Raw genomic sequence first — 53,100 nt, 5'->3', positions numbered from 1 at the left:
CGGCCTCTACGCCGCTACAGCATGGACGCCAACACCCCTTGCGTGACCTGCGAAAACGCTAACTACCCGGCCTTGGGCCATGACCCTGCGGGCCCGGCTGCTCGGGCGGCGCGGGACCGGCGGGGACCCGCTGGTCACCACCGTCTGGTCGGTGGGGGTGGGCACGGTGTGCCTCTTGCCGTTCGCCCTGGTGGAGGGGCTTGTGCCGCATGCCGCGGAGCCCGTCCGGGTGCTCTGGCTGCTCGCCTACATGGCCACCGTGCCGACCGCGCTGGCCTACGCGCTCTACTTCAGCGGGGCCGCCGCGGTACGGGCCGCGACGGTGTCCGTGATCATGCTGATCGAGCCCGTCGGTGCGGCGGCGATCGCCGTCCTGGTGCTCGGGGAGCGGCTGACCGGGCCGGTCGTGCTGGGCACCGTACTCCTGCTGACGGCGGTGGGAGCCCTGATCGCCGCCGAGTCGCGGCGGCCGGCGGACGCGCAGGAGGGGGTCGCGCAGGAGTCGGACGCGCAGGAAGCGGACGCGCAGGAGGGCGGGCCGGAGGTCCGGCCCGCCCTTGCCGGATGAGCGGCCGTCAGAGTGCGGTGATGTAGTCCGGGACGGGGATGCCCGGGGCGAGGTCGGAGGCCGGGACCGGGGTCCCGTACGCCGGCGCGACCGGGACCACGCCCGACCAGAACGGCAGGTCGAGGTCTTCGGCGTCGTCGCCCGGGCCGCCGCTGCGGACCTTGGCGGACACCTCGCCCAGGTCCAGGCGGATCACGGCGGTGGCCGCGAGCTCCTTGGCGTTCGCCGGCCGGGAGTCGGCCGAGCGGCCCGGGACGACCTGGTCGACGAGGGCGTCGAGCGCGATCCGGCGTTCCTCGGGATCGGTCACCTCGTAGGCGGTGCCGTGCACGACCACCGAGCGGTAGTTGAGCGAGTGGTGGAAGGCGGAGCGGGCCAGGACCAGGCCGTCGAGGTGCGTCACGGTGAGGCAGACCGGCATCCCCGGGTCGGCCTTGCCGGCTGCGAGGAGCGGGCGCGAGCCCGTGGATCCGTGCACGTAGAGGGTCTGGCCGACCCGGCCGAAGAGGGTCGGCAGGACCACCGGAGCGCCGTCGCGGATGAAGCCGAGGTGGCAGAGGTAGGCCGCGTCCAGTATCGAGTGCACCGTCTCGTGGTCGTAGTGCGCGCGGTCGCGGTACCGGCTGGGGACGGTACGGTCGGTGGGCGCGTACCCGGCGGCCGATGCCTCCGAGGGTGCGGTCTCGGCCGCTGTCGTCGACGTCTCCGTGGTGGTCTCGGGGGCAGGCGTGACGCTCATGGCGCGGACTCCGTTGTACTAGTGCATACTTGGCTTTGTGCTAGGAGAGTATCTGATCAGCGGGCGGCGCGCATCGGAAATCGCCGCGAGTGTGGAAGCGGGCGTCGCATCGGGCGCGCTCGCGCCGGGAGCGCTGTTGCCGCCGATGCGGGAGCTCGCGGGCGTGCTGGGGGTGAACCCCAACACCGTGGCCGCCGCGTACCGCACGCTGCGCGAGCGCGGGGTCATCGAGACCGACGGGCGGCGCGGCAGCCGGGTGCGGGCCCGCCCGGCGACCGCACCGCGCGACGAACTGCGGATGGCCGTCACGGCGGGGGTGCGCGACATCGCCTCCGGAAACCCGGACGTGCGGCTGCTGCCCGCGCTGGACGCCGCACTGGCGGGCGCGGCGCGCCGGTACGCCGCGGACCCGACGCTCTACGGCCGCGACCCGGTCGTTCCCGAGCTGGCGCGGCTCGCCCGGGCCGCCTTCGACGCGGACGGGGTGCCGGCCGGAGAGGTGGCGGTGACCTCGGGCGCGCTGGACGGCATCGAACGGGTCCTGGCCGCGCACCTGCGGCCAGGGGACGCGGTGGCGGTCGAGGATCCGGGCTGGGGGAGCGTGCTCGACCTCGTCCCGGCGCTGGGGCTACGGGTGGTGCCGATGGCCGTGGACGACGACGGACCGCTGCCCGGCTCGGTGGAACGGGCGCTGGCGCAGGGGGTGCGCGCGCTGCTCGTGACGGCCCGGGCGCAGAACCCGACCGGGGCGGTGGTGAGCGCGGAGCGGGCCGCGGAACTGCGAGCCGTGCTCGCCCGGTACCCGAACGTGCTGGTCATCGACGACGACCACGGACACGGCATCGTGGACCTGCCGCTGAACGCGCTGGGCGGGGCGACCCGCCACTGGGTGCTGATCCGCTCCACCGCGAAGGCGTACGCACCGGACCTGCGGCTCGCCGTGCTGACCGGGGACGGTGTCACCCTCGACCGGGTCCGGGGGCGGCAACGGCTCGGCCCGGGCTGGGTGAGCAGGCTGCTGCAGTACACGACGGTGGAACTGTGGAAGGCCGGAGCGGTCGACCACGCGGCCGTCGCCCGGTCCTACGGGGAGCGCAGGGACGGACTGGTCGCGGCGCTGGCCCGGCGCGGGGTGCGCGCGCAGGGGCGGAGCGGGATGAACGTGTGGGTGCCCGTCGCCGAGGAGACGGCGGTGGTCACGCGCCTGCTGGGCTCGGGCTGGGCGGTCGCTCCGGGGGCCCGCTTCCGGACGGAATCGGGGCCCGCGGTGCGGATGACGGTGTCGGCGCTGTCCCTGGCGGACGTACCGGGGCTGGCGGAGGCGGTGGCGTCGGCGGTCCGCCCGGCGGCAGGGGGGCGGCTGGACTGACGGGGGCCGCCCGGCGGCCGGGCGGCTCGACCGGCCGCCGGGCGGCCGGGGCGTGAGAACGGGTCTCAGCGGCGTCGGGTCTGGGTGAGGGCCGCGCCGGCCAGGACGACGGCCGCGCCCACCGGGGTGTTCCAGTGGAGCTGTTCGTCCAGGAGGAGGACGCCCGCCGTCGTCGCGATGACCGGGATGAAGTACGTGACCATCTGCGCGGTGGTCGGGCCGATCTCCGTGACCAGGCCGTACTGCATCTGGAGGGCCATGCCCGTGCCCAGGGCCCCCAGGGCGATCACCGACAGGGTCGGCCAGAGCGGGAACGAAGTCGGGGCCGAGGTGAACAGGAGGCTGACCGCCGCCAGTTGGAGGGTGGAGACCAGGAGCTGGGCTCCGGTCAGGGCCACCGGGGAGCCCGGCGTGGAGGCCAGGGTGCGGCGTACGTAGATCCAGCCGATCGGGTAGCAGAGCGCGGCCAGCAGGGCGAGTGCGGTGCCCTTGGCGTCGAGACCCGAGAAGCCCTGCCAGGCGCCGAGGACGGTCAGGACGCCGAGGAAGCCGAGGCCCAGGCCCGCGAAGCGGCGGCGCGTCGGGCGGTCCTCGGAGAGCGCGACCAGGGAGAGGGCCATGCCCCACAGCGGCGACGTGGCGTTGCAGATGCCCGCCAGGCTGGAGGGGATGCTCAGTTCCGCGTACGCGAAGAGGGAGAACGGGGCGGTGTTGAGCAGCAGCGCCGCCACCGACAGGTGGGCCCAGGTGCGCCGACCCCGGGGGAGCGGTTCGCGGCGGATCAGGAGCACCGTGAGCAGGGCGAGCGCGCCGAAGAAGACCCGGCCGAGGGCGACCTGGAACGGGGCGTACGCCTCCGTGCCCACCTTGATCAGCAGGAAGCTGAAGCCCCAGATCACCGAGAGGATCGCGAAGCGCAGGCGCCAGTCCAGGCGGGCGGTGGCGGGAGCCTTCGCGGTGGGGCCGGGGCCGGGGCCCGGGGTGTGGGCCTGGGTCTGGGGCTGGGGCTGGGAGGCGGCCGGGGAGAGGGGTGGGACCGGGGTGCTGGGGGCGCTCATGACAGCAACTTTGGCCCTCGCGACCTCGTAGGACAAGCGAAAGTTGTTTGGGGTGACGTCGTAGGATTGCTTACATGTTGAACCTGGAGCGGCTGCGCACCCTCGATGCCCTCGCCCGCCACGGGTCCGTCAGCGGCGCCGCCGACGGGCTCCATGTCACCACCTCCGCCGTGTCCCAGCAGATGGCCAAACTGGAACGGGAGGTCGGGCAGCCGCTGCTGGCCAAGAACGGGCGCGGGGTCCGGCTCACCGACGCCGGACGGCTCCTCGCCGAGCACGCGGCCCGGATCATCTCCCAGGTCGAGCTCGCCCAGGCCGATGTCGAGGCCCGGCGCGGGTGTGCGGTCGGCGAGCTGCGGATCGGCGCCTTCCCGACCGCCATGCGCGGGCTGCTGCCGCAGGTCCTGGCGGAGTTGCGCGCGGAGCACCCCGAACTGCGGCCCCGGGTACGGGAGCAGGAGCCGGAGGAGAGCATGACCGCCGTGGTGCGGGGCGACCTGGACATGGCCCTCGCCATCGACTGGCACAACAAGCGGATGCCCGTACCGGTCGAGCTCACGCGGACCCATCTCCTGGACGATTCCATGGACATCGCGGTGCCGGCGGGGCATCCGCTGGCCGGCCGCGCCGGGATCTCCCTGGCCGAGTTCGGCGAGGACGACTGGATCTCCTGGACCGAGGGGCAGTTCTGCCACGAGTGGCTCGTCTCCACCCTGCGCGGTACCGGCATCGAGCCCCGGATCGCGCACATCGCCGAGGAGCACCACACCCAACTGGCCTTCGTGGAGGCCGGGCTGGGTGTGTGCGTGGCCCCCCGGCTGGGGCGCGGACCCGTGCCGCCGGGGGTCCGGCTGCTGCCGGTGCGCGACAGCGTCCGGCGTCACGTGTACGTCGTCTGGCGGGCGGACGCCGATCGCCGGCCGTCGATCCGGGCCGCCGTCGAGGCCTTGAGAAGGGCGGCCTCGGCCTTGGCCGCCGCCTCGGCCGCTGCGGGGGAGGGCCGGGCGGCGCGGGCCAGGCAAGATCCGAAAGAGACGGCCTAGATCTTGCGGAAGTCCCAGGACACGATCGAGTCCGGTGTCAGCCGGATCCAGGCGTGCCGTCCGTCGTGCGGCATCTCCGTGATGCCGAAGTTCTTGACGGGGAAGAGCCGCTCCGGCTCCGCCAGTTCCTCGCACGGCTCGCCCGTACGGGGAGCCTCGCCCACGAAGACGGCCGTGCCGGACAGTTCCACCCCGCGCAGTTCGTCGTAGGCCTCGCCGGCGTCCACGACCACCGATATGCGGGGGTCCTTGCGGAGGTCGGACCAGCGGCGGCTGCGGGTGATCGAGTACAGCCACAGGGAGGTGCCGTCCCAGGCGAACCAGAGCGCGCCCACGTGCGGGCGCCCGTCGGGGGAGACCGTGGCCACCCGGCAGGTGCGCTGCTCGCGCAGGAAGGCGTGCGTCTCCTCGTCGGTCATCATGATGCGGCGGCCCCGCCGCTGCGCCCTGTCCGCGGGTGTGCTGTCTGCGGGTGTGCCGTCCGCGGGTGTCCTGTCCATATGGTCCGCGCCCCTTCACATCTGACTGTGTGTCAGGAATCATGCGTGCTCTTCCGTCGCCACGCCAGGGGGAGCCATGGCCGATCTCGATCCCGCCACCACCGCACTGCTCACCGTGGAGTGTCAGAACGGTGTCGTCGGCGAGGAGAGCGCCCTGCCGGAGCTGGCGAAGGAGGCGCGGGACTCCGGCATGCTGGACCGGGTCGCCGCGCTGGTCGAGGCCGCGCGCGGGGCCGGGGTGCAGGTACTGCACGCGGTCGCCGAGCGGCGGCCGGACGGGCTCGGGGCCAACAGCAACGCCCGGCTGTTCCGGGCCGCGGGGCGGCTGCCGGTGCGTCAGCTGACCGGCAGCCCGGCCGTGGAGGTCGCCGCACCCCTCACCGTCGCCGAGCAGGACCTCGTGGTGCGCCGGCTGCACGGGCTCTCCCCGATGGCAGGCACCGACCTGGACGCCCTGCTGCGCAACCTCGGCATCCGCACCCTCATCGTCACCGGGGTCTCTTCCAACATCGCGATCCCGAACACCGTCTTCGACGCGGTGAACCTCGGCTATCAGGTCGTGGTCCCGTCCGACGCCATCGCCGGGGTGCCCGCCGCCTGTACCGCCGAGGTGATCCGCAACTCCCTCTCCCTCGTCGCGGCCATCACCACGACCGAAGCCCTCCTGGCGCAGTGGGCCCCGGCGCGCTGATCTCCGTACTCCCCGGGGGGCGCGGCAGGGCGCGGCCTCGTGCGACTGCCCGCCGATCGCCCGGCGCGGAGCGCTCGTAGGGGATCCGGTGGAGGGGCTGCGCTTCCCGGCGGCCGGTCCCGGCGACCGGCCGGGACCGGCGGGCATCGTCATCGACGCCACCGTCGTCCGGGGCCTGCTCACCCCGGCTCTGGTCACCCTCCTCGGGCGGTCCAACTGGTGGTTCCCGAACGCCTTGGGGCGATTGCTCGTGACCTCCCCCGGGCGGGCGGCCGACCCGAGGCCGGACCCCGCCGGCAACGCGGCGCCAGAGGGTAGGTGCGGGGCGGCGAGGCCGGCCGTCGTTCCCCCCGCGTCGACGACGGGCCCGCGCGGCCGCGGCTGAACGGGGCACCTGGGGCACCCGGGGTGCCTGGGGCGCCTGCTGAGGGTCGCCGGTCCGCCGCCCACGTCGTTGGCGAGGCCGTTCGCCATGCCGTTCGCCAGGTCGTCGGGCATCCGTCACGGCGGATGCCTACCACTCGAAGCCTCCTCGCCCGATCATGACCGCACGGTCCTGCCCCGGGCCGCGGCAGACGGGGATCGCGGGTCACGCGAAGGCCCCCGGCGCAGAGGAGTGGCACGTCATGGAAGACGAGGCGGCGGACGCGGTGGCCACGGCCATGGCGATCGTGCATGCGGCGGCGGTCAGGCGGGCGCGGCAGGAGCAGGTCGTACGGGCGGGGGCATGGCTCTCGGCCGGGGTGTTCCTGACCGGCTGCCCGTCCGGTCTGTGGTGGCGAGGGGACCGGGCCAACATCCCGCTCGTCGGAGAGGTGCTCGCCGCCTGGGGCCCTGGCGCGATGCCCTATCCGACCGACCTGATCGGGCTGCTGCTCCTGGTGTGCGCGGCCCTCTCCGGGGCCGCCGGAGCCGGCGCCCTGTGGTGCGGCGCGGCAGACGTCGCCCGCCGCGTGAACCCGCTCGCGCGGTACGACCGGCCTCACGGGCTTTCGGGCTTACGCGGCTAGAACTCCCCAGAGGCTCCCCGCGAGGCCCCAGAACTCCCCAGGCGCTCCCCAGGGGGGCTGGGAAGGGGCAGGGGCAGGGTGGAACCATGTCGCGTGGGCGGTAGGCGTGATCTGAGTACCCGCCCGAGGGCTGTGTGAGGTGTCCGGCATGTTGGTGCTTGCCTGATGGTCTTGATTCGTAGACCGCGGGAGGCTTGGGCGGCCGTCGCCGGAGCCGGCCGGATGTGCCGGTCTGTCGAGAGCTCTCCGCGAGCCACTCAGCGTGGTCCGGCCAGGGCCAGGGCCAGGGCCAGGGCCAGGGCGGGGACGGCGACGGCGACGGCGATGGCCCTCCGACCGGCCGGGCATTCCGGCCGGTCGGAGGGCGTGCGTCCCGGGTGCCGCCCGGTGGGCGGCTCGGGTTCAGTTGTTCAGGGCGGACTCGACGAAGTCCCTGAGGGCGGTGACGTCGGTGTAGATCGACGGCGCCTCGGCGCATGTCAGGCTGTCGTTCCCGCCGCGGCTGGTGGCGCCGATCAGCTGCCACTGGTCTGCGACCCGGACGATGGCGGGCCCCCCGGAATCGCCGTAGCAGGCGCCCTGCGGGTCGCCGTTCTCATCGAGTGGGCTGTCCACACACAGTTCGCCCTGGGGGCTGATGCTGGTGCATCCGGAGTCCACGAGCGTGGTGTCGAGCTCTTTGAGGGACTCCGAGCCCTCGTCGGCGCCCCTCTCCGGTGTGACCTGACCCCAGCCGAGGAGGCGGGTGGGAGTTCCCGCGGGCGCCTCGTCGGCGATGGTGATCGGCTGGGCCTGGACCGGTTCGGTCAGCCGGAGTACCGCGAAGTCGTACTCGGGGTGGACGAGGACCTCGCCGACGGTGCTGGTCTCTCCGCCTGAAGACCGGTGTGCGGACCCGACCCGGACCGCGTATTCGACGGCGCCCTCGACGCAGTGGGCAGCGGTCACCGCGACGTCGGGCGAGACCAGGGAGGCACCGCAGTGGAACCCGCCGTTCGCGTGGAGGGACGCCATGAACGCGTAGTCCTCGGATGCCTGGCCGCCACCGACGATGTACGGCGAGACGGGGGCGGGGCTGCTGCCGGCGGACGCCGCCGTCGAGCCGACGAGGGTGAGTACGGTTGCGGCGGCGGTCGCGCCCAGGGCCTTGAGCAGGGATGAGCTGTTCACGGTGTACTCCAGATTCCGGAACTCGGTCCGGACGGTGGGGGATGTGACAGCCCTGGAGTTTTGACGCTGCCATGTCAGTCGACAATGTCTGTTGCGCCGGGGTGGCCTGTCGGATCGCCAAACCCCCCAACCGGCGGAAGGATTACCGCATCCGAGCGGACGGGCCCCGAATTCGAAGGCCGGGACGGCGCCAGTCGGAATCACCGCCGACCGCCTCGCCGGCCTCGACGACGCCTTCCAGGAGGTAGGCGTCGACGCGCGCGTTGACACACGAGTTCGTCCCGCCGGGCACACCGTGCGAGCCGGCGTCCAGCTCGACGACCAGGCCGGATCCCGGCAGCCGCCGCTGGTGCGGCTCAACGCCGCCCAAGTAGGGCGTGGCGGCGTCGCGTTCGGCCTGCAGGATGAGCGTGGGCGGCAGTTCTTCGCCCGGGTCACATCGACCGGTTCGCCCTGGGGCAGCGGCCAGGTGGCGCAGGGCAGGTTCATCCAGGCGTTGGACCAGGCCGTGAAGGGGTGCTCGGCGTGCAGCCGGACGCTGTCGGCGTCCCATTTCGCCCAGTCAGTGGGCCGCTTGGTGTCGTTGCACTCACGGCTGTGTACACGGCGTTGCCGTTCTCGTCCTTCGCGGCGTCGCGCAGCCTGCCCCACGCGGTCTGTACCTCTTCGGGGGTCGTGCCGAGGCCCTAGACCTCGTCGTGCTCGGCCACCCGTGCCTTCCAGTCGGCCCAGCGCATCTCGAAGGCCACGTTCTGGTCGAGGTTGGCCTCGTACCAGACCTTGTCCCGGGAGGGGTTGAGGGGTTGAGCACGCTGTCGAGGATCAGCCGGCGCACATGGCCGGGGACGGCTCGGCGTAGACGGCGCCCAGGTACGTGCCGTAGGACACGCCGAGGTAGTTGAGCTTCTCGTCACCGAGCGCCGCGCGGATCACGTCCAGATCGCGGGCGGTGTCGGGCGTGTTCTTGTGTGCCGGCAGATCACCGCCGCGCTCCTGGCAGCCTTGTGCGTACTCCTGGGCCAGTTCGCGCTGCGCGTCCCTGTCAGCCTGGTAGCCCGGCGCCGGATCCGGGCAGTCCTCCCAGTCGACGCCCCTCCTGCGGCCCGATCGGCGCCGATCCGGACACCCTGGACCCTTGCCGCCCGCAGCCGCCCGTCCGTGGCGGTTGCGGTGGAGGCCAAGGCCGAGGGCATGAATATCGCACCCACGACGAGCGCGGAGGCGGTGAGCGCGGTCGCGGTGGCGAGCGCGGTGGTACGTCGGGTCAATGAAGCCCCCTGATCGACGGTGACGCCAGGCGAGGCGACACCTCTGTGCGTGTGCGGTCGGGGAAAGCCCGGTTTGCAGGCGGGCGGCCGCAACAGTCCCATTCGGCGGTATCTCCGCCTTTGCGTGCAGAGATCCGGCCGGCAGGCGTGCGAGTCCCCCCGCCCGGCGGGGGACGGCAGCCGGTTGGGGGTTCATATGGGGAGACCGGGCACCGCAGACTGGCGGGTCACCATGTGACGTCCACTACAGCGGGTGGCCTGCCCGCACTTTCCTCCCGCACTGTGTTCGAAGTCCGCAGCGAGCCGTCCGAATACCGGAGGAACCCCGTGCCCACCCACCCGGAATCGGTACCCCGGATCCGGCTGCTCGTCGTGGACGACGAGGCGCTGATCCGGTCCGGCCTGACCCTGATACTGGGGAGCGCGGGCGGCATCGACGTCGTGGCCGCCTGCGAGGGTGCAGCCGCCCCGGCGGCCGTACGGGAGCATCGTCCGGACGTCGTACTGCTGGACATCCGGATGCCGGACGTCGACGGGCTGACGGTGCTGCGCCGGATCCGCGACCTGCCCGAGCCCCCGCAGGTGGCGATGCTCACCACCTTCGACACCGACGAGTACCTCGGGGAGGCGCTCGCGCTCGGCGCGCGGGGGTTCCTGCTCAAGGACACCGAACCGGAGGTGCTGATCCGATCGGTGCGCGCGATGGCGACCGGCGCCGGATGCCTGTCGCCCCCCGTCGTGCGGCGGCTCGGGGGAGCCAAGGGGGCAGGCGGGGAAGCGCTGTCCGCGACCCGGGCGGTGGAGGGGCTCTCTGAGCGTGAGCGCCAGGTGCTCACCTACATCGGACTGGGGCTCTCGAACGGAGAGATCGGCGCCCGCATGTTCTTCTCCGTGGCCACGGCGAAGGACGACGTAAGCGTCGTGCTGACAAAGCTCGGGGTGACCAACCGGGTCCAGGCCGCCGTGCTCGCCGAGCGCGCGGGGCTCCTCGCCGCGCACCGCACGGCCCGCCCTGATGCCGGCAACGGCAGGGGATCCAGACCCGGGTTCGGACGGCGGAGCGAGTCCCGGTGAGCCGCCACTCCATCCGTGAATCGGTGTCCGCGGCGGCGTTCGCCCGGATTCGCCCGCGAGGCCGAGGCAGGCGGGCCCCCGCCCCAGGTCCGTCGAGGCGGTACGTGGGAGCGCCGGTCGACCTCGCGTTGGCGGGGCTCGCCGCCCTGGACGTCGCCTTGGCGTTGCCCACTCCGCAGTCGTGGCAGACCGCGGTGTCCTTTCTGGCCGCCCCCGCGCTCCTCTTGCGTCGCCGCCTGCCGCGCCTTGCCCTCCTTCTGACGATCCCCGGCCTCTACGCGGGTGCCGCGCTCTTCGCCGCGGTCCTGGCCCTGGGCACGCTCGCCCACCGGCGTCGCTTCGACTGGCAGGTCGAACTCGCCGCCGTCGCGGTGGTCACGGGCAGCTTCCTGCCCTGGCCGGTCGCCCTTGTCGCCGAGACGCCGAGGGGCGAGCTCATCCATACCCTTCTCTACGCCCTCCTGCTGGGCATCGGCCCGACCGCCCTGGGGCTCCTCGTCCAGACCCGGCAGGACCTTTCGGAGCGGATCGTGGAGCTGGGAGAGGTTCGGGACCACGAACGCGAGCTGCACGCCCGGACGGTCATCGCCCGCGAACACGCCCGGCTGGCACGGGAGATGCACGACGTCGTGTCCCATCAGGCAAGTCTGATGGCCGTGCAGGCCGGCGCCCTGGAGGTCACCACCCGTGATCCCCAGGTCAAGGCGGCGGCGGCGATACTGCGCAAGCTGGCCACCGGCACGCTGGAGGAGTTGCGCGGCATGATCGTCGTCCTCCGGGCGGCCGGCGCGGGACCCACCGGGCTGCACCCGCAGCCCAGGCTGAGCGACCTGCCCGCGCTGGTGGAGGGCGCGGGCCTGGACGTGGGCCTGAGGGTGACGGGCGCGGAGGACCACGGGGTGCCGGAGACGGTGGAACGAGCGGTATACCGAACCGTCCAGGAAGCACTCACCAACATCCGCAAGCATGCGCCCGGCGCGGCGGCCTCGGTGACCGTGGACATCGACGCCGAGACCCTCCGCGTCACCATCCGCAACAGCGCTCCCGCCGACGGGGCTCCGCGCCCGGACCTGCCCGGCGGTGGATACGGCATCCTGGGCCTGCGGGAACGCGCCGCCCTGCTCGGCGGCAGCCTGTCGGCCGAACCCACGGCGGACGGTGGCTTCTCCGTATGCGCAGAGGTGCCGTTGAGCCATCCGTCGCGGCGCGGGGCGGTCGACAAGAGCCGGAATCCGGTGCCGGGCGCGACGGCAGCCGCTTCAGGCGGGGCAGCCGGCGCCGGCTCCTAGCACTCCGTCAGCAGGGTCCACCAGGCGACGGACAGGGCCACACTGATACACCGGGAGATGCTGGGAGCAAGACCCCATAGCTGAGCAGCCGATGGGGCAGCAGGTACGGCACCTCGGGGAAGAGCATCTGGACCGAGCAGCCGATCGGCGGGGAGTGAGGAGGCCGAGTACCCGGACGGCGGCTGGTTCCACCCAGCTGGTGGGAAGGGTGGTGGCGGCCCTTCAGGCGAGACGGCGCCCGGTGATACACACGGCGCGACATCATTCGGTCCGCAAGCTGGAGTGTTCCCTGATGGCTGTATCTCGACGCCAGGTTCTCGCACGTACAGGTGCTGTCGGGGCGGGAATCGCCTTCGCCGGTTCCCTCTCCGTCCTCTTCGTTTCCACCGCGACCGCGACCGCGACCGCGACCGCGACCGCGACCGCGACCGCGGCCGAGGGGCTGGGGCAAGGGTCCGGCTACGGGCCGTTGGTGCCCGACCCGGAGGGTCTGCTCGATCTGCCGGAGGGCTTCTGGTACCAGGTGCTCTCCCGCGAGGGCGACGAACTGCTGAGCGGTGAGGGCCCGGTGCCCGGCAACCATGACGGTATGGGTGCCCTCGGCGGCGAAGGGGGAAGCGCCCGGCGCATCCATCTCGTCCGCAACCACGAGAACCACGCCTCGGCCCGTGTTCCCGTTCCGGCCGTCGTCGGAATCACCTACGACCAGGGCGGCAAGGGCGGCTGCACCGTCATCGAACTCGACGGCCGGAACAACGTGCTCGGCGAACGCGTCGGCATCGCCGGCACCGCCGCGAACTGCGCTGGGGGGCCCACCCCTTGGGGCGCCTGGCTGACCTGCGAAGAGACGGAGGACCGGGCGGGGACGAACGGCTACACCAAGGACCACGGCTTCATCTTCGAGGTCGACCCGGTGGACCCGTCCCGCACCGGAGCCACGCCGCTGACCGCGATGGGCCGCTTCGCGCACGAGGCGATCGCCGTCGATCCGGTCAGCGGCATCGTGTACGAGACGGAGGACGCCTTCACGCACCCGTTCGGACTCTTCTACCGGTTCCTGCCCAACAGTCCGCTGGGCGGGACGGGTTCGCTGCGCGCGGGAGGGGCTCTGGAGGCGATGCGGGTCCCGGGTGTCCCCGACCTCTCCGTGATCGACGAGCCGGGGGTGACCTTCGACGGGGTGGAGTGGGTCCCCGTCCCCGACGCGCTGGCGAAGAAGACGCCCATTCGGCTCCAGGACTTCGGCCGCAAGGGCATCACGCACGCACAGAAGCTGGAGGGCTGCTATTGGGGCGACGACTCGGTCCACTTCGTCTCCAGCTTCGCGCGCTCCGAGGACGGCTCAGGGGCGGACCACTACGGACAGGTGTGGAGGTACGAGCCGAACGCCCGCCGCCTCACCCTCGTCGTGGTCTTCGGTCCCGACTCGGACATCGGCATGCCCGGAGAGGCCCCCGACAACATCTGTCTGGCACCCGGCGGCGGCCTGATGGTCTGCGAGGACGGTGGCGGCGAACAGTACGTGTACGGACTGACCCGGGAGGGCGAGGTCTACCCCGTCGCCCGCAACGCACAGAACACGGGCTCCTCGGAGTCACCGGAGTACGGCGAGTTCGCCGGGGTCGCTTTCTCGCCCGACGGCTCGACGATGTACGTCAACTGCTACGCGCCCGGCACCACGTTCGCGGTCACCGGCCCCTGGTAGCAGGGCGGATCGGCAGGGGAACGCGGAGGGGAGCGCCGCCCGGCTCTGCCGGATGGCGCTCCGACTCCTAGTAGTCGATGGTGTGGCGCCGGAGGATGTCCTTGGCAGCGCCGGTGGTGCTCAGTGGAGGAGTGGCCTTGGGCCGGTCCTCCAGGAAGTACTCGCGGAAGTCGTCGCTCTTCTCCCGCGTCATGAGCTGGATGGTGCGGTCCCAGGTGCCGCCGTCGGGGCCGTTCTCGGCCCACAGGTCCAGCAGTGAGCTGCCCACGCGTCCCTGCGTGGTGTCACCGGGGTCCCAGCCGGGAGTGGAGGTGCCGTTCTCCAGCGAGGTCGCGCCGCCGTTCTCGTCCACGAAGCGGTAGTCGCCCAGGACGTAGGCGGCCACGGCGTCGGCGAATCCCTCGGTCCAGGCGCACGTCGTGGAGCTGCGCTTCTCGATGTAGTGCGCGGAGCAGTCCGTCACTTCGGGGAACTGGCGGCCGTAGAGCTGCCACTGCCACCAGTGCCCCGCCTCGTGGAGGATCAGGTGCTTGGAGTCGGTCATGGCGCCCGAGACGACGACACTGTTGGCGCCCTCGGAGGTGTCCGTCTCCTCGCGGTGGTCCCAGTAGCCGGAGTCGGCGTTGTCGGCCGGTTCCCAGACGAAGGTGAGCCGGTCGCACGTCCCGCTCTTCTGGTGGCTGGTCCAGCAGTCCGAGTGAGGGTTGCCGCGCTTCCAGTAGAGGAGGTTGAGTGTGTCGACGACGTGCCAGGCGTTCTGGATCTCGGCCGGGACCTTGACCGTGCCGAGGTTCTGGCCGGCGGAGACGTCGAAGCGGGAGGGTGAGTCGAAGGCGTACTCCGTCTGAGCGGTCCGGTCTGTGACGACCCGCCACATGTCGGTGCTGCTGGAGCGGAACTTCACATGGACCTCCGGCAGGGGGCCGGCTGCCGTGTAGCACGCTTTGAACGTGCCGTTGTCGCTGTGGGTGATCCCGGAGGCGAGCCGTTCGGCCGACGCCTTGGCGGACGTCTTGCCCCACAGTTCCCAGTTGGCGTTGCGGGCGGGCGAGGTGACCACGGGCTTCTTCTCGCCCGCGTCGGCGTCCTTGTGGTCGTAGGTCAGGGTGCCGCTGAGGCAGGTCTGGGCGCGGGGTTCGACCTTCCCGGCGCAGGCCGGGATCGTCAGGAGCAGCCCGATCAGGGAGGCGGCGGCGATCGCGCCGGTGCCGCGGCGGCGGGGGGTGATGAGGGGTGCGGTCACTGCGGTCTCCTTCAGCAGGTGGTCCCGGAGGGGACCGGCTTCCGCTCGATGAGGTAGTCGTCGACGTGGTTCGTGACGCAGACATTGCTGCGGCCGTACGCGGTGTGGCCCAGGCCCTCGTAGGTGAGGAGCATTCCGCCGGGGAACTGCGAGGCCAGGCTCGTGGCCTCCTCGTAGGGGGTGGCCGCGTCGCCGGTCGTGCCGACCACCAGAACCGGGGCGACGCCCTCGGCCTCGACCCGGTGTGGCTGCCGGGTTGTCGTGGGCCAGTCCTTGCAGGTGAGCGTCATGATCACGTTGGAGGTGCCGTAGCGGCCGGCGGCCGTCTCGGCGGGGGCGAGGGCTTTCCAGTACTCCTGCTCCTCGCGCGGGTGCGGTGTGTCGAAGCAGTTGACGGCCTGGAGTACGGCGCTCTCGTTGTCGGAGGGCCGGGTGTCCTCGGAGGGAGTTGGTTGCGGGGCCGGCTCTTCGGACTCGGCCAGCCTGGACAGCTTCGTGCCGTTGCCGCGTCCCGCGTCGGCCAGGGCCTCGGAGAGGCCCTTCCACTGCGTCTCCGGCGTGTACATCGCCATGACGATCGCGCCGAGCAGCGTGTGGGAGTCAAGGCCGGACTCCTCGCCGTCGACCGGCAGCGGCCCCCGCGTGGTCTTCTCGAAGAGTCCGTCGATCAGCGTGCGTATCTTCTCGGGGGTGTCGCCGGGGCAGCTGTCCCCGGCGATGTCGGCGCAGTACGCGGCGTAGTCCGCGACAGCCCGCTGGAAGCCGGCGCCCTGGCTCAGCGCGCGCTTCGACCAGTCCAGGGAGGGGTCGACGGCACCGTCGAGGACCATCGCCCGGACCCGGCGGGGGAACTGCTCGGCATACGAGGTGCCCAGACTCGTCCCGTACGACCAGCCGAGATACGTGACCTGGGACTCCCCGAGGGCGGCCCGCAGGACGTCCATGTCCCGGGCCACGTCCTCAGTGCCCACGTGGCGCAGGATGCCGGCGCTGTGCTTCGCACAGGCGTCGGCCTCCTCCTTCGCGGCCGCGAGGACCGCGGACCGTTCGGCCGCGGTCTTCGGGAAGAACGGGTCGGCGACCTCGGTGACCTCTTCGGCCGTCTCCGTAGAGGCCTCTGTGGAGGCCTCCGTGTGCTTCGCGTCGGCGCCGCAGGTCAGCGCGGGCAAGCTTCCACCGACGCCACGCGGGTCGAAGGAGACGATGTCGAAGCGGGCGCGCGTCTTCGCTGTGAACGAGTCGGTCATGCCCTCCTTCAGGAGGGACACCACCCCGGAAGCCCCCGGTCCGCCGGGGTTCGCGATCACCGAGCCGATCCGCTCGGCCGGCTTGGCGGTGACCGCTCGGGCCACCGGAAGGACGAAGACCTTCCCTTTCGCCGGGTGGGCGTAGTCCATGGGAACGGTGAGCTCAGCGCACTCGTAGTCCCCGCACGCGGTCCACGTCAGCTTCTGCTGGTAGAAGGAGCTCAGCTCGGGGCGGTTGGCGGGGTCGATGTGCCCGGCCTCTGCCTTCGGCCGGTCCGATCCGGGACCCGCAGGCGAGGTGCAGGCGACGAGTGTGGTGGCGGCGAGGACGGCCATGATGACGGCCGGGGCGTGGTGGCGGACAGCGGGGTTCAAGGTGGTGCTCCCAGGGGTCGGTTCACTTGGGAGCGTGCCGGGGCGATGCTGAGGATTTGATGAGGACGGCGGGGCGCACGGCCCCGGGTGGACGGGCGGGGTCAGCCGCTGGTGGGCAGGTGCAGGACGAATCGGGCGCCCCCGCGCTCCCCCCGGTCGGCGGTGAGGGTGCCGCCGTGTGCGTGAGCCACCCACGAGGCGATCGAAAGCCCGAGGCCCGTGGACCCCGACCCGCTGCGGAACCGTTCGAACAGAGCGCCCGCCACCTGCGGCGGCAGCCCCGGCCCGGCGTCGTCAACCGTCACGGCGCCGTCCTGCGTGACGCCGATCCGGACGTCTGCGGGCACCCCCGGGAGGTGCCCGTGGACGAGGGCGTTGCCCAGGAGGTTGGCCACGGCCCGGCGTACCAGATCGGGATCCGCGTTCACGACGCTCGCCTCGGTCCGGACCGTCACCCGGTGTCCCTCGACCGGGGCGTCCGCCACGACTGCCTCCACCAGCTGGTCAAGGCGCAGCGGCTCCCGTGCGAGCGTCACCGTGCCGGACATGAGCCTGGCCCGGGTGAGCAGCCCGTCGACGAGGCCCCCCATCCCCTCCGCCAGCCGCAGCGTGCGCCGCAGCACGTCGGTGCTGTCCGTCTCCCCCCGCAGCGCGGTCTCGGCAAGTGTCCGCAAGGACGCGGCCGGGGTCCGGAGGTCGTGCGCGGCGTCCGCCAGGAACGCCTCCTGCTGGCCGAGTACGGAGAGTGCCGGACGGACGGCCCGCCCGGACAGCACATGTCCGACGCCTGCCGAAACGCCCACGAGCACCAGGCAGCCGGCCGTCACCAGCCAGACCAGCCGGCGGTGATCGGCCAGCTGGTCGGAGATGTCCGACACGGTCACGATGGCTCCCTGCGGGGGATCACCCTCGACCGCGTCCGGATGGTAGAAGGGCATGGCGAACACACGGACCGGTTCCCCGTCCGTCGTCCTGCGGTCGGAGGTCGCGAGCTCGTCGTTGAACACGGCCGAGGCCGCCACCGCCCGGACCTGGGCAGCGGGGACGGTCAGGCACGGACGGCGCGGTGCGTGCTCGACGACCAGATCCGCGGCCTTGTCCGTGCCGCGCGGCAAGGAGATCACGGTCAGCGGCGGGCAGCCGGTCCCCATGACATCCGCCAGGACGCCGGTGCTCAGCCGGTCGTCCTCCTCGGTCTCCAGCAGGCCGATCGCCCAGCTCGTGTCGACGTTCATCGACCGGTCCAGCTGCTCACGCCACCGCGCGTCGTCGCTGCGCACAGCGAAGACGGCCATGATGCCCAACCCCACGGCACTGGTCAGCGCGAAGAGCGCCGTGATGCGCCACCGCAGCCGGCGCACCCGCGCGGTCGGAGTGACCTGCCCCGACCCGCGGAACCGGACCCGCAGTCGGCTCACCGGGGGCCGTCCGCAGCGAGGCGGTACCCGACACCCCTGACGGTGTGGATGAGCTGCGGGTCGCCCAGTTTTCGGCGGATCTGGGAGACGAGGACGTCCAGGACGTTGGACTGCGGCTCGGCCATCTCGTCCCAGCAGCCCTCCAGCAACTCCGCCCGGGACACCGCCTGATCGCCGCGCACGGCCAGCATCTCCAGGACCGCGAACTCCCGGCTCGTCAGCGTGAGCAGCACACCGGCGCGGTGCACACGCCGCCGGGCGGTGTCGATCACCAGGTCGCCGACCTGATGGACGGGCGGGCGGACGATGGCGGAGCGCCGGCAGAGACTGCGTACTCGCGCGACCAGCTCCGGAACGGCAAAGGGCTTGATCAGGTAGTCGTCACCGCCGCTCGCGAAGCCCTCGACACGGTCGGCGACCGAATCGCGGGCAGTGAGGAAGAGCACCGGCACCGCCCTGCCGCCGCGGCGCATCTCCTCCACATACGTGGCGGCGTCCCCGGACGGAAGCATCCGGTCGAAGACGGCGCAGTCGTACGCGGTGACGAAAAGCGCCTCGTCGGCCTGCGGCAGGTCGGCGGCTTCATCGACGGCGAGTCCGGCGGCGCGCAGCGCGGCGGCGATTCCGAATCGCAGATTGTCGTCGTCCTCGACCAGTAGCACTCGCACGCCGCACACCCTAGCTGTCGCAACGTTGTCGCTCTCCTGCATGACCTTGTTGGACTCGCGGCTGGTCTCCAGTGAGATTGCCGCTACCGCGCCGAGGTACATGAGCGTCGTACCGCCTGGCTCACACCAAAGCAGATCTCCCGTCTCGGGATAGCCGGCGGCTTGGTGAAAGCGACTCTCTCCGGCCCGGTCAGCCGTACATCGCCACGCGGTAGAGAGCCGCAAGCGCGGCGTCGATGGGATGGGGCTGCGGTTTGCCGGAGGAGTCGAGCCTGTTCCACCTCTGCAGGTTCACCGCGACCGCCATCTGCCGCTTGCCGTCTGCGCGGGTCATGGCCAACGCTCCACCACCCCAGACCGTGCCGCCATGGCCCCAGAAGGTGCCCTGACCGGGACCCTCCATCGGGTGCAGGCCGAGGCCGTAGCCGATCGTCCTTCCCTCTTGGGAGATGACCGGGACGGTGCGTTGCATCTGCGCCAGCGACGACGGACTGACGATCTCCCCGGCCAGCAGCGTGCCGTAGAAACGGTTGAGGTCCGCGACGGTTGATATCAGCGAGGCCGACGGCCCCACCCACGACATGTCGTAGACGCTGTAGTCGCGCGGCGGGTCGATCATGCCGAACCACGCCTCGTAGTGCTGCGAGTGCGGCCCGTCGACGTATGGTCCGGCGGGGAGTTCGGTGTCCCGGAGCCCGGCGCGCTCGATGATGTTCCGGGTGATGTACCGCTCGGCCGTAGTGCCGGTCACCTGTTCCAGGAGTTGTACGAGGAGCAGGTAGTTGGTGTTGGAGTACACCCCCGGCGTACCACCCGGGGTGCCGACGGCAGGTGCGGTGACCCCCATCTCGATCAGTTCAACGGGGTCGAACCGCGTGAGCCGGTGGTCGTCCAGGCTCTGGGGTCCGGTGTCCGCGAGGGCGGGGAACGCCTTGAGGGAGGGGTAGGCGTACGGGAGATACTCGGCGAGGCCGCTGGTGTGGTTGATCAGCATCCGGACCGTGATCGCGTCACCGCGTTCTCCGGGAACCAGCTTCGGAAGGTACCGGCCGATCGGTGTGTCGAGACCGATCTGACCGCTCTCGACCTGCTGCAGGACCGCGGCGGCGGTGAAGGTCTTGGTGATGCTGCCGACGCGGTGCCGCATGTCGGCGGTGACGGGGCGACCGGTGACGACATCGGCGACCCCGGCGGCACCGAGCCAGACCTGGTCGCCGTCACGTACCTCGGCGAACAGCCCCGGCATGCCGGCGCGGTGGACGTCTTCAATGGCGGCGTTCAGCGCCGCGGAATCCAGCGGGTTCTTCACGTCATGCGTCCTTTCGTATTCCCCGGGCTGAGCTCCGCATCGGTCGCCGGACCCGGATAACAGGGCACAAGTGGCACGTCGGCCCGTCCTGCCGGGCCGCCCGGCAGGACCATGTCCTCATTATGCACGCGGTGCGTGCAACACCAAGTGCATAGGTTAGGCTGAGATCCGGCGAGAGGAGCAAGATGGCAGGCCGAAGGCGCTGGTCGACCGAAGAGATCCTGGATGCGGCGGCGGAGCTGCTGCGCACGGGCGACGCGGATTCGTTCAGCGTGCGCAAGCTGGCCGCGGCCCTCGGGACAGATTCCTCCAGCCTCTACCGGCACTTCCGCAGCAAGACCGAACTGCTGCGCGCGGTCGCCGACCGGATTCTCCTCGCGGCCATGGACGGCCACCGCCCCGAGGGCGACTGGAAGCAGCGCATCACATCCCTGGCCATGCGCGTGAGAGAGGCCTTCGGTCAGCAGCCCCAGCTCGCCGCGGTCTGGGGACGCTACGCATCAAGCGGCACCGGTTCCCGTCTGGTGATGGAAGAGGTGCTACAGGCTCTGCGCGCGTCGGGACTGCCCGACGAGGAGATCCCGGCGCGCTACCACCGGATCGCGGTCCTCATCGCCGCGTTGATCGCCTCCGAGGCCGGGGCCAGCACCGTCACCCCCGAAGAGTACGAACAGGGCATGGAGCTGTTCCGCGTCGCGGTACTCGGCGCCGACCCCGAGCGCTTCCCGGCCCTGGCCCACTTCGCCCGCGACGTCCGCCCCCTCGGGGCGGACCGCCGCGCCGCCTTCGAAGAGATCCTCGCCGCCCAACTCGCCCACATCGAGGCCGCAACCTGCCCGAGCTAGCCGGCCGGCTCGGAAGTGTCGCCACGGTATGCCGACACTCACCGCCGTGATCACGAACCCGCAGGCTCGCGCACCTCCGGATCCGACCAGCCGTCCGGCCGTGGATTGCCGGGCAGTTGGGCGGTACCGACCACGACGAGCAGTGCGAGACAGAGCGTGCTGCACACGGCGAGCACGGCGGCGACGGCGGTGAGCAGCCAGGTGGCGGCGCGCGGATGGAGGTGGTGTTCGGCGAGGCGGGCGACAGGCCAGGCGGTCAAGGGACAGGACCAGCGGCAGGAAGACGAAGACCCCCATGGCGTCAGCCCTCCCCTTCCCCTTCCCCTTCCCCTTCTCCCTCCTCCTCCGCCGTCTGCACCAGCAGGTCCCGCAGCACCCTCTCGTCGCCGGGCGGCAGGGCGGTGACGAAGCTGGCCAGGACGGCCTCCCGGTCCGACTCGGAGTCCAGCACCTTGCGCATGCGCAGCGCGGCGAGGCCGGCCTCGTCCGCGACGGGAGTCCACTCGAAGGACCGGCCCGCGCGCTTGCGGCTGACGGCGCCCTTTGCGTGCAGCCGGGTCAGGATGGTCATCACCGTGGTGTACGCGAGTCCGCTTCCCAGGTGCTCCTGGACCCAGCCCGCGTTGGCCGGCCCGGGAGCCCGGTGCAGCGCGGCCAGCACCTGCGCCTCCAGCTCGCCCTGCCCCCGGCGCCGGGAGGGCTCGTCGGCGCCGCTCTCGATCTGGTCCGTCATGCCGTCAACCTCCCGCGGCCCAGCCCCGTCTACCTCCACGGGGGCGGTTCATCGTACGGATGTGGGTCCACGGCGGAGTACGGCCGTGCCTCGCGACCCAGCCCAATTTCTACATTAATGTAGTTCTCTGTTTCTGCTACTCGGCTACCCGGCTTCGGCCACGAGAGGGATGCGACATGGGTGTGAGCCTGTCCAAGGGCGGCAATGTCTCGCTGAGCAAGGAGGCGCCGGGCCTGACCGCGGTACTGGTCGGCCTGGGCTGGGACGTCCGCACGACCACCGGCACCGACTACGACCTCGACGCCAGCGCCCTGCTGGTGGGGGAGTCCGGCAAGGTGCCCTCCAGCGGGCACTTCGTCTTCTACAACAACCTCAAGAGCCCCGACGGCTCCGTCGAGCACACCGGCGACAACCTCACCGGTGAGGGCGAGGGCGACGACGAGGTCGTCAAGGTCGACCTGGCCGCCGTCCCGGCGGACATCCAGAAGATCGTCTTCCCGGTCTCCATCCACGACGCGGAGACCCGCGGCCACAGCTTCGGCCAGGTCCGCAACGCCTTCATCCGCGTCGTCAACCAGGCCGGCGGCGCCGAACTCGCCCGCTACGACCTCTCCGAGGATGCGGCCACCGAGACCGCGATGATCTTCGGCGAGCTCTACCGCAACGGCGACGAGTGGAAGTTCCGCGCCGTCGGCCAGGGCTACGCCTCCGGCCTGACCGGAATCGTCGCCGACTTCGGCGTCTGACGGACGGCTGAGACCGGCCGGGCCGCAGGCCCGCTCCGGCCCGCCGACGGCATCTCGATCCGAATCGGTGGCCTGACCGGCCTCGCGAGAGCGAGGCCGGTCAGGCGTCAGCTTCCGAGGCGGCGCAGGAACTCGTCCTCGTCGAGGACCTCTATGCTCTGCCCGGATTCGAGCAGGCTCTGCGCCTTCTTGGCCTTCCCGCTCAGGACGTCGCCGGGCTTGAGCTGCGTCTGCGACGCGGACACGAGGACGTCCGTCTTCTTGGTGACGTTCTCCGCCGGCCGGGCCCCGACATCAGCGAGCTTCTGGAACGCCTCGTCGCGGGTCATGGAGGTCAGCTTGCCGGTCAGGCAGACGGTGGCGCCGTACAGCTCGCCCTCCGGGTCGGCGTCCTGGTTCACGCCGGGCAACGGCTTGCGCTTGTTCGAGAGGGCGGGCAGTGCCCTCGGTGGGAATTGAACCTGCGGCCCGGTGCGTGGAATGCGTCTGCTCTGAGCGCGCCCAGGCTGATCCGCGTCGCGGAGCACTTCACACGCTACGACGTCCATGCCCTCCGTGAGATTCGCCGATCACGGTCGTAGTGGCTCCGGTGGTGGTACGTCCGTGCACGGTGCGGGCGTCGGGGGCGGCCATGACGGCGGCCACGTCCAGGGCCTGCTGGTCGGCGCGCTGAACCTGGGCGCGGGTTTGCTCGGTCTGCTGGTGCTGTCAGGCGGCGAGGCCAACGAAGGCAGCGGCGGCAGCGATGCTCGCGGCGACGACGAAAGGTCCGGCCCTGCGCGTCAGGATGGCGGTGAGCCGGGCCGGAGCAGGGGGACGGGTCACCCCCATGCAGTCGCGCAGCCGGATCAGTCCGTCACGCATTCGGGTCTTGATGGTCGGAAGCGGGGACCGCAGCGCGTCCAACGCGTTTCTGCGGGGTCTCTGAGTATGGGTACTCATGCATGTGCGTACGACGCGGGCAAGGGTGGCAGCAGCCACGTAGTCGGGCGCCTGGTGCTAGGCATCGCATCCACAGCGAATCCATCCCGGCCGCACCATGCGTCGACGTACGTCATGACCGTCTCAGAAGGGGAACACGCCTTGCACACCACAGGACCACGCCCATCCCGCCGCGCCACACTTGCTCTCGGTGCCGGTGCGGCACTCTCTGCCGCCCTGCCCCTCGGCGGAACGGCACACGCCTTACCCGCCGGGGACGGCATCACCTCGAGGCTGAGGGAGCTCGAGCAGCAGCACTCCGCCCGCCTCGGTGTCTTCGCCCGCAACATGCGCACCGGCAGGACGGTGGCGTACCAGGCCGACGAACGCTTCCCGATGTGCTCCCTGTTCAAGACGATCGCGGCCGCAGCCGTGCTTCGCGACCTCGACCACGACGGCGAGTTCCTGGCCAAGCGCATCCAGTACACCGAAGAGTACGTAAAGAGGTCGGGTTACTCCCCGGAAACCGGCAAGGCCGAGAACCTCGAAACCGGCATGACCGTCGCCCAACTGTGCGACGCAGCCATCTGCTACAGCGACAACACCGCGGGAAACCTGCTGCTCCGCGAGCTGGGCGGACCTGCCGCCATCACCCGCTTCTGCCGCTCGATCGGGGACGGCAGGACCCGACTCGATCGATGGGAGCCCGAACTCAACTCGGCAGAACCGTGGCGCGTCACCGACACCACCACCCCCCGCGCCATCGGCAGGACCTACGCGCGCCTCACGCTCGGTGACGCACTCACACCCCAAGACCGGGAACGGCTCACCGGCTGGCTGCTCGCCAACACGACCAGCGGCGACAGATTCCGTGCAGGCCTCCCCGCCGACTGGATTCTCGCCGACAAGACGGGCGGCGGGAAGTACGGGGGCAACAACAACGCGGGCATCACCTGGCCGCCGGACAACGCACCGATCGTGATGGCCGTTCTGACGACTAAACACGAGGAAGACGCCCCGGCCGACCACCCGCTGGTGGCCAAGACCGCCGCATTGCTGGCGGCGGAACTCAGCTAGACCCGTATTTCGCACGTGTCGGCCGCGACCATTCGTTGAGCGCTGCGGCCGACACGGCTGGCTTCCCGATGCGCGCAAAGGATCCATGGCTGGTGAGGGAGGCCGGATGCTTCGACCTGAACGGAGCGATCGTGGCTCGGGCCCAGATGCGGATCGCCGTCGGGTTCTCGGCAGGCTCGTACACGTGGCCGGCCGTCTCTTGCACTTGCCGGACCCCTGGCGCGACACGGTCCTCCTCCCGCACGAGCCGTAGGCGGGCCTGGTCCGGCTGACCATCCAGCGCCGCCGCCACGCCGGGCCAGCACGTTCTACCAAGAGGTCGTCCCCTGGGGAGTGGCCTCGGACTTGACGCTGGCCGGCTTCCTGGTTGCCGAGCACAGGCAGGTGGAGGATCTATGGCTGCACTGGCCCGCCAAGAACATCAGCTTTGACACGGCTCTCGGCTACAACCTCTACCACCTGCTCACTGGAGGTATCACAGCTGCCGTCGAAGCAGTGAGAGTCAGTGCCCACCCTGATCGTGGCCGCATCCTGAGTGACATCACGTCGGAACGCCACACCGACGCTGCTGTCGAGCAGTGGCTCAACGAACGACGCGTAGAGCGTGTTCGGCGCACTGACGGGCACAAGTAAAGGGTGGGTCTGGGATGTTGAGGCCGGCTCCCGTCAGACGGGCCCCTTATGTGTGAGGCCTCAGGACATGCTGGAGGCTTTGTCCTCACGAGTTCCTAACGCGTCGGGTCGTATTGATGTGCTTGCCCATGCCTTGAACCGACTGACTGGTCGCCCCGGCCGATGCCGGTGGATGTCACCCGGAGGACCACCGGTGTCTTTGCACGCTGGGGCACTCCCCGCTCCGATGGTGCAATCGGGTATCGCAACTCGCCGAATAGCGTGCTCCAAGGCAGCATCGGCCTGTGTATTTCCTCCTCGACGTGTGCTCACCGCACACGGCCAAGAACCACGGGCCCTACGTCCCCAGGGGGCGACCTGGGGAAGGGGGCTGGGTGGAGCCATGCCGTGTGGGCGCACGCTCCTGATCTTGGGTTTTGCATCCTCGTGGAGCGGCGACCGAGGCCCTGACGATCGGTTGGCGTCGGGTTGGGCGGCAGGCGACCTGTGGGCGTGCGTTGCGTCTGGTCAGGACTGGCTGTTGAGGAAGCCGATGAGGGTGGCGCCCCACCAGCCGGTCTGGCTGACGGTGGCGGCCAGGCCCGACTGCACCATCAGGTGGCGGGGCATCGGTGCGTCGTCCCCGTACCGGTCCAGGCGCTGGCCGAGCCAGTGGGCGTACAGGCCGTTGACGGTCACGGCGAGTACGAGGCCGAGCTTGACCAGGGTCAGGGGCGAGCCGAGGTTCGGGCGCAGGAACAGGCCGGTGACGACGAGGCCGGCCATGCCGAGCCAGATGGGGATCTGGAGGGCGCAGGCGGTGCCGGTGATGTCGGACAGGCGGCGCTTGCCGAGCAGCCACAGGATGCCGAACCAGTCGACGGCGAGGACGGCGCCGAGGCCGATGATCAGGGCGGCCACGTGGAAGAACCGGGCCACGGTCTGGAGGGTGGTGTCGGGGTGGACGTGGCCGGACATCCAGCAGGCGCCGGCGATGATTCCGGAGCTGAGCACGCCGAGGGAGACGAGGACCCACAGGGGAGTGGTCCGCTCCGGTTCGCCGACGGTGGGCAGCGGGGCCGGAGCGGCGGTGACCAGGGGTCTTTCCGTGATGAGGGCCACCGGTCAGCTCTCGTTCTTCAGTTCCACGCCTGTGAAGGTGGCGGTTACGGGCTCGCTCAGGGCGGGCGTCTCACCGCTGGCACCGTGCCGCAGGAAGGTCGGCGGCTGGAGGGTGGCGCGCAGGGTGTACTTCCCGGCGGTGGGGATCGAGAAGTTGTTGGCGTAGTGGAAGAACTCGGCGTGGTAGAAGTTCAGGTCCTGCGCCTGGACGACCTGGCCCTGGGCGTCGACGACTTCGAGGCGGATCGGCACGTTCGGGACGATGCGGCCGGTGGCGGCCTCCATCGGGATGATCTCGATGTGGTGCGTCTCGTCCTTGGCCGGCTCGCGGTTGACCAGCTTGCCGTGCCCGGAGTGTCCGCCCTGGCCGCCCTGCTCCGCCTGGAACCACGGCTCGGCCGCCTCGACGATGTAGCCGACGCGGTACTCCCCGACCTTGGTCTCCCCGCCGTTGGCGGCGATCTCCGCCTCGAGGACGGTGTGCTGGTGCGCGACCCCGGCGGGGGCGGTACCGCAGGCCGTCAGAGCGAGCGCCAGCGGGGCGGCGAGGAGGAGTGAGGACAGGGCAGGTATCGGCATGGCTGAAATCCCTCAGGTGAAAGTTAGGTAAGGCGTACCTAAGAGGTTCCTGTGGGTGTTCGTCAAGCCGTCTCGCGATGCGAACATCGTCACAATTCGGGCGCTGGAAGCGATAGTTCCACTTGTGAAAGGAAGTTGAAGAACCGTCACGCGCCTCACGTGGGCCGTGGCGGTCGCGGTGAGGGTCGACATGTGGACAAGCGCGCTGCTCTTCGGCCTGGACTGCGCGCCCGCCCAGACCCCTCGCACCCCCGGAGTCATCGCCGTCCGCGCCGGAGGCGATGCCTGTGAGCTCTCCCGGACCTCCGCGCCGGCCGGGTCGATCACCTTCGAGGTCACCAACGAAGGCGACAAGATCACCGAGTTCTACCTCTACAGCCCGCAGGGCAAGGTGGTCAGCGAAGTTGAGGGCATTGGCCCCGGCACCTCCCGCAGCATGACCGTCAAGGTCGCCGAGGCCGGCTCCTGCATCACCGCGTGCAAGCCCGGCATGGTTGGCAAGGGCGTCCGCGGCCAGTTCGCCGTGACCCCGAGTTCCGCCGGATGACGCCCGCGAGCGCGGGTACGGCCCCGGCCGCGATGAGGAGTGCGAGGGGGGCTGGTTTCGGCACGCTTCGGTGCCGACGGAGCTGCTCAACCGCCGGCGGAAGGCGGCTTTGGTAGTCAGCCCTTAGCCTCAACTCCCCTTTGAGGCGGGAGGCCTGGCGTGCGGTCGTGATCATGGATCATTGGGTTAAGGTAAGGCTTGCCTACTCTCCCGTATCGGAGTTTCCGTGCAGCACATGATCGAGAACCGATGATCACGGCCCCGCGCCTCGCGTCGCGCGAGCGTCCCGCACTGGACGCCGCCGCCGCGCTCGCGCGGACCTACGGTCGATTGGCGGCCGCGTGCGAGGCGCTGGACGTTCGGGTGGCCACCGCCGTCGCCGACCAGCCCGGACAGTGGGTCAACGGCGCCGAACTGGCGGAACCGGCCGGGAGCCGGCAGGCCCTGGACGGTTTCGTCGCTGCCGAGGCCGCCCGCATCCGGGCGGGGCACGGGCACGATCCGCGCCCCGATGTTGCCGCGTCGCGCGCGCTGCACGACTACCTCTGGTCCGTCAGCCTGCTGATGAGCGGCGTCTGGTACCTGGAGCGGCGCGTACCGCGCATCCGCCCGAGCGAGGTGCGCGTGGACCTTTCGACGGGCTCGTTCGAGATTGTTCCGGGGGCCGGATTCGCGTGCCTGCCCGGGGATCCGGCGGCGCACCTGCCGGGCGCCCGGGTGGTGGCCGACGAGGAGGCGCTGCGCGCCGAGTTGCGGGCGGCCGTCGCCGATCACGTACGGTCGCTGCTGGCCACCATCGGGCCTCGGGTCCGGCGCGGGGGCCGGGCCCTGTGGGGCATGGTCGCCGACGACCTGCTCTCCGGGATCTGGTACCTCGGGCGCGCCCTCGGCTGCGAGGACCACGCGGTGCGCGAGGCGACCGAGCTGCTCCCGACCGCCATGGCGCCCTTCCCCGGCGGCGCCGACTTCAGGCGGCTCGCGGACCGCGCCGGGCATCTGCACCCGACCCGCACCCGGCTCGGCTGCTGCATGTACTACACCCTGGACGGGGCCCTGCCCTGTACGACCTGTCCCCGTACCTGCGATGCGGAGCGGCTGCGCCGGATCGAGGGCGAGGACTGAGCGGGGGCGAAGGACTGAGCGGGGGCGAGGGCTGAGCGAGTCCCGCCGCTCTCCCCCGTACACACTCGTACACACCAAAGGCCGGCCCCGGCTGCGTACTTCATCAGTACGCAGCCGGGGCCGGCCCGTCGGGTAGGCGGTGATGCCTACTTGGCGGGGTCCACCTGGAAGGCCTTCGCCAGGTCGTCGAGCACAACGTCCGCACCCTGGAGGGAGACCGAGGTCATCCAGATCGAGTCGTCCACCTCGTGGACTTGGTTCTTCTGGACCGCGTTCAGTCGCTGCCACAGCGGGTTGGCGACGAACTTCTTCTTGCGCTCCTCGCCGCCCGAGAAGCTGGTCATGAAGATGTGGTCCGCATCGGCCTGCTGGATCTGCTCTTCGCTGATCTCGATGTTGAACTTCACCTCGTCACGCTGGTTCTCCGGCCGCGTCAGGCCCATGTCGGTCAGGATGATGCCGCTGAAGGTCTTGGGCAGGTAGATGCGCGTCGGACCGTCGACGAAGCGGACGACCGCGAAGGTGGGCTTGCCGTTGACGCCGCCACCTTTGGCGTTGATCGCGTCGCCGATCTCCTTGGCACGGGTCTGGTAGGCCGTCAGCTTGGCCGTGGCCTTCTCCTCCTGGCCCAGCGCCTGGCCGAGGAAGGTGATGTTCTCCTTCCAGATCGGGCCGGTGGTCTTGACGAACACGGTCGGCGCGATCTGGCTCAGCCGGTCGTAGAAGTCGGCGTGACGGACCGTCGCCGAGACGATGAGGTCCGGCTTGAGGGCCGCGATCGCCTCGAGGTTGGGGTTGTCGAGCGGGCCGACGTCCTTCGTTTCCTTCACCGCGTCACCGAGGTAGGGCGGGAAGCCCTTCTGGTCACGGTATGATCCGATACCGCCGACCAGCGGCGTGTCGAGCGCGACGATCGCCTCGACCAGGCTGTTGTCCAGCGCCACCACGCGCTTGGGCTTGGCCTTGATCTCGGTCTTGCCCTTGTCGTGGGTGATGGTGCGCGGGAAGCCGGCCGACTCGGCGGCGGCAGACTTCGACAACTCGGCGGCCGGCTTCTTGTCGTCGCTGCTGCCGCCGCAGGCGGCCAGCGAGAGGGCCATGGCTGCGGTCAGAACGGCCGCTGCGATCCGGCCCGGCCGGCGACGCTGAGTGGAGGTGCTCATCAGTTCTCAGTTCTACAGAGGGAAACAGTATTCTTAGGTAAGGCTTGCCTGAGTAAATGCGTGGTGAAGAGTAGCTGCTCTTCGTGGCCAAATCCAGGCGGGGGGTGCAGAGCGGGTTCGGTTAGGCATCCCTTACCTTGTGTGGGTGTACCTGAAGCCCGTCACCGCGGACGCCGCCGCGGCCCCCGCCCCAACCGCTCCGCCACCCCGGCGAGTTCTCTCCCGAACCCTGGTGCTCGCGGCGCTGCTCGCCACCGTGGCCGCCATGGTCTGTGCCTCCCTCGCGATCGGCACCAAAGCCGTACCGCTCTCCGACGTCCTGGCCGCGATGGCCGGGAGCGACGCCGGCGACGCCGTGGTGGTCCGTGAACTGCGCATGCCCCGCACAGTCCTGGGGCTGCTGGTCGGGCTCGCGCTGGGCGCCGCGGGTGCGGTGGCCCAGGACATCACCCGCAATCCGCTCGGCGACCCCGGCCTGATCGGCATCAGTGCGGGCGGCTCGTTCGCGGTGGCCGCGAGCATCGGAATGCTGGGGCTGACGAGTTCGTACCAGTACATCTGGTTCGCCTTCCTCGGCGGGGCGTTGGCCGGTCTCATCGCCTACGCCGTCGGCGGCAGGGGCTACGGCGGCGCCACCCCCGCCAAACTCGCCCTGGCCGGCGCGGCCGTGACCGTACTGCTCGACGCGGGCACCAATACCCTGATCCTGCTCGACGTGAGCACCCTGGACCAGTACCGCTTCTGGGCGGTGGGCTCGCTGGCCGGCCGGGACGCGCAACTGGGCATGGAACTGCTCCCGTTCATCGTCGTCGGACTCGGCCTCGCTCTCGGACTGAGCGGCCGGTTCAACGCCCTCGCTCTCGGCGACGACCTGGCCAGCTCGCTCGGCACCCCGGTCAAGTCCACCCGGGCCCTGGGCGCGCTGGCGGTGGTCCTGCTGACCGGAGCGGCCGTCGCCGCGGCCGGTCCCGTGACCTTCCTCGGCCTGGTCGTCCCGCACGTCGTACGGGCCTTCACCGGGCCCGACGCCCGCTGGCTGGTGCCGTGTTCGGCGCTGGGCGGGGCCTCGCTGATGCTCGCTGCCGACGTGGTGGGCCGGATGGTGGCCCGACCCGGCGAACTGGAGGCCGGCGTGGTGACCGCGCTGCTCGGGGCGCCGTTCCTGGCGCTGCTGGTCAAGCGCGGCAAGCTCAAGGAGCACACCCGATGAGCACGACGAACACGATGAGCACGACGAACACGACGAACACGACGAACACGATGGGCCGTCAGAAGGCCGACCGGCGCCTGAGGATCGAAGCCGGGCCGGTCGGCGCCGCCGTGCGCCCCCGGGTCGCGCTCTCGGTGCTCGTCCTCGTCCTGACCGGGTTCGCGGGCCTGGTCGCCTCCGTCTCACTGGGGACGTTCGCGATCCCGGTCGGCGACGTACTGGGCTCCGTGCTGGGCACCGGCTCCGGGGCGGCCGACCTGATCGTCCACCAGCTCCGGCTGCCGCGCGCCCTGACCGCACTGCTGGTGGGGGCCGCGTTCGGGCTGGCCGGCGCCGTGTTCCAGGCCGTCACCCGCAACCCGCTCGCCAGCCCGGACCTGATCGGCATCGCGGCCGGCTCCGGGGCCGGCGCGGTGTGCGCCATCCTCATAGGCGGGGTCACCGCGGCGGGCGCCGGTACCTTCGCGGCCGTACCGTTCGGGGCCCTCGCCGGAGCCCTGCTGACCTCGGTCGCCATCTACCTGCTGGCCTACCGGGACGGCACCATCACCGGCTACCGCTTCGTCCTCGTCGGCCTCGCCGCGAACGGCGCGCTGATCGCGCTGACCCGCTGGATGCTGGCCCGCGCCGACATCGACCAGGCCTCCCGCGCCATGGTGTGGCTGACCGGCAGCCTCAACGGGCGCGGCTACGAACACGTCCAGTGGGCCGGACTGGCGCTGGCGGTGCTCCTGCCGCTGACCCTGGCGCTCGCACGCCCGTACCAGCTGCTCCAGTACGACGACGACACCGCGCGCGGCCTCGGCATCCCGCTGCGGCACGCCCGGATCGCCCTGCTGGTCCTCGCCACCTGCCTCACCGCGCTGGCGACCTCCGCGGCCGGTCCGATCGCCTTCATCGCCCTGGGCGCCCCGCAGGTCGCGCGGCGGATCGCCGGCACCGCCGGCATCCCGCTGGTCACCAGCGCGCTGACCGGAGCGGTTCTGCTCGTCATCGCCGACCTGGCCGCGCGCGTCGTCCTGGCCCCGACCGAACTGCCCGTCGGCGTGCTCACCGGCGCCGTGGGCGCCCCGTACCTGCTGCTACTCCTCGCCCGTACCAACCGGGCCGGAAAGGGAGGCTGACATGACCGCCCCGCTGACCGAGACCCAGTCCCAGCCGACCGGCATCTCGCCCACCGCACTCCACGCCTCCGGGCTGCGCCTGGGCTACGGCGACCGCATCGTCTCCGAGGACCTCGAGCTCGACATCCCGGCCGGGAAGGTGACCGCGCTGGTCGGCCCCAACGCCTGCGGAAAGTCCACCGCCCTGCGGGCCCTGGCCCGGCTGCTGAAGCCGGCCGGCGGCGCCGTCCACCTGGACGGCGAGGACATCGCGAGCCTGTCCGCACGGGAGTTCGCCCTGCGGCTCGCCCTGCTCCCGCAGACCCCCAGCGCGCCCGACGGCATCTCCGTACGGGACCTCGTGGCCCGCGGCCGCACCCCGCACCAGCGGTGGTGGCGCCAATGGTCCTCCTCCGACGAGGCCGCGGTGGACGCCGCGCTGGCGGCGACGGGCTCGGCGGAGCTGGCGACCCGATCCATCGACGAACTATCGGGCGGCCAGCGCCAGCGCGTGTGGATCGCCATGGCGCTGGCCCAGCACACGCCGGTCCTGCTGCTGGACGAGCCCACGACCTACCTCGACCTCGCCCACCAGGTCGACGTCCTCGAACTCGTCGCGGACCTCAACCGCACCGAGGGCCGCACCGTGGTGATGGTCCTGCACGAGCTCAACCTCGCCTGCCGCTACGCCGGCCACCTCATCGCCATGCGCGAGGGCCGGGTGATCGCGGCCGGTCCGCCATCCGAGATCGTCGCACCGGACCTGGTCCGCGAGGTCTTCGGCCTCGAGGCCGCGGTCATCGAATGCCCGGTCGCCGGTACGCCTCTCGTCATCCCGAGGGGCGGCCGTCGTACCGAGATCGCCTGAGGACCCCGAGGGTGACGAGTGCTCCACTCTTCGTGTGAGGGGATTTTCACGGGGAGGCGACCACCAAGCGAGCGATGGGGAGGCTCGTCCGTCGGTGTGTGGGGCGGACGACGCTCCGCGTGGCGCCCCCCCGACCTGGATACCGGCAGGTACGGGGCATGGGGCGTCTTGAGCGGACGGGGGTTATCGTCGAATGAGGGGTGGCCGTAGAGTCCTGGGCCGATGCGAGTGCGGGGCGGGGAGTCGGCCTCTTCGGAAGGGCGAGGTGTCATGCAGGGCGACCCCGAGGTCCTCGAGTTCCTCAATGAGCAGTTGACCGCGGAGCTGACCGCGATCAACCAGTACTTCCTCCACTCCAAGATGCAGGAGAGCTTCGGCTGGACGAAGCTCGCGGCGTATACGCGGCACGAGTCGTTCGACGAGATGAACCATGCGGAATCCCTGACCGACCGCATCCTCTACCTCGACGGCCTGCCCAACTATCAGCGGCTCTTCCATGTGCGGGTGGGGCAGACGGTCACGGAGATGTTCCAGGTGGACCGAGAGGTCGAGGTCGAGGCGATCGACCGGCTCAGGCGCGGCATCGAGATCATGCGCGCCAAAGGCGACGTGACCTCGGCGAACCTCTTCGAATCGATCCTCGCCGACGAGGAGCACCACATCGACTACCTTGACGCACAGCTGGAGCTCGTCCAAAAGCTGGGTGAGCCCCTCTACATCGCGCAGTTGATCAGCCAGCCCGAAGGCTGACCCGCCTTTCGCGGATTCATCCGCGCGCCGCGCGCATCCGACCCTCCCCTGAGCCTAAGGCTAGGCTGTCCTAATATGGGTGATATGCCCAACCTGTAGCCGGTCGGTTCGGCAGCGGAGGAGTGGGATCGTGCGTACCCCCGGAATGCGGCGCGTCCTTGCCGCGGCTCTCGGAGGCCTGCTGGCCCTCGGGGTCACAGCGTGCGGCTCGGCAGAGGGCGAGCAGGCGGAAGCCGGCCCCACCGCGGGGCCCGACAAGAAGATCACCGTGTACAGCGGCCGGAGTGAATCGCTGGTCAAGCCGGTGCTGGAGGACTTCCGGAAGGCCACCGGGGTCACTGTCGAGGCCCGGTACGGCGATACCGCCCAGATGGCGGCCCAGCTGGTGGAGGAGGGGGAGCGGAGCCCGGCGGATGTCTTCCTCGCCCAGGATGCCGGAGCCCTGGGGGCGGTGACGGACAAAGGGCTGTTCACCCCGCTGTCGGCCGAGGTGCTGGAGAAGGTGCCGGCGGAATACCGGGCGAAAGGCGGCGAGTGGGTGGGGGTCACGGGGCGCTCGCGCGTACTGGTCTACAACACCGACCAGGTGCCCGCGGCCTCGCTGCCGAAGTCGGTCTTCGAGCTGACCGAACCCCAGTGGAAGGGAAAGGTCGGCGTCGCGCCGACCAACGGCTCGTTCCAGGCCTTCATCACCGCGATGCGCGTGGAGCACGGCGAGGAGAAGACCGAGCAGTTCCTCGCCGGGCTGAAGGCCAACGACGCGCAGATCAGGGAGGGCAACGCGCCCATCGTCGCCGACGTCGACGCCGGCAGGCTCGCCACCGGACTGGTCAACCACTACTACGTCTACGAGCTGGCCAAGGAGAAGGGCACCGCCGTCGCCGCCCTGAAGGCGAAGAACCACTTCTTCCCGGACGGAGACATCGGCTCTCTCGTCAATGTCTCCGGCGTCGGCGTGCTCGACAAGTCCGCGGGGGATCCGGACGTGCGGGCCTTCGTCGACTACCTGCTCGGCCGCGAGGCGCAGACCTACTTCGCCGAGGAGACGTACGAGTACCCGTTGGCGGCCGGCGTCGACAGCGCGCCCGGCCTGCCGAAGCTGTCCTCGCTCAACGCGCCGGACGTCGACCTGGGCGACCTGGCCGACCTGGAGACCACGGTCAAGATGATCAAGGAATCGGGGCTGGTCTGAGCGTGTCGTCGTCGGCCCTCACCCCACGCCGGGTGCGGCGGCTGGTGCCGCGTCCGACGCTGGCGGCCGCCGCGACGCTGGCCGTGGGGGTCGCCTTCATTCCGCTGGCCTACCTGGGCGTACGGGTCGGCGAGGCAGGCTGGGACCGGATCACCGACGAGCTGTTCACGGCGCGCACCGCGGCACTGGCCGTCCGGAGCATGGCGCTGGCGGCCGTCGTCACCGTGGCGTGCACCGTGCTGGGCGTGGCCGCGGCCTTCCTCGTCACGCGTACCGACGTACCGGCGCGGCGGCTGTTCGGGGTGCTGGCTGCGCTGCCGCTCGCCGTCCCCAGTTACGTGGCGGCCTTCGCCTGGGTCTCCACCGCCCGGGGCTTCGAGGGCTTCTGGGCCGCCGCACTCGTCCTCACGCTGGTCTCGTACCCGTACGTCTACCTGCCCGTCGCGGCCGCGCTGACCGGGGTGGACCCGGCACAGGAGGAGGTGTCGCGGTCGCTCGGGCGCGGCCCGTGGCGCACGGCCGGCGCCGTGACACTGCGCCAGGTACGCCCGGCGGTGGGAGCGGGGGCGCTGCTCGTCGCCCTTTACGTACTCTCCGACTTCGGCGCCGTCTCCATCGTCCGAGTCGACGTCTTCACCCGGGCCATCTTCACCGCGATCAACCTCGGCTTCGACCGCACCGGTGCGCTCGTGCTCGCCACGGTCCTCGTCGCCCTCACCGCGTTCCTGCTGCTGGCCGAGCAGCTCACCCGGCGGCGCGGGGCCCGCTACGCCCGGCTCGGTGGGGGCGCTCCCCGCCCGTCGGCACGCCTGCGCCTGGGCCCGCTGCGGTGGCCGGCCGCAATCGGCCTCACCGGCGTGATCGCGGCGGCCCTCGGCGTGCCCGCGGCCGCCCTGCTCCGGTGGTCCGTCGAGGGCGTCTCGCGGCCCGGCTCGCTCGCCGAACTCGCCCTCGCGGCACGCAACTCACTGGGAGTGGCCCTGCTCGGCACGGGCCTGACCATGATGCTCGCCCTGCCGGTGGGGCTGCTCTCCGCCCGCGTACCGGGCCCGCTCGCCGTCGGCCTGGACCGCCTCGCCTATCTCTCGCACGCGCTGCCCGGCCTGGTCATCGGCCTTTCCCTGGTGTTCTTCGGCATCAACGTGGCCTACCCGCTCTACCAGACCGTATGGTTGCTCGCCCTGGCGTACGCAGCGCTCTTCCTGCCCCTCGCCGTCGCGGCCGTCGGCGCCGCCGTAGCGCAGGCGCCACCCGGCCTGGAAGAGGTCGCCCGCTCCCTCGGCCGCGGGCGGGCCCACGTACTGCGCACGGTGACCGTCCCCCTGGCCGCACCAGGCATCGGCGCCGGCGCCGCCCTGGTCTTCCTCACCTGTATGAAGGAGCTGCCCGCCACCCTGCTGCTGCGCCCCACCGGACTGGACACCCTCGCCACCGGCCTGTGGACGCACACCTCGGTCGCCGCGTACGCCGCCGCGGCTCCCTACGCCGCCCTGCTGGTGCTCATCGCTGCCGTGCCCACCTGGTGGCTGTCGGCGCGCACCGGAGTACTCACCCGGGGAGGGGGCTGACATGGCGGAACTGCGTATCACCGACGTCCGCAAGGCCTACGGCCGCGTCCAGGCCCTGGCTGGTGTGAACCTCACCGTCCGCTCCGGCGCGCTGATGGCAGTACTCGGTCCCTCCGGCTCGGGCAAGACCACGCTGCTGCGCTGCATCGCAGGCTTCGAGACGCCGGACGAGGGCGAGATCCGAGTCGACGGCCACCGTGTCGCCACCGCCGACACCTCGGTGCCGCCCGAGCGGCGGCGGATCGCGGTGGTCCCCCAGGAGGGCGCGCTCTTCCCGCACCTGTCCGTCCTCGGCAACGTCGCCTACGGACTGGACCGGGCAGCCCGCCGGGCCGGCCGGGCGGCCGCCGTGCTGGACCTGGTGGGCCTGTCCGGCTTCCAGGACCGGATGCCGCACGACCTCTCCGGCGGCCAGCAGCAGCGCGTCGCGGTCGCCCGCGCTCTCGCGCCCCGGCCACCGGTCGTGCTGCTCGACGAGCCGTTCAACGCACTCGACGCAGCCCTGCGGGCCGAACTGCGCCAGGACGTCTGGCAGGCCCTGCGCGCCGACGGTGCCACCGCCGTCCTGGTCACCCACGACCAGGCGGAGGCCCTTTCCATGGCCGACGAGGTCGCGGTCATGCGAGACGGCCGGATCGTCCAGAGCGGACCGCCCGAACTCCTCTATCACGTACCGGCCAGCCCGTGGGTGGCCTCCTTCGTCGGCGACGCGGTCTGGCTGCCCGCCGTACTGGACGGCGGACGGGCCCGTACCCCGCTCGGCGCCCTCCCGGTCGTGCACTCCGAAGGCGCGCTGCCGCCCGGCCCGCTGTGCGTGCTCCTGCGACCCGAGCAGATCACCCTGGCCCCGCCCGGGGCTGCGGGTGCGGTCGCCGCGACCGTCGTACGGCGCGACTTCTACGGCCACGACGCGGTGCTCGCCCTGCGCCTGGCCGACGGCACGTCCATGGCCGCCCGGATCTTCGACCCGACCGCGGCCCCACCCGCCGTCGGCGACGAGGTCACCCTCCGCGTCCACGGCACCGCACGCCCCTACCCGCTCGGCGGACACTCGGATTCCCCTCGGGACGACTGAGCCGACTCCGCGCCACGGCTGACCGCCGATGCGGACGGAGCCGGGCTACGCCCCCGTCTCGCTTCCGGCGTCGTGGACGAGCAGGGCGATCTGGACGCGGTTGTTGAGTTCCAGTTTGGTGAGGATCCGTGAGCCGCGTTCTGGACCCGGGCGCAGAACTTCTTCGGCCAGGCCCGGGTCACCGTCCAGCGCGTCCTGGCCGACAACGGCTCCTGCTCGCGTACCTGGGCCAGCACACTGACCGACGCGGGGATCACCCACAAACGCACCCGCTAGGCCGCACCGGCCTCGACGGGGAGGTCGTGCAGGCGCCATTCGAGCATGCCGTCGGCCAGCCGGAGGGCTTGGCGGCCGTGGGCTGCCAGCAGGCGGACCGCGTCGTGGGACAGGACGCAGTTGGTGCCGCGGCAATAAGCGACGATCTCGGCGTCGTCCGGGAGTTCGGCCAGGCGGGCCTCGAGCTGGTCGAGGGGGATGGACAGCGACCCGGGGATGTGGCCGGCGTCGTATTCCTCGGCGGGCCGGACGTCGATGACGGTGGCGGTGCCCGACTTCACGCGCTCCAGGAGTTCCTCGCGGGTGAGCTGGTCGGTGTCCTCGGGGCCGAGGTACGCGCTGCGGGCCTGCAAGGTGGTGGCGAGGTGGGTACGGCTGACCTGCTGCAGCAGCGCGTACAGGGCTGCGACGTCTTCGCCGGCGAGCCGGTAGTGGATGCGCACCCCGTCGCGGCGGGTGGCCACGAGCCCGGCCTGCTTGAGGGTCTGCAGATGCGCGGATGCGGTGGTCAGACCGAGACCCGCGGTCTTGGCGAGGGCGTCGACGCTGCGCTCGCCCTGGGCGAGCAGGTCTAGCAGTTCCAGGCGCTTGCCGTTGGACAGGGCCTTGCCCGTGCGGGCGACGGCATCGAACAGCGCGGCTTTGCGGGTGGGGTCTCCCATGGCATCCTCCATAAATCCATGGAATATTGTATTAGGGGCGGAGTGGTGCTGCCAACTCCGCACACCGAACATCTGGGAGGCCGCCGTGAGCTTCACCGACGAGTATCTGATTCCCCTGGTGGACGCAGGCCTGGGCAACAGCGCATACCTGGTCGACCTCGGTGACGGCGGGGCCCTGGCCGTTGATGCCTCCCGTGACCTGCGTGCTCTGCGGGACGCCGCCGCGCGGCGCGGGCTGACCGTGGCCTTCGCGGCCGACACCCACCTGCACGCCGACTTCCTGACCGGCGCGCTCCAGCTCGCCGCCGACGACGGGGCCCTGGTCCTGGCCTCCGCGGCCGGCCGCCGCGCCTTCCCACACACCGCGCTCGCCGACGGCGACGAGGTCGACCTCGGCGGACTGACGCTGCGGGCGCTCGCCACTCCCGGCCACACCGACGAGCACCTGTCCTTCCTGCTCCTGGACGACACCCGTGAACTGGGGGTGTTCACCGGTGGCTCGCTGATCGTCGGATCCGCCGCCCGCACCGACCTGCAAGGGGCGGACCGGGCCGAGGAGCTGGCCCGCGCCCAGTACCGCTCCCTGCGACGGCTGGCCGAACTCCCCGACCCCACCGCGGTCTGGCCCACCCACGGTGCCGGCTCGTTCTGCTCGGCACCGCCCGGTGCCGAGCGGACCACCACCATCGGCGCCCAGAAAGCCGCCAACGACCTGCTGGCGGCACCCGACGAAGACACCTTCGTGGCCCGGCTGCTCGGACCGCTCGGCTCCTACCCCGCGTACTTCGACCGCCTCGCCGAGACCAACCGGCAGGGCCCGGCCCTGCTCACCGCAGTCCCGGGTCTGAAGCCGCTGACCCCGGCCGCCGCGCGAACCCTGCTCGCCTCCGGCGCCCACCTGGTCGACGCCCGCCCCGTGCGGGAGTTCGCCGCCGGGCACATCCCCGGCGCCATCTCCAACCCGCTGCGACCGGCATTCGCCACCTGGCTCGGCTGGCTGCTGCCCGACGACACCCCGATGGTCTTCCTCCTCGGACCCGGCCAGGACGAGCACGAGCTCGCCTGGCAAGCCGCGAAGATCGGCTACGACCGGCTCGCCGGACAGCTGGCCGGCGGCATGACCGCCTGGCTCGCCGACGGAGGCCCGGCGGACACGACCGGCCTCGTCACGGCCGAGCAGATCGGCGACCGCCCGGTCCTGGACGTACGTCAAACCTCCGAGTTCGCCGGCGGCCACATCCCCGGAGCCGCTCACGCCGAACTCGGTACCCTCCCCACACACCTGCCCGCGACCGCGGACGGCACGGTGGTGATGTGCGGACACGGCGAACGCGCCATGACCGCCGCCAGCCTCCTCGCCCACTCCGGCGCCAGGAACCTCGCGGTCCTGGCCGGTGGCGCCGCGGACTGGGCCGACGCCACCGGCAGAGCCCTTGAGGAGGGCGTGTGACCGTCCCTGCCACCCCGGTGCCCGGACACCCGGGCGGGATCAGACTCGGACTGCGCGCCAACCTCGCGCAGTTCGCCCTGCTCGTCGCGGTCAACGCGCTGGTCGGCGGCATGCTCGGTCAGGAGCGCACGGTGCTGCCTCTGCTCGCCGAGCAGGCCTTCCACCTCTCCGCCCACACCGCCGCCCTCACCTACATCGTGGCCTTCGGTGCGACCAAGGCGGTCACCAACTTCCTCGCCGGAACCTGGTCGGACCGCTACGGCCGCAAGCCCGTGCTCATCGCGGGCTGGCTCATCGCCTTGCCGGTCCCCCTGCTGCTGATCTGGGCACCCTCCTGGGGCTGGGTGATCTTCGCGAACGTGCTTCTCGGCATCAACCAGGGCCTGACCTGGTCCACCACCGTCGTCATGAAGATCGACCTGGTCGGCCCGGCCCGCCGAGGACTTGCGATGGGCCTGAACGAGGCCGCCGGCTACGGCGCGCTCGCCGCCACCGCCATGGCCACAGGCGCCATCGCCGCTCACACCGGACTGCGGCCCGAGCCGTTCTTCCTCGGCATCGCCTACGCCGCCCTCGGGCTCGGCCTCTCCGTCCTCGCCGTACGTGAAACCCGCGAACACGCCCGCGCCGAAGCCGCCCTCCACCCCGCCCCGAACAACCCCGCCCACCACGGCGAACTGACCACCCGCCAGATCACCCGCGCCACCAGCATCGGCGACAAGGCCCTTTCATCCGCCAGCTGGGCCGGCATGGTCAACAACCTCAACGACGCCCTCGCCTGGGGCATCTTCCCCCTGCTCTACGCTGCTCACGGCCTGTCCATCACCCGGATCGGGCTGCTCGCCGCCCTCTATCCCGCTGTCTGGGGCCTCGGTCAGATCCTGACCGGCTGGTGGTCCGACCGCATCGGCCGCAAGCGCCTCATCGCCTGGGGAATGCTTCTGCAGGCCGCCGCCATCGGCCTGGTCGCCGCAGGCACCGCCTTCCCCGTCTGGGCCCTCGCCCAGATCCTGCTCGGGGCGGGCACCGCGATGGTCTACCCGACCCTGCTCGCCGTGATCGGCGACGTCGCCCATCCCGCCTGGCGGGCCCGTGCCGTCGGCGTCTACCGGCTGTGGCGCGACGGCGGCTTCGCCGTCGGCGCCCTCCTGGCGGGCGTTCTCGCCGATGCCTTCGGCCTCACCACCGCGATCTGGGCCGTCGCCGCCCTCACCGCCGCCTCCGGACTTCTCGTCGCCATCCGGATGTACGAGACACACCCGAGGACATGAGGACAGCCGGCCCGGCAGACTTTCCTAGTCCGGGACCGTCGCCCGACCCGCTCAGCCGGGGCGGATGTTCTTGTTGTGGTGGAAGGCGTTGTCGGGGTCGTACTTGGCCTTGACCTCGGCCAGTCGCCGGTAGATGTGATCGCCGTAGGCCTCTCGGACGCGGCCGGCGTCGTCGTCGGCATCGAGGAAGTTGACGTAGACGCTGTCGGCGCGGTGCGGCTGGAGGGCTTGGAGGAACCGCCGCGCCCATGCGGTCTCGGCCGCGGCGTGCCCGTCGGACTCTTCAGGGAGCCACACGGCGTCGATGACGATGTTGTGGGCCACGTCGCGACCGGCGTAGGCGGTGGCGTCGTGGGGGACCCGGGCGACGGCGCCACCCATGTGGAACATCGCCGCATACGACCGGGGCGAAGCGGCCCGGTAGGCGTGATCGGCGATGACCGCGATGGCCTCGTCGGACAGACCGGTGAGGTCGGTGGACTTCCAGTAGTAGTGCCATCCGTGGAGGACGGTGTCGTCGAGGCCGCCCTGGAAGGCGGCGTAGGGCGTGGGTGCGAGCAGGTCCACGAGCGGCGTCCCGAAGCGGCGCAGGGCCCGTACCGCACGCTCGCCGTCTTCGACGGGGCCGGCGTAGCAGCAGGCGACGGCGATGGCCGGCCGCCAGTGGAGCTCCTCGCTGATGACCGGCAGCGGCGGGATGGTGCCGAGCCTGACGACGGTGCCGAGCTCGTCGGGCGCTTCGGCGGCGAAGTCCCGGTAGAAGCGCAGCACGTCGGCGGTGTCGTCGGCCGCCCAGAAGACAGGTCCGGCCATCACGGTCGGGCCGAGGGGGTGCAGGGCGAACCGGAACGTGGTGACGACGCCGAAGTTTCCGCCGCCGCCTCGCAGCGCCCAGAACAGATCCGGGTGTTCATCGGCGGACGCCCGCAGGATGCTGCCCTCGGGGGTGACCACCTCGGCGGCCAGCAGGTTGTCGACGGCGAGCCCGTGCTTGCGCATGAGGAAGCCGATGCCACCGCCGAGGGTGAGCCCGGCGACGCCGGTGTGGCCCACGATACCGCCGGTGGTGGCCAGAGCGTGGGCCTGCGTCTCGTGGTCGACGTCGCCCCACAGAGCGCCACCCTGCACCCGGGCCGTGCGGCCGGCGGGGTCGACCCATACGGCCCGCATGGCCGAGAGGTCGATGACGATCCCGTCGTCGCACACCGCCGTGCCGGCCACGTTGTGGCCCCCGCCCCGGACGGCGATCTCCAGGCCGTGGTCGCGGCCGAAGCGCACGGCTGCGACCACGTCTGCGGTCCCACCGCATCGGGCGATCAGCCGGGGGCGCCGGTTGACGGCGCCGTTCCACAGTGCTCGTGCGGCGTCGTAGTCGGCGTGGTCAGCGGTGATCAGCCGGCCCCGGAACCCGTTGATCTCGTTGGTCTCCATCGCGGCCACCTCCTCGTTCCGAGGGCCGACTCGCTCGGCGGTCGGCGTCGTGGTCCTCGTCTCCCGACAGTCCCATCGCAGCACCGTGGACCGTGGCTGTGAAGTCAGGATTCTGGACTTCGCCGCCGGAGGCCAGGGCGCGATACTGGTGTCGTGCGGACTTACGGCCAGTACTGTCCCATCGCCCGTGGCGCAGAGATCTTCGCCGAGCGCTGGACACCGGTGATCATCCGCAACCTGCACCTGGGCTGCGGAAACTTCAGCGAGATCCTGGAGGGCGCGCCCGGGCTCTCCCGCACTCTGCTCGCGCAGCGGCTGGGGCAGCTCGAACGCCTCGGAATCGTGGAGTCGGCGCCCAAACCCGAAGGGCGCGGACGCCACTACGAGCTCACGCCCGCGGGGCACGACCTCTTCAAGGTCTGCGTGTCGCTCGGCGAGTGGGGTGCCACCTGGCTCGAAATCGCCCCCGAGCACCTCGATCCCTTCGTGGCGCTGTGGTCGATGTGCAACATGCTCCGCCGAGACCGGCTCCCGGACCGCCGCATCGTCATCCGCTTCGACTTCACCGGCCGCCGGCGCCCCGAGCGGTACTGGCTGCTGATCGAGCACGCGGACACCGAGATCTGCAAGACGTACCCCGGCCTCGACGAGGACCTGTACATCACGGCGGAAGCCGAGGCCTTCGTCAAATGGCATGCCGGCCAGCTCCCTTGGGCTGAAGCCACGCGCGACCGCCGCATCCAACTCCACGGCCCCTCGTGGCTCGTACGAGCCTTTCCCACCTGGAACGCCAAGAGCGCCTTCGCCCACATCAAGCCGGTCCCCCGGACCGCGGCGAGCCGACTGCAGCCGATCGCCCGCGCCCGAGGGCCCGGCACGGCTTCCCCTCGTGCCGGGACGAGCGAGTGACTACGGGTGTCAGCCGGCGATGCGCGCTGTGTAGTCCCCGGCTGCCTCAACTGCCGCGACAAGTGCCGCGGTGTCGATGCCGGCGCCGTCCTCCAGGCGGACGACGCTGCGTCCGGCTCGTACGTCCGTGGTGGCCGAGCGGACGCCGGGCAGGTCCTCCAACTCGTCGTCGATGAGCAGGCCACAGCTGGTGCAGTGCATGCCGTTGATGAGGAGAACCACCTGCTCACCGGTCGCGGCCTCGGGCTTGTTCTTACGGCTGAACAGCTTCATCACAGGTCCTTCTTGAACTCGATGGCCCCGCTCTGCATGCCCATGGCGCAGGAGAAGCGCAGGGTTCCGGGCTTGCGGGCGCCCAGGTCGATCTCGGTGTCGCCGTCCCGCTTGACGATCTCCTGGACGCCGAGTTCGGGGATGGTGAAGGCGCGGGCGCAGCCCCCGGAGTCCTTGCCCCGCAGGACCAGCGTGGTGGGCACACCGGCCTTCGCGGTGAACCGGGTGGGGAGGTAGAAGTCCGTCACGGTGAGGACGACGGTCTGCTCCCCGGAGGCGTCGATGCGTACGGGGGCGGCCTCGCCCGTCGCCGTGCCCCCGTTGCCGTCGCCGCTGCCCTCGCCGCCTTCCATGAGGAACGGGCCGGTGGCGGTGGTCTGCTGCTTGCCGGGGGAGCCGAAGGAGACCCAGCCGCCGGCCTGAAGGGCGGAGATCATGGTCCAGGCCGCCACGGTCAGCACCACCACACCGGTGAGCCCGGCCAGCTTGCCCGACAAAGCCTGGGCGCTGCGCCGGAACAGGTATCCGAGTACGGCGAACAGCGGTGCGGTGCCGAGTACGAACCCGGCCATCACCGCGGCGCCGGCCACCGCCGATCCGGAGGTGATCGCGAGCAGTTCCATGGACAGGGTCACGCCGCAGGGCACGAGCACCGTGGCGAATCCGACCAGGGCAGGGGTGATGGGCGATTCGATCCTGGCGCTGCGCCGCATCAGGCGGCCGAAGGATGCCGGCGGGCGCGGCACCAGCCGCCCCACGGCCTTGACTCCGATCAGGTCCAGCGCGAAGAGCACCATGACGGCCCCGGCCACGAGCAGCAGCACTGCCTGGGTACGCGGACTGGGCTGCAAGGCGCTGCCGAACACCCCGAGCAGGGCACCGAGTGCCGTATGGGACACCAGCTTTCCGGCGAGGAACGCCCCGACGGGAGCCAGCGGTGTGCCGGCATCCGCCTGCCGCGCGGGGCGCGGCCGAAGGATGCCGGCGGGCGCGGCTGTCGGGTCGGGGCTGCGCCGGCGGGTCACGGCACCGGCCAGCAGGCCCCCCTGTACGGCGGCGCACGAGGCGCCACCGGCGAGCAGACCGGTGCTCGCACCGGTGATCAGCAAAGCGACGGACGACGGCATGCGTCGTTACTCCTGTTCTGCGACGACGGCACGCGCGCGGGGACATCAGGGCGCGCCGAAGTGGACGTGAGGGAAGGTGGCTTCCCGCGGGGCGTCAGCCCTGCGGGTGGCCGGCCCTCACGTCCGTGACACGCACAACCGGTGCAGATCAGGAGGGGCGGCTGCCGGAGGCGGGGCATGGGGCCAGGGGCGCGGCGACTCGGGTGAACAGTCGGTCGCGTGCGCCACGATCGCAGGCGTCTGCGCCGTCGGGCCGTCCTGCGTGAGGACGCCCTTCGGCGCGACGCACTGTTCCTCCGACACCGGGCAACGCCGACCGTGGTCCGGCGCCGCGACGGCGGCCGAAGCCTCGGCGTGCCCGCGGACCGCGACGTGCGGGGAGGCGCCCATCGGCCCCGGCATCGTCATCGCGGTCGCCATCGCCGGACGCGCGAGCCCCGTCAGACAGGCGAAGAGCGCGCACACCAGCAGCACTCCGGACCACGTCCGGAGCGACGGAGGCAGGCGTCGCGACATGCGCGCCATGCTAGGCCATGGCCTGACCGGCCATTCCGGTCGGGCGTTCCGCGGCTCAGGACGCCGCCGACGCACCTTCGATGATCCGGCAGACCACGGCGCTCTCCCCTCGGCCCGTTGCCTGATCGGCCTGGGCCCGGGCACCGCGCCGGGTCGTCCGGAGCGCTTGGAGGTCCGAGATACGGCGGTCGATGTCCGCGAGGTGCTGATCGAGGAGATCGGTGACGAGGCCGCAGGGCTGCTCGCCGCTGCGCTGGAGGTCGAGGATGCCCTTTGGCCATCACCGGCATGACCTGCGCGTCCTGTGTGGCCCGGGTCGAGCGGAAACTCGCCAAGCTGCCGGGAGTGAGCGCGACGGTCAACCTCGCGACCGCGACCGCGCACGTCACGCGGGACGACCCGGAGGTGTCGCAGGAGCAGCTGATCGGTGCGGTCGAGGCCATCGGGTACGGGGCCTCGGCGATGGGTCGCGAGTCCGCGCAGGAGGAAGCCGGGACGGACACCGAGGGCGCCCACCTCGCCGGGCTTCGGCGGCGGCTGTTCGGCTCGGCACTGCTGGGGCTGCCGGTGGTCCTCGTATCCATGATTCCGGCGCTTCGGTTCGACGGCTGGCCGTGGGTCGCGCTGCTGCTGGCCACTCCCGTGGTCGTGTGGGGCGCCTGGCCGTTCCACCGGGCGGCCGCCCTGAACCTGCGGCACGGGTCGGCGACGATGGACACCCTGGTGTCTCTGGGTGTGCTGGCCGCCTATCTGTGGAGCGTCGGCGTTGTAGTGGGACCCGGGACGCGGCGCAGCGCGAGGGACGCACGGTGGTCTTCGCCGCCTGGGACGGGCAGGTGCGGGCCGCTCTGGTGGTCGCCGACACCGTGAAGGCGACGAGCGCCGAGGCGGTCGCGGACCTCAAGCGGCTCGGGCTCACCCCGGTCCTGCTGACCGGCGACAGCGCGGCGGCTGCCCGCGCGGTGGCCGCCGAGGTCGGCATCGACCGGGTCGTCGCCGAGGTCCACCCCGAGGACAAGGTCGCCGAGATCCGGCGTCTGCAGGAGCAGGGCCGCGTGGTGGCGATGGTCGGCGACGGCGTCAACGGGGCGGCCGCGCTCGCCCAGGCCGACCTGGGACTGGCCATGGGCACCGGCACCGATGCCGCGATCGCCGCCTCCGACCTGACGCTCGTACGGGGTGACCTGCGGGCCGCCGGTGACGCCATCAGGCTGGCGCGCCGCACTCTCCGTACGATCAAGGCCAACCTGTTCTGGGCGTTCGCCTACAACGTCGCCGCCCTGCCGCTGGCCGCCCTCGGCATGCCCAACCCGATGATCGCCGGCGCAGCGATGGCTTCCTCGTCCGTCTTCGTCGTCACCAACAGCCTGCGGCTGCGCCGCTTCCGGCCGCTGCATCGCTGACCCGCGAGTTCTGTGCTGAGCTGGAGATGTTCCTCGGGCAACGGCCCCTCTGGGAGGCCCGCCATGCCGCACGTCCATCTCGCCGCACCCGCGCCGACCCGGCCCGGAGTCCTTCTGCCCCGGCGTGATCTGGCGGCCGGCTGGACGCTGATGGTGCTGATCGCCGTACTCGCGTGGGTGCTCACGATCGGGCAGGCCCGCCACATGGGGATGGAGCCCGGCACCATGGGCCTGGCGCTGCCGCTCTTCCTGCTGCTGTGGGTGGTCATGATGGCGGCGATGATGCTGCCGTCGGTGGCCCCGGTCGCCATCACCTGGATACGGGGGATCAGCCGCCGCCCGGCGGGTCCCGCGGTCCGCGCGCTGCACATCGCCGAGTTCGTCAGCGGCTACCTGCTGGCCTGGACCGGCTTCGGGCTGCTCGCGTACGGCGCCCTGGCGGTGACCGGGAACCTGGTGGAGGGCAATCCGGGGGCGGGGCGCTGGATCGGGGCCGGGGCGTTCCTCCTCGCGGGGCTGCATCAGTTCGGACCGCTGAAGCGGGTCTGCCTGCGACACTGCCGCAATCCCATGTTCCAGCTGCTGCGGTACTCGCGGTTCCGGCCATGGGCGAAGGATCTGCGGGTCGGCGCGCATCACGGGCTGTACTGCGTCGGCTGCTGCTGGGGGCTGATGATCGTCCTGATCCCGCTCGGCTTCATGAACGTGGCCGCGATGGCGGCCGTGGCCGCGGTGATCTTCCTGGAGAAGCTCTGGAGGCAGGGCCCCTGGCTCACCTGGGCCGTCGGGATCGCCTTCCTCGTCCTGGCCGCTCTCGCTCCCTTCCAGGACTGGCTGCTGCCGGGCCTCCAGGACGCTCCGCCGATGGAGGAGATGAACCAGATGACGGGCCCGCTCTGAGCGGCGGCCTCGTCGGCGTCGCCCGAAGCCGTGACCGAACCGTCCTCCTCCCGTGTTCGACGTACTGGCCGATGCCGCTACCGACCTACGGGCGCGCCCTCGGGCTGCTCGCTGGAGAACGTGTAGTCGGACTGCTCGCCGTACACCGGCTCGAAGGACAGGCCGAAGGCACTCGAAGTGCCGGTCGTACGCCCCAGGGTGAACTCGGGGGAGAATCCGAACATCGCGTTCTTCATCGTGGTGGGCCCACCGTCGGGACCGCGAAGAGGCTCGAACGCGAGCTCCGTCTTCCCACCGACGCTGAGCCGCGGCTTCTCTCCGTCCGACAGGGAGACACTCGCCCGCTCCACGCCGAGGTACTCGCCGTAGAACTGCGACAGTTCACCGAACGCACCGCCTTCACGTCCGGACAGAATGCGCTCAATGGCGTCGACTTGCGCGTCGCTGGCACCCTCGTCGACGACGATGCCGACCTTCCAGTTCCCGGCCGTCAGGTTGGAGGGGAAGTGGTTGTAGAAGGCGAACGTCACCCCGGACAGGTCAACGTCGTCCAAGCGCCCGTCCGCCACATGGAATGCGGCGCACCCGAGACATTCCTCGCGTCCTTGCGGGTCGTGCGGCTTCGCGTCGACGGCACACCCGCAGACCATTGCGCATGAACAACCAGCCAGGTAGTTGCCCGAGATACTCCACGTCATGACTGCTCCCGATCGCTGGATGGGTTCCGCCGTCCGACGGCGCGGACGACGCCGGCGTCGAGAGTGGCGGGTGGGGAGCGCGCGGACGACGAGGTGGGCACGCTGCAGGCCATGGAGCCGGGGCTGCCCCCGACAGCGGCGGCATACGTCACCCCGCTGCCCAGATCAGGGGTTCTGTCCAGCGCGATGGCAGCGTTCATCTCCGACTCGCCCCAGCGGACGCTGTTCCGGTCCGCGGAGCCAGCCCTTCCCTTCAAGGCTAGGCGTGCCCGCCACGGGTGTACAGATCATCTCGGCCCCGGCGGGCTCGGCTTTGCCCATCGCGGCAGCAGGGGGAGAATTGACGTGATGACCCGTGCCGTCGAGCGCCTGTGGTGATGTCCGGCGGGGCATTGCCGACCACGTGTTCCCTGCCCGGCGCGGGGCCATATGGAGGCGATGAGATGTCCGAGACGACAGCGACCGTCCCGAGATGGCATGCGGCCGGAGACTGGTTCGACACGTGCAGGTGCAATGTTCCCTGCCCCTGCTCCTTCGCCCAGCTGCCCACCTACGGTGAATGCGACGGAATCCTGGCCTGGCACATCCGCGAGGGCAACTACGGCGACGTACCGCTGGGCGGCCTCAACGTGCTCATGCTCGGCTCCTTCGTCGGCAACGTGTGGGCGGAGCACACCGACTCGTACGCGGCGGTGTTCCTCGACGAGCGTGCCGACAACGAGCAGCGCGAAGCCTTGCAAATGATCTTCGCGGGCCAGGCGGGCAGCTGGCCCGCCGAAATGGTCACCATGATGGACGCCGAGATGCGGGGCATGGACTTCGCACCCATCCAAGTGGAGGTGGACGAGGACCTGGGCGGCTGGCGTGCCACGATCCCCGGCCGCGTCGAGGCGAGCGCGGTGCCCCTGACGGGCCCGACCACACCGGAGGGCGCGCGGGTCCAATCGACCAACCTGCCGGGCTCGGAGACCGGGCCGGGCCAGGTCGCGACCTGGGGCCGCTCGACGGCGGACCGTGCCGATGCCTTCGGCTTCCACTGGAGCCGGGAAGGCCAGTCCAGCAAGCACATCACCTTCGACTGGACGGGGCCGGACTAAGGGCCTGTCCGGGCGATTACGGTCGGAGTCACATCCCGAGGGCCGGCCTTCGGGCCCTTGCCAGTGCCCGGCTGCATGCCGAGAACGAGCGCTTGGTCTTCACAGCGGACATCGCTTGAGCGGGATGGCGAGACCTGTTCCATGAGGGGGATGTGCCCATCTCGCGTGGAGGCGCGTCATGGCGGTCACCGAGGGTTTCGTACCGTTCCACGGGTTTCGCACCTGGTACAAGATCGTGGGTGAGCCCGGCGAAGAGCTGCCGCTGCTCGTGATCAATGGAGGGCCCGGCTGCCCTCATGACTACATGACCGACCTGGAGGCACTCGACCGGACAGTGATCTTCTACGACCAGCTCGGGTGCGGGCGCTCCGACCATCCGGACGACCCCGCGTTGTGGGTCATGGACACCTTCGTCCAAGAGGTCGCTGCCGTCCGGTCGGCCCTCGGGCTGGAGCGGCTGCACCTCCTGGGCCACTCCTTCGGTGCCCAGGTGGCCCTGGAGTATCTCCTCACCCGCCCCGTCGGCCTGGCCAGCCTCACCCTGGCCGGCCCCCTGGCCAGTGCGGCCCTGTACGAGTCCGAGGCCCGCCGACTCGAGCACTCCCTACCGCCCGACGCACGGGCCGCCATCGCCCGGGACGAGGAGGGGGCCACCATGGCCTTCTACCAGCGGTGGCTCTGCCGCCTGGACCCCTGGCCCGACCATCTCATCCGCTCCTTCACGCACCTGAACCACGACGTGTACGGGATCATGTGGGGCGAGGAGTGGGACGTCACCGGCAACCTCAGGGACTGGGACGTCACCCCCCGGCTGGGCGAGCTGGACCTCCCCGTCCTGATCACCTCCGGCCGCCACGACCTCACGACCCCCGCGGTGGTCCGTCCCCTGGCGGACGGCATTCCGGGCGCCGAGTGGATCCTCTTCGAGCAGAGCTCCCACGTCCCCTCAGCCGAAGAACCGGACCACTACCGTGAGGTCCTCACTGCCTTCCTCGCCAAGGTCGAGGCGTCCGCCCTGCCCAATGACGGCGTGGCAGCGGACGTGGTGCCGGACGGGACTGGTAGGGAGCAGTGTGGCGGGTGATCACTGGAACCCGTCGCCCTTCCTCTCCCTCAGGAGCCATGGCATGCCACAGGTACGAGCCAACGGTGTCGATCTCTACTACGAGCTCGTCGGCGAGGGCGACCCGCTCGTATGGGTCCACGGGTCGTGGAACGACCACACCAGCTGGAAGCCCGCCATCGAGGCCGACATGCGAGCCTCGTTCACCGTGGTCGCCTATGACCGCCGCGGCCATGGCCGCAGTGAAACCGTGCCGGGCCAGGGCACGCGGCGCCAGGACGAGGACGATCTCGCCGCGCTGATCGAGCAACTCGGGCTCGCCCCCGTACACGCCGCCGGCAATTCCTTCGGCGCGTCGATCGTGCTCGCCTTGGCCGCACGCCGTCCCGAGCTGTTCCTGAGCCTCACGCTGCACGAGCCGCCGCTCATCGCCGTCGTGGCCGACGAGCCGGAGTCCATGAGGGAGCTCCAGCCGACGATGATCTCCGTCGACGCCGCCATGGACCACCTGCGCAAGGGGGAGAACGAGCAGGGCGCGCGCCTGTTCGTGGAGGAAATCGCGCTGGGCCCGGGTATGTGGGACCAGCTGCCCGAGGATTTCCGCGGCACGCTCGTGACGCACGCCCCCCACCTGGCTGGACGAGCAGACCGACCCCGGCTGGGCCACGCTCGACCTCGACGCACTCGCCGTCTGCACCATGCCGGTGTTGCTGAGCCGCGGGTCCGAGAGTCCAGCGTGGTTCTCAAGGGTCCTCGACCGGCTGGCCGCAGCCATGCCCCAGGCAAGGCGGCAGACCATCGAGGGGGCGGGGCACATCCCCCACATCACTCATCCGCAGGAGTACGTGGCCGCACTGACCGGATTCGCCAGCGGAGCCTGATCTTGGGCCAACCACCGCCTTGGGCAAGCGAATTCACCATGTCGTGCGGCAGGATGGCGGCGCAAGTCGCGTGAATTGCCTCGCAATTCGAGACGGTGCCTTGCCGGGGCGGTGCGAGTGGCGTTCCAGAGGCTCTCTGGCCAGAGTATTCCTGCGAGGTAGCCCCTGCGCGGGCGCAGGCGCACCTCAATCGCCATTGCCCGACACCCGGAGACCGCCGCCCGACTCCACGTGCTTGAGGCCAGCGGGGCTCACGTGGGCGGTACGCGCGGAGTGCCCCCAGCCGTGTCCCGTGACCAGGCTGGGGGCTCGTCCAGGAGGTGCCGGCGGGTGTCAGCCGCCGGCCTTCGCCTTCGTGGCGGTGGCACCCGCGGCGACCGTCGGGGGCTTGAGCTGGATCCAGCCCGCCTTGCTCGGTGCGCCCTCCTCGTTGAGGAGGAAGAGCATGTAGTGGCCGGGCGGGGCCGAGGCGGCGGTCGGTGGGGCCTGGAGCTCCAGGAAATTGCCGCTGCGGCTCTTGATGCGCAGTTCGAGGTGACGCTGGCTGGTGTTGATCGAGTGGGTGGCGGTGGTCGGGGCCAGCAGGACGGCGCGGGTGACGTCGCCCGGCGTGCTGGTGCTGACCGTGATCTTCTCGTTGTAGGCGACGCTGGGGTTGAAGATCAGGCCGAGCGCGGGGCGGCTGCCCTGGTGGAGATAGGCGGGCTCGTAGATCTCGATGCTGCCGTTGTTGTTGTCGGTGATGTCGGGGTCGTTGGCGAGCTGCTGGAGCTCGTCGCCCGTGACCATGACTCGGCCGTCCGGGAGGACCACGGCGTTGGAGTGGTAGCCGCGCGGAAGCCGCTGGACGGGGCCGAGCCTCCAGTCGCCGTTCTCATCGCGCAGTTCGACCTGGCGGTACTTGAGGTCGGCGTTGGGGTTGTACGGCCCGTTGCCGTAGTCGCGGATGTCGAAGGCACCGTTGACGGTGAGCAGGTTGCCGTTCGGCAGGAGCAGAGTGTCGTCCTGGGTACGGCCGAAGGCGCGGGGCTTCTCGGTGTTCCACTTGCCGCCGGCCAGACGGTAGGTGTTCGGGTCGTTGCGGTCGCCGCCGAGGACCAGGACCGAGTCGGGGCCTCTGAAACCGGCCGGCAGGGGGACCGCGGAGCCGTAGTTGCGCCTCCACTCCCCGCCGTCCGGGCCCGGCTTGCCCTTGTTGATGTCCGGGCGGTTCGGCAGGTCGGTCTTGGTGTCGGCGACGGTGTCGAAGAGCCATTGCTGGTCCACGGAACGGCCGAGTCCGTAGATCTTGCCGTCACGCAGCGAGAACAACTGCGGGTAGTCCCACTTGAAGGGGGCTTCGGTCTTGAGCTGGTCCACTCCCCAGCCGATCGGCTTGACCGACTTCTCGAAGGGCACCTGTTGGGTCGCGGCGGGGAAGCGCTCGACGACCGGGGTGGGGGTGCCCCAGCCGAGCTCCGACTGACCGGACATGATCACCTGGCGTCCGTCGGCACCGGTGACCACGCTCGGGTACCACCGGCCGACGGACATGTCCTTGTTCAGGTACCACTCCTCCGCCCAGGGGTCGAAGACCAGGGACAGCTTGGCGCCGCTGCCTCCGTTGCCGCCGAGGTTCCCGCCGAAGACGCCGAGCATGCCGTTGGGCAGGTAGGAGTGGCCGGCGCAGAAGAACGGGGCCGGGCGGGGTTCGTTCTTGCCGTCGGGCATGTTGATGACCGGCGGCTTCTTCTCGGTGAACGCGCCGGCGCCGGTCCCCTTGGCGGGGTCCCAGATCCAGGCGCGGCCGGCGTTCTCCTTGCCGATGGTTTGGGTGGGGGCGGGCTCATTCTGCGGGTTGGTCTCGATCCGTTCGAAGGAGAACAGCAGGACCTTGCCGGTGGGCAGCAGCGCGATGTGGGCCGCGAAGTCCGGGGACTGGAAGTACTCCCGGAACCGGCCGAACTCGGCGGCGTCGAAGGACGCGTTGGCCTTCTCCTGGGAGGCGGTCAGCGCCTTGAGCCGCTCCGTGCGGGTGGTCTGCGGGTACTCGCCGACGCCGGCCATGGCCATTCGGGTGCGGGCGTGCTCCTCGGCGTGTTCCTTGCCGAGTGTCGCGGCCTCCTCCGGGTCGACGGTGACCGGTGCGCTCGCCGCCCGGGAGGCGGGGCCGTACGGGACGGCGTC

General features: G+C 71.0%; 50 protein-coding genes and 6 pseudogenes (1 of these 56 cut by a window edge). 31 read left to right on the top strand and 25 right to left on the bottom strand.

Annotated elements, in window-relative coordinates; all coding sequences use genetic code 11:
* Window positions 1-76: 76 nt before the first annotated feature.
* Window positions 77-568, top strand: a pseudogene (locus MTF69_RS32125) (DMT family transporter); the annotation flags it as partial.
* Between the two features lie 7 nt (window positions 569-575).
* Here MTF69_RS32125 and MTF69_RS32120 read toward each other — a convergent pair.
* Complete coding sequence (locus MTF69_RS32120; protein WP_243339734.1) at window positions 576-1,307, bottom strand: pyridoxamine 5'-phosphate oxidase family protein; 732 nt, start codon at window positions 1,305-1,307, stop codon at window positions 576-578.
* A 37-nt stretch (window positions 1,308-1,344) separates the two neighbouring features.
* Here MTF69_RS32120 and MTF69_RS32115 point away from each other — a divergent pair, with 37 nt between their 5' ends.
* The gene (locus MTF69_RS32115) at window positions 1,345-2,676 is read left to right on the top strand and encodes an aminotransferase class I/II-fold pyridoxal phosphate-dependent enzyme (RefSeq protein WP_243339733.1); all 1,332 of its coding nucleotides are present in this window, start codon (window positions 1,345-1,347) and stop codon (window positions 2,674-2,676) included.
* A 65-nt stretch (window positions 2,677-2,741) separates the two neighbouring features.
* Here the strand turns inward: MTF69_RS32115 and MTF69_RS32110 are convergent, their stop codons facing one another.
* Window positions 2,742-3,734, bottom strand: a complete 993-nt coding sequence (locus MTF69_RS32110; RefSeq protein ID WP_243339732.1) for a DMT family transporter — start codon at window positions 3,732-3,734, stop codon at window positions 2,742-2,744.
* Window positions 3,735-3,808: 74 nt separating this feature from the next.
* On the opposite strand from MTF69_RS32110, the gene MTF69_RS32105 reads away from it, so the two are divergent.
* Complete coding sequence (locus tag MTF69_RS32105; protein WP_243339731.1) at window positions 3,809-4,777, top strand: LysR family transcriptional regulator; 969 nt, start codon at window positions 3,809-3,811, stop codon at window positions 4,775-4,777.
* On the opposite strand, the gene MTF69_RS32100 is transcribed toward MTF69_RS32105, so the two are convergent.
* Window positions 4,774-5,277, bottom strand: coding sequence for a pyridoxamine 5'-phosphate oxidase family protein (locus MTF69_RS32100; protein ID WP_243339730.1), 504 nt, complete (start codon window positions 5,275-5,277; stop codon window positions 4,774-4,776). The genes MTF69_RS32105 and MTF69_RS32100 overlap by 4 nt on opposite strands.
* Before the next feature lie 76 nt (window positions 5,278-5,353).
* On the opposite strand from MTF69_RS32100, the gene MTF69_RS32095 reads away from it, so the two are divergent.
* Window positions 5,354-5,968: a cysteine hydrolase gene (locus MTF69_RS32095; RefSeq protein ID WP_243339729.1), complete on the top strand. Its 615-nt coding sequence runs from the start codon at window positions 5,354-5,356 to the stop codon at window positions 5,966-5,968.
* A 626-nt stretch (window positions 5,969-6,594) separates the two neighbouring features.
* Window positions 6,595-6,978 carry a hypothetical protein gene (locus MTF69_RS32090; protein WP_243339728.1) on the top strand — a complete coding sequence of 128 codons (384 nt, stop codon included), beginning with the start codon at window positions 6,595-6,597 and terminating at the stop codon, window positions 6,976-6,978.
* Between the two features lie 402 nt (window positions 6,979-7,380).
* Here the strand turns inward: MTF69_RS32090 and MTF69_RS32085 are convergent, their stop codons facing one another.
* Both MTF69_RS32085 and MTF69_RS32080 read right to left on the bottom strand, forming a co-directional pair.
* A complete protein-coding gene (locus tag MTF69_RS32085; RefSeq protein WP_243339727.1) occupies window positions 7,381-8,148 on the bottom strand; it encodes a trypsin-like serine protease in 768 nt (255 codons plus the stop codon).
* A 142-nt stretch (window positions 8,149-8,290) separates the two neighbouring features.
* Window positions 8,291-9,216: pseudogene (locus tag MTF69_RS32080) on the bottom strand (alpha/beta hydrolase); the annotation flags it as partial.
* Between the two features lie 527 nt (window positions 9,217-9,743).
* Here MTF69_RS32080 and MTF69_RS32075 point away from each other — a divergent pair.
* The 3 genes from MTF69_RS32075 to MTF69_RS32065 all read left to right on the top strand — a co-directional run bounded on the left by MTF69_RS32075 (window position 9,744) and on the right by MTF69_RS32065 (window position 13,484).
* Entirely contained in the window at window positions 9,744-10,490 is a 747-nt protein-coding gene (locus MTF69_RS32075; RefSeq protein WP_243339726.1) for a response regulator transcription factor, read from the top strand.
* Window positions 10,491-10,594: 104 nt separating this feature from the next.
* Window positions 10,595-11,779 (top strand): sensor histidine kinase, encoded by a 1,185-nt coding sequence (locus MTF69_RS32070; RefSeq protein ID WP_243339725.1) that lies wholly within the window; start codon window positions 10,595-10,597, stop codon window positions 11,777-11,779.
* 292 nt (window positions 11,780-12,071) lie between these two features.
* On the top strand, window positions 12,072-13,484 hold the full coding sequence (locus MTF69_RS32065) for an alkaline phosphatase PhoX (RefSeq protein ID WP_243339724.1): 1,413 nt from the start codon (window positions 12,072-12,074) through the stop codon (window positions 13,482-13,484).
* Between the two features lie 67 nt (window positions 13,485-13,551).
* Here the strand turns inward: MTF69_RS32065 and MTF69_RS32060 are convergent, their stop codons facing one another.
* The 5 genes from MTF69_RS32060 to MTF69_RS32040 all read right to left on the bottom strand — a co-directional run bounded on the left by MTF69_RS32060 (window position 13,552) and on the right by MTF69_RS32040 (window position 19,744).
* Window positions 13,552-14,727 carry a metalloprotease gene (locus MTF69_RS32060; RefSeq protein ID WP_243339723.1) on the bottom strand — a complete coding sequence of 392 codons (1,176 nt, stop codon included), beginning with the start codon at window positions 14,725-14,727 and terminating at the stop codon, window positions 13,552-13,554.
* Between the two features lie 11 nt (window positions 14,728-14,738).
* Window positions 14,739-16,349 (bottom strand): alpha/beta hydrolase, encoded by a 1,611-nt coding sequence (locus tag MTF69_RS32055; RefSeq protein WP_243339722.1) that lies wholly within the window; start codon window positions 16,347-16,349, stop codon window positions 14,739-14,741.
* A 101-nt stretch (window positions 16,350-16,450) separates the two neighbouring features.
* Window positions 16,451-17,767 carry a sensor histidine kinase KdpD gene (locus MTF69_RS32050; RefSeq protein WP_243339721.1) on the bottom strand — a complete coding sequence of 439 codons (1,317 nt, stop codon included), beginning with the start codon at window positions 17,765-17,767 and terminating at the stop codon, window positions 16,451-16,453.
* On the bottom strand, window positions 17,764-18,429 hold the full coding sequence (locus MTF69_RS32045) for a response regulator transcription factor (protein WP_243339749.1): 666 nt from the start codon (window positions 18,427-18,429) through the stop codon (window positions 17,764-17,766). Before MTF69_RS32045 ends, MTF69_RS32050 begins: the two co-directional genes overlap by 4 nt.
* A 196-nt stretch (window positions 18,430-18,625) precedes the next feature.
* Window positions 18,626-19,744, bottom strand: a complete 1,119-nt coding sequence (locus MTF69_RS32040) for a serine hydrolase (RefSeq protein ID WP_243339720.1) — start codon at window positions 19,742-19,744, stop codon at window positions 18,626-18,628.
* A 185-nt stretch (window positions 19,745-19,929) separates the two neighbouring features.
* Between MTF69_RS32040 and MTF69_RS32035 the strand changes: the two genes are divergently transcribed.
* Window positions 19,930-20,589 carry a TetR/AcrR family transcriptional regulator gene (locus MTF69_RS32035; protein WP_243339719.1) on the top strand — a complete coding sequence of 220 codons (660 nt, stop codon included), beginning with the start codon at window positions 19,930-19,932 and terminating at the stop codon, window positions 20,587-20,589.
* A gap of 68 nt (window positions 20,590-20,657) precedes the next feature.
* Here MTF69_RS32035 and MTF69_RS32030 read toward each other — a convergent pair.
* Together MTF69_RS32030 and MTF69_RS32025 are read right to left on the bottom strand one after the other, a co-directional pair.
* Window positions 20,658-20,886: pseudogene (locus tag MTF69_RS32030) on the bottom strand (M56 family peptidase); the annotation flags it as partial.
* A 4-nt stretch (window positions 20,887-20,890) separates the two neighbouring features.
* Window positions 20,891-21,322 (bottom strand): BlaI/MecI/CopY family transcriptional regulator, encoded by a 432-nt coding sequence (locus tag MTF69_RS32025; protein WP_243339718.1) that lies wholly within the window; start codon window positions 21,320-21,322, stop codon window positions 20,891-20,893.
* A gap of 176 nt (window positions 21,323-21,498) precedes the next feature.
* On the opposite strand from MTF69_RS32025, the gene MTF69_RS32020 reads away from it, so the two are divergent.
* Window positions 21,499-22,068, top strand: coding sequence for a TerD family protein (locus MTF69_RS32020; RefSeq protein ID WP_243339717.1), 570 nt, complete (start codon window positions 21,499-21,501; stop codon window positions 22,066-22,068).
* 107 nt (window positions 22,069-22,175) lie between these two features.
* Here MTF69_RS32020 and MTF69_RS32015 read toward each other — a convergent pair whose 3' ends face one another.
* Both MTF69_RS32015 and MTF69_RS32010 read right to left on the bottom strand, forming a co-directional pair.
* Window positions 22,176-22,469, bottom strand: coding sequence for a BRCT domain-containing protein (locus MTF69_RS32015; RefSeq protein ID WP_243339716.1), 294 nt, complete (start codon window positions 22,467-22,469; stop codon window positions 22,176-22,178).
* A gap of 418 nt (window positions 22,470-22,887) precedes the next feature.
* Window positions 22,888-22,968 (bottom strand): annotated as a pseudogene (locus MTF69_RS32010) (RNA polymerase subunit sigma); the annotation flags it as partial.
* A gap of 156 nt (window positions 22,969-23,124) precedes the next feature.
* On the opposite strand from MTF69_RS32010, the gene bla reads away from it, so the two are divergent.
* The gene (gene bla, locus MTF69_RS32005; protein ID WP_243339715.1) at window positions 23,125-24,066 is read left to right on the top strand and encodes a class A beta-lactamase; all 942 of its coding nucleotides are present in this window, start codon (window positions 23,125-23,127) and stop codon (window positions 24,064-24,066) included.
* A 345-nt stretch (window positions 24,067-24,411) separates the two neighbouring features.
* On the top strand, window positions 24,412-24,699 hold the full coding sequence (locus MTF69_RS32000; RefSeq protein ID WP_243339714.1) for a hypothetical protein: 288 nt from the start codon (window positions 24,412-24,414) through the stop codon (window positions 24,697-24,699).
* Window positions 24,700-25,206: 507 nt separating this feature from the next.
* Here MTF69_RS32000 and MTF69_RS31995 read toward each other — a convergent pair.
* A complete protein-coding gene (locus MTF69_RS31995) occupies window positions 25,207-25,800 on the bottom strand; it encodes a hypothetical protein (protein ID WP_243339713.1) in 594 nt (197 codons plus the stop codon).
* Between the two features lie 3 nt (window positions 25,801-25,803).
* Complete coding sequence (locus MTF69_RS31990; protein ID WP_243339712.1) at window positions 25,804-26,379, bottom strand: iron transporter; 576 nt, start codon at window positions 26,377-26,379, stop codon at window positions 25,804-25,806.
* Between the two features lie 190 nt (window positions 26,380-26,569).
* Between MTF69_RS31990 and MTF69_RS31985 the strand changes: the two genes are divergently transcribed.
* Together MTF69_RS31985 and MTF69_RS31980 are read left to right on the top strand one after the other, a co-directional pair.
* Complete coding sequence (locus MTF69_RS31985; protein WP_243339711.1) at window positions 26,570-26,926, top strand: cupredoxin domain-containing protein; 357 nt, start codon at window positions 26,570-26,572, stop codon at window positions 26,924-26,926.
* Window positions 26,927-27,175: 249 nt separating this feature from the next.
* Window positions 27,176-28,048 carry a (2Fe-2S)-binding protein gene (locus MTF69_RS31980; RefSeq protein WP_243339710.1) on the top strand — a complete coding sequence of 291 codons (873 nt, stop codon included), beginning with the start codon at window positions 27,176-27,178 and terminating at the stop codon, window positions 28,046-28,048.
* A gap of 146 nt (window positions 28,049-28,194) precedes the next feature.
* On the opposite strand, the gene MTF69_RS31975 is transcribed toward MTF69_RS31980, so the two are convergent.
* Entirely contained in the window at window positions 28,195-29,211 is a 1,017-nt protein-coding gene (locus MTF69_RS31975; protein WP_243339709.1) for an ABC transporter substrate-binding protein, read from the bottom strand.
* A gap of 145 nt (window positions 29,212-29,356) precedes the next feature.
* On the opposite strand from MTF69_RS31975, the gene MTF69_RS31970 reads away from it, so the two are divergent.
* From MTF69_RS31970 to MTF69_RS31940, 7 genes are all read left to right on the top strand, one after another.
* Window positions 29,357-30,421 carry an iron ABC transporter permease gene (locus tag MTF69_RS31970; protein WP_243339708.1) on the top strand — a complete coding sequence of 355 codons (1,065 nt, stop codon included), beginning with the start codon at window positions 29,357-29,359 and terminating at the stop codon, window positions 30,419-30,421.
* A complete protein-coding gene (locus MTF69_RS31965; protein WP_243339707.1) occupies window positions 30,418-31,545 on the top strand; it encodes an iron chelate uptake ABC transporter family permease subunit in 1,128 nt (375 codons plus the stop codon). The genes MTF69_RS31970 and MTF69_RS31965 overlap by 4 nt, the downstream gene beginning before the upstream one ends.
* Before the next feature lies 1 nt (window position 31,546).
* Complete coding sequence (locus tag MTF69_RS31960) at window positions 31,547-32,392, top strand: ABC transporter ATP-binding protein (RefSeq protein WP_243339706.1); 846 nt, start codon at window positions 31,547-31,549, stop codon at window positions 32,390-32,392.
* A 270-nt stretch (window positions 32,393-32,662) separates the two neighbouring features.
* Window positions 32,663-33,142, top strand: a complete 480-nt coding sequence (gene bfr, locus MTF69_RS31955) for a bacterioferritin (protein ID WP_243339705.1) — start codon at window positions 32,663-32,665, stop codon at window positions 33,140-33,142.
* Window positions 33,143-33,272: 130 nt separating this feature from the next.
* Window positions 33,273-34,334: an iron ABC transporter substrate-binding protein gene (locus tag MTF69_RS31950; RefSeq protein ID WP_243339704.1), complete on the top strand. Its 1,062-nt coding sequence runs from the start codon at window positions 33,273-33,275 to the stop codon at window positions 34,332-34,334.
* Between the two features lie 44 nt (window positions 34,335-34,378).
* On the top strand, window positions 34,379-35,902 hold the full coding sequence (locus MTF69_RS31945; RefSeq protein WP_243339703.1) for an iron ABC transporter permease: 1,524 nt from the start codon (window positions 34,379-34,381) through the stop codon (window positions 35,900-35,902).
* 1 nt (window position 35,903) lies between these two features.
* Window positions 35,904-36,977, top strand: a complete 1,074-nt coding sequence (locus MTF69_RS31940; RefSeq protein ID WP_243339702.1) for an ABC transporter ATP-binding protein — start codon at window positions 35,904-35,906, stop codon at window positions 36,975-36,977.
* Between the two features lie 272 nt (window positions 36,978-37,249).
* Here MTF69_RS31940 and MTF69_RS31930 read toward each other — a convergent pair whose 3' ends face one another.
* The gene (locus MTF69_RS31930) at window positions 37,250-37,915 is read right to left on the bottom strand and encodes a metalloregulator ArsR/SmtB family transcription factor (protein WP_243339701.1); all 666 of its coding nucleotides are present in this window, start codon (window positions 37,913-37,915) and stop codon (window positions 37,250-37,252) included.
* A gap of 85 nt (window positions 37,916-38,000) precedes the next feature.
* Between MTF69_RS31930 and MTF69_RS31925 the strand changes: the two genes are divergently transcribed.
* Window positions 38,001-39,365: a rhodanese-like domain-containing protein gene (locus MTF69_RS31925; RefSeq protein ID WP_243339700.1), complete on the top strand. Its 1,365-nt coding sequence runs from the start codon at window positions 38,001-38,003 to the stop codon at window positions 39,363-39,365.
* A complete protein-coding gene (locus MTF69_RS31920; protein ID WP_243339699.1) occupies window positions 39,362-40,636 on the top strand; it encodes an MFS transporter in 1,275 nt (424 codons plus the stop codon). The genes MTF69_RS31925 and MTF69_RS31920 overlap by 4 nt, the downstream gene beginning before the upstream one ends.
* Window positions 40,637-40,687: 51 nt before the next feature.
* Here MTF69_RS31920 and MTF69_RS31915 read toward each other — a convergent pair whose 3' ends face one another.
* Window positions 40,688-42,067, bottom strand: coding sequence for an FAD-binding oxidoreductase (locus MTF69_RS31915; RefSeq protein ID WP_243339698.1), 1,380 nt, complete (start codon window positions 42,065-42,067; stop codon window positions 40,688-40,690).
* Between the two features lie 153 nt (window positions 42,068-42,220).
* Here MTF69_RS31915 and MTF69_RS31910 point away from each other — a divergent pair, with 153 nt between their 5' ends.
* A complete protein-coding gene (locus MTF69_RS31910; RefSeq protein WP_243339697.1) occupies window positions 42,221-42,976 on the top strand; it encodes a helix-turn-helix domain-containing protein in 756 nt (251 codons plus the stop codon).
* 9 nt (window positions 42,977-42,985) lie between these two features.
* Here MTF69_RS31910 and MTF69_RS31905 read toward each other — a convergent pair whose 3' ends face one another.
* The 4 genes from MTF69_RS31905 to MTF69_RS43865 all read right to left on the bottom strand — a co-directional run bounded on the left by MTF69_RS31905 (window position 42,986) and on the right by MTF69_RS43865 (window position 45,160).
* Entirely contained in the window at window positions 42,986-43,249 is a 264-nt protein-coding gene (locus tag MTF69_RS31905) for a cation transporter (protein WP_243339696.1), read from the bottom strand.
* On the bottom strand, window positions 43,249-44,376 hold the full coding sequence (locus tag MTF69_RS31900) for a sulfite exporter TauE/SafE family protein (RefSeq protein ID WP_243339695.1): 1,128 nt from the start codon (window positions 44,374-44,376) through the stop codon (window positions 43,249-43,251). Before MTF69_RS31900 ends, MTF69_RS31905 begins: the two co-directional genes overlap by 1 nt.
* A gap of 117 nt (window positions 44,377-44,493) precedes the next feature.
* Window positions 44,494-44,892, bottom strand: coding sequence for a hypothetical protein (locus MTF69_RS31895; protein ID WP_243339694.1), 399 nt, complete (start codon window positions 44,890-44,892; stop codon window positions 44,494-44,496).
* 55 nt (window positions 44,893-44,947) lie between these two features.
* Window positions 44,948-45,160 carry a MerR family DNA-binding protein gene (locus tag MTF69_RS43865; RefSeq protein WP_374324574.1) on the bottom strand — a complete coding sequence of 71 codons (213 nt, stop codon included), beginning with the start codon at window positions 45,158-45,160 and terminating at the stop codon, window positions 44,948-44,950.
* Window positions 45,161-45,180: 20 nt separating this feature from the next.
* Between MTF69_RS43865 and MTF69_RS43860 the strand changes: the two genes are divergently transcribed.
* The 3 genes and pseudogenes from MTF69_RS43860 (at window position 45,181) to MTF69_RS31880 (ending at window position 47,195) form a co-directional block, all read left to right on the top strand.
* Complete coding sequence (locus MTF69_RS43860) at window positions 45,181-45,762, top strand: cation transporter (RefSeq protein WP_374324571.1); 582 nt, start codon at window positions 45,181-45,183, stop codon at window positions 45,760-45,762.
* A pseudogene (locus tag MTF69_RS43855) lies at window positions 45,681-46,295 on the top strand (heavy metal translocating P-type ATPase); the annotation flags it as partial. The gene MTF69_RS43860 and the pseudogene MTF69_RS43855, both read left to right, overlap by 82 nt.
* 63 nt (window positions 46,296-46,358) lie before the next feature.
* Complete coding sequence (locus tag MTF69_RS31880; protein WP_243339692.1) at window positions 46,359-47,195, top strand: DUF2182 domain-containing protein; 837 nt, start codon at window positions 46,359-46,361, stop codon at window positions 47,193-47,195.
* Window positions 47,196-47,272: 77 nt separating this feature from the next.
* On the opposite strand, the gene MTF69_RS31875 is transcribed toward MTF69_RS31880, so the two are convergent.
* Complete coding sequence (locus tag MTF69_RS31875; RefSeq protein WP_243339748.1) at window positions 47,273-47,845, bottom strand: DUF1326 domain-containing protein; 573 nt, start codon at window positions 47,843-47,845, stop codon at window positions 47,273-47,275.
* A gap of 491 nt (window positions 47,846-48,336) precedes the next feature.
* Here MTF69_RS31875 and MTF69_RS31870 point away from each other — a divergent pair, with 491 nt between their 5' ends.
* From MTF69_RS31870 to MTF69_RS43850, 4 genes and pseudogenes are all read left to right on the top strand, one after another.
* Window positions 48,337-48,990 carry a DUF1326 domain-containing protein gene (locus MTF69_RS31870; protein WP_243339691.1) on the top strand — a complete coding sequence of 218 codons (654 nt, stop codon included), beginning with the start codon at window positions 48,337-48,339 and terminating at the stop codon, window positions 48,988-48,990.
* 178 nt (window positions 48,991-49,168) lie between these two features.
* On the top strand, window positions 49,169-50,074 hold the full coding sequence (locus tag MTF69_RS31865) for a proline iminopeptidase-family hydrolase (RefSeq protein WP_243339690.1): 906 nt from the start codon (window positions 49,169-49,171) through the stop codon (window positions 50,072-50,074).
* Window positions 50,013-50,822 (top strand): annotated as a pseudogene (locus MTF69_RS31860) (alpha/beta fold hydrolase); the annotation flags it as partial. The gene MTF69_RS31865 and the pseudogene MTF69_RS31860, both read left to right, overlap by 62 nt.
* Window positions 50,752-50,934, top strand: coding sequence for an alpha/beta fold hydrolase (locus MTF69_RS43850; protein ID WP_374324567.1), 183 nt, complete (start codon window positions 50,752-50,754; stop codon window positions 50,932-50,934). The pseudogene MTF69_RS31860 and the gene MTF69_RS43850, both read left to right, overlap by 71 nt.
* A 333-nt stretch (window positions 50,935-51,267) precedes the next feature.
* On the opposite strand, the gene MTF69_RS31855 is transcribed toward MTF69_RS43850, so the two are convergent.
* On the bottom strand, window positions 51,268-53,100 hold the 3' portion of the coding sequence (locus MTF69_RS31855) for a galactose oxidase early set domain-containing protein (RefSeq protein WP_243339688.1). 144 nt of this gene lie beyond the right edge of the window; the window shows 1,833 of its 1,977 coding nt (coding positions 145-1,977); its start codon lies off the right edge, out of view; the stop codon is at window positions 51,268-51,270.

The organism is Streptomyces sp. AP-93, from assembly GCF_022808175.1.
In the GTDB taxonomy this organism is placed as follows: Bacteria; Actinomycetota; Actinomycetes; order Streptomycetales; family Streptomycetaceae; genus Streptomyces.
Note: the sequence above shows the minus strand (reverse complement) of the source record. Positions and strands in the feature narration are given on the sequence as shown.

Bases quoted from the DNA above. Each gene is read 5' to 3' on its own strand.
- MTF69_RS32120 (WP_243339734.1), bottom strand. From the start codon at position 1,307: ATGAGCGTCACGCCTGCCCCCGAGACCACCACGGAGACGTCGACGACA.
- MTF69_RS32110 (WP_243339732.1), bottom strand. From the start codon at position 3,734: ATGAGCGCCCCCAGCACCCCGGTCCCACCCCTCTCCCCGGCCGCCTCC.
- MTF69_RS32105 (WP_243339731.1), top strand. From the start codon at position 3,809: ATGTTGAACCTGGAGCGGCTGCGCACCCTCGATGCCCTCGCCCGCCAC.
- MTF69_RS32100 (WP_243339730.1), bottom strand. From the start codon at position 5,277: ATGGACAGGACACCCGCGGACGGCACACCCGCAGACAGCACACCCGCG.
- MTF69_RS32095 (WP_243339729.1), top strand. From the start codon at position 5,354: ATGGCCGATCTCGATCCCGCCACCACCGCACTGCTCACCGTGGAGTGT.
- MTF69_RS32090 (WP_243339728.1), top strand. From the start codon at position 6,595: ATGGAAGACGAGGCGGCGGACGCGGTGGCCACGGCCATGGCGATCGTG.
- MTF69_RS32065 (WP_243339724.1), top strand. From the start codon at position 12,072: ATGGCTGTATCTCGACGCCAGGTTCTCGCACGTACAGGTGCTGTCGGG.
- MTF69_RS32035 (WP_243339719.1), top strand. From the start codon at position 19,930: ATGGCAGGCCGAAGGCGCTGGTCGACCGAAGAGATCCTGGATGCGGCG.
- MTF69_RS32025 (WP_243339718.1), bottom strand. From the start codon at position 21,322: ATGACGGACCAGATCGAGAGCGGCGCCGACGAGCCCTCCCGGCGCCGG.
- MTF69_RS32020 (WP_243339717.1), top strand. From the start codon at position 21,499: ATGGGTGTGAGCCTGTCCAAGGGCGGCAATGTCTCGCTGAGCAAGGAG.
- bla (WP_243339715.1), top strand. From the start codon at position 23,125: ATGACCGTCTCAGAAGGGGAACACGCCTTGCACACCACAGGACCACGC.
- MTF69_RS31990 (WP_243339712.1), bottom strand. From the start codon at position 26,379: ATGCCGATACCTGCCCTGTCCTCACTCCTCCTCGCCGCCCCGCTGGCG.
- MTF69_RS31985 (WP_243339711.1), top strand. From the start codon at position 26,570: ATGTGGACAAGCGCGCTGCTCTTCGGCCTGGACTGCGCGCCCGCCCAG.
- MTF69_RS31980 (WP_243339710.1), top strand. From the start codon at position 27,176: ATGATCACGGCCCCGCGCCTCGCGTCGCGCGAGCGTCCCGCACTGGAC.
- MTF69_RS31975 (WP_243339709.1), bottom strand. From the start codon at position 29,211: ATGAGCACCTCCACTCAGCGTCGCCGGCCGGGCCGGATCGCAGCGGCC.
- MTF69_RS31965 (WP_243339707.1), top strand. From the start codon at position 30,418: ATGAGCACGACGAACACGATGAGCACGACGAACACGACGAACACGACG.
- MTF69_RS31960 (WP_243339706.1), top strand. From the start codon at position 31,547: ATGACCGCCCCGCTGACCGAGACCCAGTCCCAGCCGACCGGCATCTCG.
- bfr (WP_243339705.1), top strand. From the start codon at position 32,663: ATGCAGGGCGACCCCGAGGTCCTCGAGTTCCTCAATGAGCAGTTGACC.
- MTF69_RS31940 (WP_243339702.1), top strand. From the start codon at position 35,904: ATGGCGGAACTGCGTATCACCGACGTCCGCAAGGCCTACGGCCGCGTC.
- MTF69_RS31930 (WP_243339701.1), bottom strand. From the start codon at position 37,915: ATGGGAGACCCCACCCGCAAAGCCGCGCTGTTCGATGCCGTCGCCCGC.
- MTF69_RS31915 (WP_243339698.1), bottom strand. From the start codon at position 42,067: ATGGAGACCAACGAGATCAACGGGTTCCGGGGCCGGCTGATCACCGCT.
- MTF69_RS31905 (WP_243339696.1), bottom strand. From the start codon at position 43,249: ATGAAGCTGTTCAGCCGTAAGAACAAGCCCGAGGCCGCGACCGGTGAG.
- MTF69_RS31900 (WP_243339695.1), bottom strand. From the start codon at position 44,376: ATGCCGTCGTCCGTCGCTTTGCTGATCACCGGTGCGAGCACCGGTCTG.
- MTF69_RS31895 (WP_243339694.1), bottom strand. From the start codon at position 44,892: ATGTCGCGACGCCTGCCTCCGTCGCTCCGGACGTGGTCCGGAGTGCTG.
- MTF69_RS43860 (WP_374324571.1), top strand. From the start codon at position 45,181: ATGACCTGCGCGTCCTGTGTGGCCCGGGTCGAGCGGAAACTCGCCAAG.
- MTF69_RS31880 (WP_243339692.1), top strand. From the start codon at position 46,359: ATGCCGCACGTCCATCTCGCCGCACCCGCGCCGACCCGGCCCGGAGTC.
- MTF69_RS31875 (WP_243339748.1), bottom strand. From the start codon at position 47,845: ATGGTCTGCGGGTGTGCCGTCGACGCGAAGCCGCACGACCCGCAAGGA.
- MTF69_RS31870 (WP_243339691.1), top strand. From the start codon at position 48,337: ATGTCCGAGACGACAGCGACCGTCCCGAGATGGCATGCGGCCGGAGAC.
- MTF69_RS31865 (WP_243339690.1), top strand. From the start codon at position 49,169: ATGGCGGTCACCGAGGGTTTCGTACCGTTCCACGGGTTTCGCACCTGG.
- MTF69_RS43850 (WP_374324567.1), top strand. From the start codon at position 50,752: ATGCCGGTGTTGCTGAGCCGCGGGTCCGAGAGTCCAGCGTGGTTCTCA.